This window comes from Streptomyces sp. NPDC058307 (assembly GCF_042880295.1).
Lineage (GTDB): Bacteria > Actinomycetota > Actinomycetes > Streptomycetales > Streptomycetaceae > Streptomyces.
On sequence record NZ_JBHVYZ010000038.1, the window covers coordinates 42,244 to 86,730 of the forward strand.

The window sequence follows — 44,487 nt, forward strand, 5'->3', positions numbered from 1 at the left end:
TCACCCCCCCCCGGCCCCCCCCCCCCCCCCCGGGGGGGCCCCACGGCGCTACTGAACTTGATTGAGTGATGTCGGGGCCCACCGCAGGGTGGCAGGGGCCAGCTCGCGCCTTCCCGGTGTGGTTGGAGCACGAGGATGATGCTCGCGTGATCCGAGACTTCCCGCCGTTGCCGTTGCCCCAGTACGCCGTGGTCCGTATCGGCTGCTCACCAGGGGTGCCTGCCGAGATCGTCGCCGATCTGCGGGAAGTCGGCGTCCCAGCAGGGCTGATCGGTTATGAGTACCAACCGCTGACTGAGGCGACGTTCCTGGACGGGATCGGTGAGAGCGGGTTGGTCGTCTTTGGGTCCAGCGGCCTGTTCGGTCGGCTCGGCGTCGATGTGGCTTCGTGTCGCGTCGTGCAGATCCCCAAGATCGGGTCCGCGACCGCCTGGCATGTGAACAGGGACCTCGAAGCCTTCCACCGGTGCGTCGCGGGCATCATCGCCCGCTTCCCGTTCTACGAGGAAGACGAGGAGGACAGGTTCCAGGAGGTGGCGGACGAGCTTCGTCGGCTCCTCGCTGCTCTCGATGCCACCGCACTCGCAGACAACGGGTTGTGGGAGACCTTGTGTGATGACGTGGCGATGGGCGACTACGCGAACTGGGAGGAGGAACGAGTCACGTCAGTCCTTCAGGGTCAGGCCGTGGTTGCGAGGCAGCCGTCGACGAGTTCTGGACGGTACTGGATCCTCTTGAGCCGACGTTTCACGGCTCGGGTGATCTGAGTGAGGTCCGCGGCGGCGAGGTTGCCGATCTCGCGTTTGACCAGTGACCAGATGCCCTCCTGTGGGTTGAGGTCCGGGGCGTAGGTGGGCAGGTGGAACACGGTGAGCCACTCGGCGTTCGTCTCGATGAACGCACGCATGCCGACGGTCAGGTGCAGGCGGAGGTTGTTGCCCCTATGTGCGGGGTCCTTGACGACCTGCCCGTCCACCAGCCGGGCATAGCCGATGGGCAGGGGGACGGCGAGCTCTCCGCGTCAGGCCTTGGTGATCCGCCCGTTCCACATCCGCTGCTTGATCAGAGGCAGTTCGGCCTCACTGATCGTGCCCTTTTCAGCCCCAGCAGCATGCGGTCGTTGTGCTCGGCCGGGTCGTAGATGCCGTCCGGGTCGGCCAGCAGGGCGCCGGCCAGCGCGCACAGTTCCAGCAGCTGATGCCACTCGCGTCCGCTGCGGGCCAGGCGGGACATCTCCACCCCGAGCGCCAGCCCCACATGATCGAGGCCGACCTCGGACAGAGGAATAGTCAAGACCTGTGGATCAAGTCAGTCGCGGTGGTGTCGCTGACGCAGTCGGCGACTGGCGTCAGCGCGGACACGTCGGGTTCTTCCGGCCTCGGCGAGCAGGGTGAGGACGGCGGGTGAGGGCAGGATCTCGACGGCCTTGCGCTGGAACCAGTCGGATCCGGTGGTGACTTCCTCCGAATCCTACGGCTCGCCCACGGTGATGGACCACGGCAGGGTCCATGCGCGCAGACGGCGGGCGAGGAACTCCCGCTCCGCGCTGATCTCGGCCATCGCGCGGGCCCAGGCGGTGAACCCGTCGTCGGTCAGCAGTAGGGCCGCGCGGCGGTCGAGGTGGCGGACGATGGCCGACTGCGCCATCGTCGTGTCCGGGTCGCGCAGGATTCTGGTCACCAGATCGGCTTCGTCTTCGTCACGGACGACGGCCAGCTCGTGCAGGTAGCGGGCGAATCGTTGGTGCTCGTCCTCGGTGAGACGGTCATCGGGGCCGTTGAGGCCATTCATGCGGCGGCCTCCTCGGGGCGCTCGACCAGGTGACCGCGTTCAAAACGGGCGCCCGCCCGCACGAGCGCCACAAGATGGGGTGCGTTGACCGCGCGCCAGCGGGCCTGCGCGGATTCGATCAGCTTGAAGACCATGGCGAGGGCAGCTCCCCGGCTGCCGGCGCCCTTGGTGACCTTCGTCCGCAACCGGACCGTGGCGAAGGCCGACTCGATCGGATTTGTGGTGCGCAGATGGACCCAGTGCTCGGCGGGGAAGTCGAAAAACGCCAGCAACTCGTCCTCGTCGTCCGTGATCCGCTTGACGACCTTGGGGTATTTCGCCTGGTAGGCGCGTTCGAAGGCGCGGACGGCCCTGGCCGCGTGCTCCTTGTGCTCGGCGTTGTAAATCTCCTGAACCGCGCGCTTGGCCGCGGGCGGGGCCGACTTGGGCAGCGCGTCCAAAACATTGGCCGTTTTGTGAACCCAGCACCTTTGATGGCGGGTTTCGGGGAACACCTCGTTCAGCGCGTTCCAGAAGCCGAGTGCGCCGTCGCCGACGGCCAGGACCGGGGCTCGCATGCCCCGGCGAGCGCAGTCCCGCAGCAGCCCGGCCCACGCCTCGGACGACTCGCGGTATCCGTCGGTCATCGCGATCAGTTCCTTCGTGCCGTCGGCCCGCACGCCCATGAGCACCAGGACCGCGGCCTTCGCCTCCTCCAGGCGGATGCGCAGGTGGACGTCGTCGGCCCAGACGTACACGTAGTCGGTGGTGGACAGGTCGCGGTCCATGAACGCCCTGTGGTCAGCCTGCCATTGAACGGTCAGCCGCGTCACGGTGGCGGGCGAGAGGCCGGCCGAGGAGGCGAGGAACTGCTCAAGCGCGGGTGCGAAGTCGCCGGAGGACAGGCCGTGCAGGTAGAGCAGTGGCAGCACCTCGCTGATCTTCGGGGACTTCCGTGCCCAGGGCGGCAGGATCGCCGAGGAGAACCGCTTGCGTTCGCCCGTGGCCTCGTCGATGCGCTTGTCGTTCACGCGCGGGGCCGTGACCTCGACGACTCCGGCGGAGGTGGTGACCTTCCGCGGCTGGTGATGGCCGTCGAACGCCGGCCTACTCGGTGACCTTCCAATCGATCACTCGGGAAGGTACGCCCCCTCGCGTGCCACCCAAGCCCCGATCCACAAGTCTTGAGCATTGCTCCGCGCGGATCCGACGGGCGGTCAAGGCCCGCGGGCACATCCCCAACGAGCAGGCCGCGTTGAAATGCGTCTACATGGCGATCATGTCCTTCGATCACACCGGCAAAGGCCAGGCCCGCTGGACCATGCGCTGGAAGACCGCGCTGAACGCCTTCGACATCACCTTCGACGGCCGCCCCTCCGCAGCCCGTCAGTAAGCCCAACTACCCAGTCACACCGCTCGTTTGATAGACCCTGTCTCAGGCAGCACCCGGTGGTGGCCACGTGAAGGTCGGCCGGGCGCCGGTCGTCCTGGGCAGGGACGCGGCTCGGCTCACCTCTGACGCGGCACCGCGCAAGGCCCATTGCCTGAAGTCGCCCGCCATACGCGCTGGCCCCGCGTCTGCCCTGGTTGGCAGGCGCGGGGCCGTTGGTGGGTGTCTCAGCGGGAGGTGAGTTTCCAGAGGTGGTCGGCGGTGCCGTTGTCGGTCCACTGGATGACCTGTGCGCCGGAGGTGGTGCTCATGTTGGTGACGCCGAGCAGACGGCCACTGTTGTAGTTGGCGATCTTGTAGTAGCCGCCCGGTGCCGGGATGACCTGCCAGAGATGGTCGGCGGTGCCGTTGTCACCCCAGATCAGGGCGGTGCCGCCGTCACTGGTGCCGGCGTTGGTGATACCGAGCAGCAGCCCGCTCTTCTGGTTGACAATCTTGTAGAGGCCGGAGCCGGCGGCCGTCAGGGTCCAGTTCTGGTCGGTGCCCGTGGTGGACGTGGACTGCACGACCGAGGTGCCCTGAGCGGTGCCCGCGTTCTGTGTGTCCAGGGCGAGTCCGCTGTTCTTGTTGGTGATCTGGTACCGCCCGGCCAGGGAGGTGTTGGTGCCGCTGGGGGTGATGACCAGGTGGTAGCCGTCGGAGGCGTTCATCGCCACCGGAACGGTGATCGAGCCGTTCGTGACCGTGTAGTCGGCGTCGGAGACGGTGATCGGGCCGGGGGAGGCGGTCGTACGGCCGGTGTCCGGGCTGTACTCCAGCTTGACGTGGACCGTGGAGCCGAAGGCCGACAGGGACGACAGGCCGTTGACGGTCACCGCGCAGGAGCCGCTGCAGCCGCCGGCGACGACACTGATCTGGTTGCCGGCGCCGTTGCGGGCGGCGATGCCGTCGATGCCGGTCTGGGCCGGAGGCGTCGTGACGAGCATGTTCCCGGACATGTCGCCGTACCACTTGTACGTCCAGTACGAGCCGTTGGGCGAGCCGCCGGTGTCGGTCAGGGTGTCGCCGAGGGTGCCGTAGTGGTTCCAGAAGGCGAGTTCGGCGTCACGTACGCCGGCCCGCTCGAACTTGGCGGCGTAGCCGACGAGCGCGCCGGAGTTGCCCATCTCGGACGGCGTGCCGTACTCCTCGATGTCGATCGGCCGCTGGCTGAGGCCGAGGCTGGACTCCAGGGCGCGGTAGTCGGCGATGTGGGCGGCTATGTTCGCGCTGCTCTGCAGCTCGTGCCAGGCGATGACGTCGGGCACGGCGTTGTTGGCGATGGCGTCCTGGAGGAACGTCTGCATCTTCGCGCGGGTGTACGTCGCGAAGCTGGGACCCTGGATCGGGGTGGTGGTGTCCTTGGAGCGGATCTCCTTGTACGTCGTGCTCCACGCGGCGTCGAACGGGCCGGCGTGGGTGGTGTCCCAGTTCGCGTCGGGCTCGTTCCAGATGGCCCAGGCCGAGATGTTGGTGACGTTGGAGGCCTTCACGGCGGCGATCTGCTTGTCCACGGCGGACAGCCAGTCGCTCATGCTGACCCACTTGTAGGGGAAGTCCGGGTACCAGTCCGGCATCCGCGCGACCACCTTGGCGCCGGCGCGGGCCGCCTTCGGCGCCACGACCAGGGCGTCACCGGCGGGCTTGGGCTCGCCGTTGGGCAGCTGGGAGCCGCCCGGTGCCATCTGCACGAAGGTGTTCGGCTTCAGCGCCTGGACCAGGGTGTCGGCGGGGGTGGTGTCGTCGGCGAGGCCGTAGAGGCTGCCCGTGCCGACGTGGGTGACCGGACGCAGGGTCTGGTCGGCGTTGACCACCAGAGTGGTGGAGGAGGTGGGGGTGGCCTGGGCGGAGGTGCCCGTCAGGACGACGGCCGTGGTGGCCAGGGCCGTGGCGAGGGTGGCGGCGGTGGCGCGGCCGAGGGTGGCTCTGCGGCGGCGCTGGGAGCTCAGGTATGACATCAGCGGCTCTCCTGAGTGCTGGACGGGACGTGCTGGTGGCGGGGTGCGCCGGGGTGGGGCGGCTCGGGGGACAGGCCGGACGGATCGCGGGGGACGTGAACCCTTGTGACGGGTGGCAGCCCCACGTGGTGTACGAGCGAACGTGGTGTACGAGCGAGGCGGCGGAGCACGGCCCCGCCTGGCCGGTGGGTCGGGGGCGGTGGGCACAGGTGCTCAGTCCTTGACCGCGCCCGCGGTCACGCCGGCGGCCACGTAGCGCTGGGCGAGGACGAGGAGCACCGCGGCCGGCAGGGACGCGACGACGGCGGTGGCCATGATCGCGTTCCACTCCTGGTTGTTGTTGCCGATGTAGTGGTAGATGCCGAGGGTGATCGGCCGCCAGTCGCCGCCGCCGTCGAGGGTGTTGGCGAAGACGAAGTCGGACCAGGCCCACAGGAAGCTGAAGAGGGAGACCGTGACGATCGCGTTGCGGCTCACCGGAAGCACGACGGACCGGAAGGTGCGCCAGGTGCCGGCGCCGTCGATGCGGGCCGCGGCGATCAGCTCGCCGGGGATGCCCGACATGAACGCCGTGAAGATCATGACGCCGAAGGGCACGGCGATGGTCGAGTCCGCGATGATCAGACCCCACCAGGAGTTCAGCAGCCCGAGGTCGAGGAAGATGCCGTAGAAGCCCATCGCCATGACGATGCCGGGGATCATCTGGGCGACCAGCAGGACGAGGCCGAGAACTCCGCCGCCGAAGGGCCGGAGCTTGGCCAGCGCGAAACCGGCCGGGGCCGCGAGGACGAGGGTGAGGACGACCGTGCCCAGACCGATGAGCAGGCTGGTGCCGAGGTAGGGCATCTGGTCGTTGAGCACGGCCCGGTAGCCCTCGAAGGTGGGGTGCAGCGGCAGCAGGTCGGGTGGGCTCTTGCGCATGTCCTGCTGCGGGGTGAGCGACACGTTGATCATCCAGTACACCGGGAACAGCATCACGGCGGTGAGCACGAGCCCGATGACGGTGTAACGGCGGGATCCGGTACGCGACTTCACGCTTCCTGCCTCCTCTGGACGCGGATGTACAGCAGCCCGAAGACGAGGGCGATGAGGATGAGGATGTTGCCGACGGCCGCGCCCGGGCCGAACTTCGGCAGCAGCGTGCCGAATCCGAGCTGGTAGGACCAGGTCGCCAGCGTGGACGAGGCGTCACTCGGGCCGCCCTTGGTCATGATCCAGATCAGGTCGAAGACCTTCAGGGTGTAGACGAGACCCAGCAGCAGCGTGATCGCCGACACCGGCCGCAGCAGCGGGAAGGTGATCCGGCGGAACTGCTGCCAGGCGCTCGCCCCGTCCAGGGACGCGGCCTCGTACAGCTCACCGGGGATGTTCTGCAGGCCGCTGTAGAGGATCACCAGGTTGAACGGGATGCCGATCCAGATGTTGGCGATGATGACCGAGGGCAGTGCCCAGTCCGGTGAGTTGAGCCAGTCGACCGGGGCCACGCCCACGAAGTGGAGGGCGTAGTTGAGGACCCCGGACTCGCTGTTGAACATCCACGACCAGGTCGACGCCGACACGATCAGCGGCAGCAGCCAGGGGATCAGGAACAGCGCCCTGAGGGTGCCGGCCAGCCGGAAGTGGCGGTTGAAGAAGACCGCGAGCGCGAGCCCGGCGGCGTACTGGAAGGCGATCGACACAAAGGTGAAGATCATGGTGTGGCGCATCGCCGGGCCGAACGTGGGATCGTCCAGGACGGTCCTGAAGTTGTCCAGCCCCGAGAAGGGCGCGTCGCCCGCCACGAACGAGCGAACGGTGTAGTTGCGCAGGCTCAGGTCGAGGTTGCGGTACAGGGGATAGGCGTAGAACGCGATGAGGTAGACGGCCAGCGGCGCGAGAAACGCCAGTGCGGTCAGCCGGCTCTTGCGGCGCTGGCGGCGCCGGAGCGCCGACACGTCCGTCGGGTCGGCGGTGCCGGTCGACCCGGACCTGACCGGGGACCGCTGTGCGCGGCGGTCGACGCGGGCGATGGTCATGCGAACTCCTGTGTGCGGGTGGCCTGCCCGGGGCGGTGGCGGTGTCCGGACGCTTCGGGGGTCGTGCGGTCCTGCCGGAGGATGCCCCGGGTGTGCCACGAGGACCTCGAGTGTCAGCTCTTGCCCTTGTCAGCGGCCTTCTGCGCGGTCTCGAGAGCGGCCTGCGGGCTCTGGCCGCCGGACAGGGCGCTCTGCACAGCGGTCCACATCGGCTGGGAGATGGTCGGGTACTTGGTGCCCAGACCACCACTGGTGCGCCCGCGCGCCGCGGCCACCGCGTCGACCCACGGCTTGAGCTTCGGGTTCGCCGTGACCTGCTTGGCCTGCACCGCCACGGTGGGGGCGACGTAGGCCAGCGTGGTGTCCGTGGACAGCAGGTTGGCGGAGTTGGTCAGGCAGGTGACGATCTTCTTGCTGACGTCGTAGCGTGCGCTGTCCTTCTGCACGGGCACGGTGACGAACTCGCCGCCGGTCGGTACCGGAGCCGCACCCCCGCTCTGCGCCGGGATGCTGATGACGCCGTAGCCGAAGCCTGCCTTCTCCGCGTTGCCGAGCTGCCAGGTGCCGTTCTCGCCGAACGCGTAGTCGCCGGTGGCGAACTCCTGCCAGCTGGTCGTCTGGGTGTTCTGCAGAACGTCCTTGGGCGCGTACCCGGCGTCGACCCACTGCTTCCACAGGGACAGCGCGGCCACGCCCTTCGACGAGTCGAGCTTGGTGAGGTCGCCGCCGGAGCCCCAGAACCACGGCAGGAACTGGAAGCTGCCCTCCTCGGTGTTGATCGCGGAGAAGGTGATGCCCTTCTTGCCGGCGTCCTTGACCTTCTTCAGGGCCGCCGTCAGCGAGGCCCAGTCCTTGATGGAGGCGGGGTCGACGTGGGCGGCGGAGAGCACCTTCTCGTTGTAGTAGAGCGCGAGGGTGTTGGCGCCGATCGGCACACCGTAGGAGGCTCCGTCGATCGTGCCCGCGCCGAGGATGTTCTTCTGGATCGGCTTCGTGTCCAGGCCGAGGTCGCTCGTCTTGTTGAGGATCCCCGCCTCCACCAGCGTGGAGACGACCGGGTTGTCGACGAGCATCACGTCGGGAGCGTTGCCCTGCTGGGCGGCGAGCAGCGCCTTGTTGCCCAGGTCCGTGGTGTCCATGCCGGTGCGCTTGATCTTGACCCCGGCGTCGGTGCCGCACTTGGTGACGAGCTTGCCCCAGGCGGAGGAGGCGTCGAACTGCGGGTACGGGTCCCAGAAGGTGTACGTTCCGCCGGCGTTGCCGGACCCGGAGGCGGAGGAGTCGGAACCACCGCCGCAGGCGGCGACGGAGGTGAGCGCGCCGACGGCGGCAATGGCGGCGATCAGGGTACGGCGGGAGTTTCTCACGGTGACCTCGTTGTCTTTGGGGCAGCTCGTAGGGAGCGGAGGAGGAAGAAGGAGGGAAAGCGGAAGAGGAGGGGGGAGGGGTCAGGAGGTCGGCAGCCAGATGCGCATGCTGCCGTCCTGGCGGTTGGCCCAGGCGTAGTAGGGGATGGCGGTGAGTTCGACCGGGTCCCCGTCCGTCTCGGGGGCTGCGCTGTCGGCGGAGGCGTACGGCCACCAGCCCGCGTCGGTGATGTGCCGCCGTCGGCCGGTCGCCACGACCGTGGTGACGCCGCCGAGCAGGTCCGGGCGGTGCTGCACCTGAAGGGGGCGGGTGGTGTCGAGGACGATGTCGTCCAGGCCGCCGCCGGGGTGGTCGACCCCTTCCAGGCAGTACACGAGCGGGCCACGCTCGATCGCCACGCAGCCGCGTACGGCGTCCACCCGGGGGTCCGCGACGGTGAGGCGGGGCTCCAGGGCGAGTTCGAGGACGACCTGGTCACCGGGCGCCCAGGTGCGCTCCAGTCGCAGCCAGCCGTCCCTGACCGGCGCGTCGCTCTGGTCGTACACCGTGTCCCCGCACCGGACCCGGAACTCTCGGCACCACTGGGGAATGCGCAACGAGAGGGTCCAGGGACGGTCGGCCGGGGTCTCCTCGACGGTCAGGCCGATCGTGCCCTGCCAGGGGTAGCCGGTCTCGACGCGCACCGCGACCGGGGTTCCGTCGAGGTCGCCGGTGCAGCGCCCGGTGGCGTACTGGTGGATCTGCAGGCCGCCTGCGTCACTGGAGGCGAGGTAGTGCTCCAGGGACGCCAGCAGCCGCATCACGTTGGGCGGGCAGCAGGCGCACCGGAACCAGCGGGTGCGGCGGGCCGACTGGTCGCCGCCGGGGTCGGTGTGCCCGTCGCGGACCTGGAGCGGGTTCACGTACAGCCAGCTCTCGCCGTCCAGGGAGACACCGGCCAGGAAGCCGTTGAACAGGGTGCGTTCGATCAGGTCGGAGTAGCGGGCCTCGCCGGTGAGCAGGGCCATGCGCCAGCTCCACTGGATGGAGGCGATGGCGGCGCAGGTCTCGCAGTAGGCGCGCTCGTTGGGGAGTTCGTACGGGTCGCCGAAGTCCTCCTCGTCGTGGTGTGCGCCCAGTCCGCCGGTCACATGCGTCTTGGTGGCGGTCATCGCCGACCACAGCCGTTCGGCGGCGGCGCGCAGTTCGGCGTCCTCCGTCTCGGTCGCCAGATCGGTGGCGGCGGCCAGCAGGTACAACTGGCGTACGGCGTGCCCCTCGACGTTGGCCGCCTCACGCAGGGGGACGCGGTCCTGGCAGTACGCCTCGCCGCCGAGCAGTCCGTGGCCGAAGCGGTCGACGAAGTAGCCGGCGAGGTCGAGGTAGCGCCGTTCGCCGGTCTCCCGGTACAGCTCCACCAGGGCGGTCTCGACCTCGGGGTGGCCGTCGATGCCGTCGATGGGCTTGCCGCTGCCGGGCAGGCCGAAGACCGAGTCGATGTGGTCGGCGAACTTCACGGCCACGTCGAGCAGTTCGGTACGGCCGGTGGACCGGTGATGGGCCACCGCGGCCTGGATGAGGTGCCCGGCGCAGTACAACTCGTGGCCCCAGCGCAGGTCCTGGTACCGCTCACCGCTCTTGAGCAGCTGGAACCACGTGTTCAGATAGCCGTCGGGCTGCTGCGCGTCGGCGACGAGAGCGACGATCCGCTCCACGTCCGCGGCGAGCGGGCCCCCGTCCTCGGGCGTTCGCCGGGCGAGCTGCCAGGACGCGGCCTCCAGCCACTTGTAGACATCCGAGTCCACGAACGGGTACCCGCCCCGGAACTCACCCTCGGCGATGCCCGCCACGATCCGCAGGTTGTTCAGGTTTCCCGCGGACTCCAACAGGTTTGGGCCCTGCGGGATGGAGGTGCGGGCGTTCACCGCACGCCGGGTGTCCCAGAAACCGGCGCGTATCTCGACGGTGGCGGGGACCAGCGCGGCCTTGGCGCCCGGACCGAGGCGGACCGGACCCGTGGGGCTGCCTCCCGCATCGGACGAGGCCGAGGACGGGGAGGAAGGCACGGCTGAACGTGGGCGGGGCATGGCTCTCCGAAGAGGTAGAGGGGGAAGCGGGTGGGGCCGGCGCACGGTGGGTGTCATGGCGTCCCGGGAAGACCGGGCAGGCGGTGCTCTGTCTCTCGGACCCGCTTGGGAAATCGTTTTTCTGTCGGAAACGTAGGTAGCTGGCGAGCGTGAGTCAAGGGGGGTACCAAACTATTTGCCGTTTCCTCGTCAAGGCTGGCCAGTGGCCGCGAACAGTGCCAATATGTGGACCGCCGACGTCATCTAGGAAAAGGATTGCGCGTGACCGTCGTTCCAGGGTCTCCTCCAGCCGGGCGGGCGAAGCTCGCTGACGTTGCCAAGCTGGCCGGCGTCAGCGTCGGCACGGCCTCGAAAGCGCTGAACGGCAACGGCAGGATGCGGCCCGAGACGCGGCAGCGCGTCCTGGCAGCAGTGGAGGAGCTCGACTTCCGCCCCAACCAGCATGCGCAGAGCCTCCACACCGGCCGCAGCTGGACCGTGGGGCTGATGACCACCGACGGCATCGGCCGCTTCAGCACTCCTGTCCTGCTCGGCGCCGAAGACGCGCTGGGGGCCGGGAAGATCTCGGTGCTGCTGTGCGACACCCGTGGCGACGCCATCCGCGAACAACACCACCTGCGCAACCTCACGGACCGCCGGGTGGACGGCATCATCGTGACCGGCCGCCGCACCGACCCGCGCCCTCCGCTCAAGGGCATCGATCCGATACCGACGGTCTACGCGCTCTCCCCGTCCACCGACCCGGACGACATTTCCGTCGTCTCCGACGACCGGAGCGGAGCGCAGCTCGCCGTCGATCATCTACTGGCGACCGGCCGCACCCGGATCGCGCACATCACCGGCCCCGCCCACCACGCGGCCGCCCGCGACCGCGCCCACCACACCGTCGAACTGCTGGAACGCGCCTCGCTCGAACTCTCCACCGGCCGTGTCCACTTCGGCGAGTGGAGCGAGGCATGGGGGCGCCGCGCCGCCGAGGCGGTCCTGCGCACCGCACCGGACACGGACGCCTTCTTCTGCGGCAACGACCAGATCGCCAGGGGCGTCGCCGACACCCTGCGCGAGAGCGGCCTGGACGTTCCCGGCCGGGTCGCCATCGTGGGCTACGACAACTGGGACGTCATGGCCCTGGCCTGCCGCCCGCCCCTCACCACGATCGACACGGACCTCGCCGAGATCGGTCGGCAGGCCGCCCTGCGGCTGCTTGACGCCATCGGCTCCGAGCCGGAACCGGGCCTGCACACCGTTCCCTGCCGACTCGTCGTCCGCGAGTCCAGCTGAACTCCGTCTCAGCGGCTCGTGCGGGGCGGGGCCGGGCGGGGCGGGTGCAGATCCGGGAGGGTTGCGGGGGCGGGCTGCCGGGGCTGCGGACCGGGCGGGGTTCCTGATGTGCCGCTGCCTCAGTGACACCGGCACCGACCGGTGACTGTTCGAGAGCCCGGCCGCGCATCCCGGCTGCCGTCCGAGTGCCTGATCGTCGGGCGGAGGCGACCTCCGCCGACCATGCTGGCCCCGCCCAGCGTGCGGCTGACACTCAAGGACGGCGCCCTCGAAGCGGATGTGGTCGTGGCCGCCGACGGAGTGGGCAGCCGCCTGCGTGCCCAGCTCTTCCCCCGGCATCCCGGCGCCGTCCACAGCGGGTCGACCGTCCGGCACGCCATCACCGAGCGCCCGTGACAAATCCGTTGATGATCACTAGAGGCGGTGACGTGTTGGTCTGGGTTCTAGTGATCGTTTCAGGATTTCTTTGCGTGGTGTGGTGTGCCTCTGAGCTGGGGCTTCCGTAGGGCTTTGAATGCTGCAGGGCTTCTGAGGTGCAAGTTCAGTGATCGTCTCGGGATGCAGTGATCGGCGTGGGACTTTCCTTGTAGTGCGTGGTTCGGGTGGACCGGTTTGGGCTGGTCACGGGGCTGGCAGGATCGTCCCTGAGCTGATCCGGCCGGCACGGGCCGGGGCCGGGCGGGGGGTGCCCCTATGTTCTTCCCGACTGGACACCAGCCCGCGCTTCCAGTCCTCCTCAAGGCTGCCCAGGAGGGTCATCAGCTCGCCCGTCATCCGCGCGAACCCAGAGTCCCGCTGCGCCAGCTCCTGGGCGGCGGGCTCGCGGGTCTGCTGTTCCACCGCCCGCGCGGACGACTCCATCGCCGTGAACAACGCCCTGCTGGTCGACACGAAGTCCTCTGGTTCGCCCATACCTTGCGCAACGAGGCGCGACCGCCATAGGCACCACCAGGGCTGGGGTGCCGGCCATCGTCCCCGGCCACTCATCTGTGGGTCGGCTTTCTATAACCACCGCGGTACAGCAGGTCAGTCCCAGGGCACAGACAACGCGCCCGCCCACCTGGTGACGCTGGTAGGCAGACGCGACACGCTCATCGCCCGTCCCTCTCACCCGTGTCGTGCAGCCAGCTGTCCTGAAGCCGTTCCAGTGCGGTTTCCTCTGGACAGCGCGAACGGTTCGACAACGACGGCGCCGACCCGGGCCGACAACCCAGCCGCCATCTTTGCCAGCCGTCTGTCCGCTCCATAGCCCAGTCTGCATATAGACAGGGCATCACGCTTCAGCGAGCGGGTGGATCAGCCAGCCGGGGGGATCTCAACTATCTTGTTGCAGGCCCACTTGGTGGCTGCGGCTCCCGTTGCGGCACCTGCGGCCGCCGCAGCGGCAGCTGTTGCAGGGTCCTTGGTTTTCGCAACGTCGGCGCCTCCGACCACCACCCAGCTGGCTGCCCCGGCGCCTGCCCCGACGATGCCGCAGACGCCGTCCGTGAATCGGTCGTACAGATTCTTCTTCGGGGCGGGCAGGGTTGGTGCCGGGGGCGCGGCAGGCGTAGTCAGGCGCGGGGTGGGCACGGAAGCGTTCAAGGTCAGCGCGGCCTTGGTCCGCGGACCCGCAATGCCGTCGACGACAAGGCCATGAGATGACTGGAAGTCCCGCGTGGCCTGTGCGGTGAGAGGCCCATCGATGCCGTCGACAACCAGGTTGGCGCCGTTGGCGTTCAGAGCCTGCTGCAACGAGGCAACGCAGGGTCCCGCCAGCCCTTCCGCCAAGTCCGGACACTCGTAACTCAGACTTGGCGAGGCGGACGCTGTGGCGGTGATCCCTCCGAAGGTCAGTCCGGCCCCCGCCGTGATGGCTACAAGCACACGCGCGATCTTCTTCATCCCGCTCCCCATCCCTTGACGTAATCCGGTTTCATCCTGGGCCAAGATCGAGAATTTTAGTACTGTTAATACGAGTTGCTATGGAGTGCGATGAATATTCCGAATGCTCCAATGCGCCGTAGAACTTGGGAACCAAAGAGGAAAACCTGCCCGCACCAGGCGATGGTGCTCACCAGCGAGACTTCGCGTCGTGCAGCGGGTCAACCGCGAAGCGCGCTGGACGCTACTCAACCGGTCGATCACGGCGGCCAGGGCCTGGTTCCAGGCCGCCCAGACGCCGCGCTCTTGGTCCCAAGGCTCGCTCGCGATGGAGGACCTACTCGGTCTCGAGTACAGGCGAACCACGACCAGGGCGCTGCGGGTGTAGATCGGCCCTGAAAGACCGCTCGCGTATGGAATACACCGAATCAGGCCGGTGGTTGGACGTCGAAGACATATGGAGGTGCACCGTGACGGAGTGGCTGGCGGAAGCCTACTATCAGAAGGGACACGCTGAAAATCTCCCACTCATTCATTCCGAAGGAGATGTAGATGCCTTGATCGATGCACTCCTGGAAGCCCCTCCCTTTCATAATGCGGCGGAACTGCATTCCTTGAACCGTCCGCTCCTGCCCTCCGGTTTCCCGGACCATGAGCTTCTGGTGGGGGTGGACGGAAAGCTGCAGGTCGGCGTCCTAGAGTTCATGGATCAAGACGGGAATGTGGTTACCCTCGGCGCGTCGGGAGGGCGTGGAAAAGTCTCCTACTTTATCGCCGGAAATATGACTGAGTTTCCTGACCGTTCAGAGATCCCAATCGAGCTCGTACGTCGTGCGGTAAAGGAGTTCTTGACGTCCGGCGGGCGGCGACCGACCTGCGTTCAATGGCAGGTCCCGGAGTCCTGGTGACTTGAACCCCTCATCCGTCACCCATCGTCAGCGGCATTGTGCCGGGCGGGAATCAATCCCGCCCGACACTTACGAGGACCTGACCGAACCACACGAGCGCCCGACGCGGGACGTGCGACCTGGTGGTGCGGCGTGAGCAGGACGCGAGTGTGAACGACGGCTCCTTTCGAGGCATCAAGTCGATTCCTTCTGCGATGAGCAACAGGAACGACGAATGACCCAGACCACCTCGACCCCGCGGCCAAACCCAGCTCAGCCAAGGGCGTCCCCCCGAGGCTGCCCCGTACGTGTCTACCGGGGGCGGCAGGGTCCGCACCGCTTCGCGGAAGTCGGCGACGTTGTCGGCAGGGCGGGCAGCGAGCAGTCCGTCCAGGCGCCCCAGCCGGGTGCGGGCGGTCGCGCGCAGCCGGCTCGGCGGAATCTGGTCAAGGACGTCCAGGGCCCGCTGCGCAGCATCGGATGGCTGGTCGGAGGCCTCGACTTGAGCCAGCACGAGAGTGGCGGCAGCCCACCCGGGGGTGCGTGCACGCGGCCGCCGAGACTTCGGCGCGCGCATGGGCCTGGTCGGTGCGTCCCAGCACGACATGCGCCTCGGCCTCATCGTCGGCTACATGTACACCAATCCCAGCTGGTTCGACCGCCGTTACGACGGAGGCCTGCCCGACGAGTACGTGGGTGGACCACATCCCTACCGCTGGGCGTGGACCGAGGCCGACAACGGCCAGTGGGGCTGGATGAAGGACACCGCCATCAGCGCTCAGCGACATACGGGGGAGAAAGCGGCGATCGCGGATAGACGGCACGGTTCGTGCCGCGGCTGGCCATTCGACAAGGTGCCAGGTCACGAACCGCACCCGCTCAATCCAGGGGCCTGTCAGGGATCTGCCGCAGTTTCCGAGGAGGCTGCTCGATTCCTGGAAGCCCCGGCGAGCCGTGAGGGCTCTCAGCCCGTGTAGTGGAAGCGGACCCGGCTGCCCAGCCAGACCGTTCGAGTTGTCTCCAGCAGACGGCCGTCCGCGAGGCGGGACACCGACCAGACCACGAACAGGGGAGCGTCCACGTCGAACTCCACGTCACTCGACGGTGTCTCCATGGACCCCCCGGTGCTTGCGGCGACCCGCAGTGGTCCGGGCGTGGTCCCGGGCCCGCGGATGTGGACCTGTGCCAGGCCACGACTCAGCACTCCGTATGCCGAGTTGGGGACGGAGTGGGGTTGTTCGGTTCTCGTCGGCCGGAGGCTCCAGATGTGCGGCTCGATCTGGTCAGCACAGTCCAAGGCCGCCTGCCGGACGTGGTGGCACCCAGTGCGACTCCAAGTCACCAAGACTCCTCCACTTCATGGCGAGGTGACCCATGGCGGCGACAACCACTCCTGAACAGAACGTTCCGGGGCCGGGCGGGCGGATGGGAGAGGACGATCTGGCACCGTTGTTCCACTCCAACGACGGGTGGGCGCTGAACCGTGCCCTCAAAGGCCCCGACCCCTCACCGGCCTGGTTCGGCTTCCACGAGATCTTCCCGCCCTGACCATCGCCACCTTCACCACGCATTACACCGCGGTCCTCCTGGCAGCCACCTGAGCTGGCAAGGAGACACGTCCGCTCGACAACGCCCGGCCCGTGAGCCCGACGGGCCCGGTGTCCGGCTGTGTCCGGGGCCCTCGCAGCGCGACCTCGTCGTGATAGTGACGCCGGTCTGAGCCTCACCTGGACACGGTTTGGGGGGTGGCCGGACCACCAGCATCAGGCGTATCTGGCTCCCTGTCCCCGGATTCCCGAGGCTGATGAGGCAAACACAACCCAGACCTCTGAATCGGAGACTCACGCGATGCGCGTTGTGATCATGGGCGGGACGTCCGGGATCGGCCTCGCGGCAGCTGAGAGACTGACGGCTGCCGGCGCCGAGGTGATCGTGACCGGACGGGACCCCGAGAAGCTGGTGGCGGCCAAGGACCGGGTGGCCGGTGCCGAACAGATCGACGGTGCCTCAGAAAGGGACGTGGCGGACTTCTTCCAGCGGATCGGCGTCATCGACCATCTCGTGCTGGCATTCAGTCCAGGTGCGCTCGGGTTCGGGCCGCTTGCGGAGGTGAGCCTGGCCAGCATCCGGGGTGCCTTCGACGGCAAGCTCTTCCCGTACCTGTACGCGATCCAGAAGGCCGACGTCACCGGCTCGGTCACGATGATCTCTGCAGCCACCGCGAGGGCCGCCCTGCCCGGCAGCGTGGCGCTCGCCGCGGTCAACGGTGCGATCGAGCGGATCGTGTCCCCGCTCGCCGCCGAACTGGCTCCGGTGCGGGTCAACGCGGTGGCCCCCGGGGCCGTCGACACTCCCTGGTGGTCGTTCCTGCCGGAGGAACAGCGTGCGGCCCAGTTCAGCGCCGTGGCGGCGGATCTTCCGGTCAAGCGGATCGGGCGGCCTGGTGATGTTGCGAACGCGATCGCTTACCTCATTGGCGCCGACTACGTGACTGGCGCGGTCCTCCCGGTCGACGGCGGGTTCACGGTCGCCTGACGTTCAGGCATCCGGATTCCCGGTGAGTTTCAGGAATTGGCTTTCCATTTCTGAGCCCGGTGGCAGCAGATACGACACCAGCGTCTTGTCGTCGTTCGCCACGTGTAGCTTCACGTAGTCGAGGGTGACCTCGCCGAGTACCGGATGGTCGATCGTACGGGCCTTGGGCACGAACGGCGCCAGGTCCTTGCGTCGCCACAAGCGGGCGAAGTCGGGGCTGGCGTCGGACAGTTCCGCGATGAGTCCAGTGATCTCGGGTGCCAGGATGCCTTCGTTCGCCTGCGTGCGGAACAGCGCGACAGTGAGCGCGGCCTCCGTCTCCCAGTCTCGGGTCATCTCCCGCACCTCGGGTACGGTGAACGTGAGCCACAGGACGTTGCGTCGCGATGCCGACAGGGCGCCCAGCTCGCCGTAGAGGAGTTCGCAGCCGCGGTTCCAGGCCAGAATGTCGAACCGCGGATTCACGATGAAGGCCGGGTTCGGGTCGAGGTGGGTGAGCAACAGCTCGTACTGGGGTGGCAGTTCGGTGCGTGAAGCCCGGTCCGGAGGCGGTTCATCGGCCAGCCGGAACAGATGGGCCCGCTCGACCGCATCAAGTCCGAGCGCTGTGGCCAGGCTTCCGAGAATCTGGCGCGAGACGCGGATATTGCGGGCCTGTTCCAACCACGTGTACCAGGTGATGCTCACCCCGGCCAGCGTCGCGACTTCCTCGCGCCGCAGGCCAGGAGTGCGCCGCCGCCCGACGGTTGGCAGCCCCGCCTCCGCAGGCGTGCGCCGCGCCCGCCGGCTGCGGAGGAACTCGGCAAGCTCACGCCGCTGGCCCTGTGCTGTCATCTGTCCACCACGGCTTCCCCTTCGGACATGGCACCTCCGGCCGTTCGGTCACGACAGACTCTAGGCCAACCGACCTTCCCAGTCCGGGCCCAGCCAGCTCACAGCTGTCTACACCCCCAAGACCGACGAGGCGGCCAACCGCAGCGCTCGTTGGTGGCCAACCATCGCACTCAGTGGCCAACCGAAGCACTGAGCTCGTTCAGCATTGCCACCCCTGGGTGGGGAAGGTCGCGGCGATTGACGATGTTGGGATTCGGGGGCTTGCCGAACTCGTCCCGAGGGGCTGCGGGGGCGAAAGCCCATGCCCATGGTCTGCACTTCTGACCAGTCGCCAGTCGCCAGTCGCCAGTCGCCAGTGGTCCGGTGGAGGTAATGCTGGACTGGTGCCGTGGCGGTCAGGAAGGTGTCCTCGACGTGGGCCCCAACGCCCGGATCGCGACATCGATCGCGGTGGCCAAACGTGCGGGGTCGTGGCCAGCGCGTTCCCGTACCCGCAGCCCGAGAACCGTGGTGAACAGCAGTTCCACGGCGGCGTCGACGTCGAGATCGGCGGGCAGTTCGCCCTTGCGCCGCCCCTGGAGCAGCAACGAGCGCAGCGCCTGCCGGGTGACCTCGAAGGCGGCCTCGGTCCGTCGGCGGACCTGGTCGTCGCTGGTGCCGAGTTCGGTGGCGGTGTTGACCACGAAGCAGCCTCTGCCGGGCTCGCCGTCGGGCGGGCAGGTGACCAGCCACAGCATCCAGTCCCGCAGCACTTGCCGGATCGGCCGGCCGTCGGCGCCGAGCAATCGCTCGGCCTGAGCGGACTCCGTGGCCCGGTAGTGGTCGAGCGCGCGCAGGAACAGGGTGTGCTTGTCGGTGAACGTCCGGTACAGGCTGCTGGGCGTGAGCTTGAGCTCGTCACCCAGATCACGCACCGAGGTGGAGTGGTAACCGCGTCGCCAGAACAGCTCGGTCGCTCTGACGACCGCGTCCTGCTCGTCGAACTGTCGGGGGCGTGCCATGCCCTGAGTCTACCGAACTTGTGGAGCGATCGCTCCCATACTATGGTCCCCACGTATGGGAGCGATCGCTCCCGAATGAGTGGAGGAGACACCGGTGACGACCGCAGAACAGCCCGCCGCCCTGGCCGGCGCCCCGCAGGCACCAAAGGAAGATCACTGGCTGGCGGTCAGCGCGGTGGCCTTGGGAACGTTCCTGCTGGTGACCGCCGAACAACTGCCGATCGGCCTGCTGACCTCCGTGGGGTCGGCACTGTCGGTCTCCGAAGGAACAGCTGGGCTCATGGTGACGGTGCCCAGCCTGGTCGCCGCGGTCGCGGCACCAGTGGTGCCGGTACTCGTCGGCGGACTGGACCGAAGGCTCCTGCTGCTCGGGTTGATGGCGTTGATGACCCTTTCCAACGTGGCATCGGCCGTGGCACCGAACTTCGCCGTCCTGGTGTCCTCCCGGGTGCTGGTCGGGGTGGCGATCGGTGGCTTCTGGGCCATCGCCAGCGGCCTGGCCGTCCGGCTTGTATCCACTGAGAACGTGCCACGCGCCACTGCGATCATCTTCGGCGGCGTCGGAGCAGCGAACGTGTTCGGCGTCCCGCTCGGCACTCTGATCGGTGAACTCGCCGGCTGGCGCATCGCCTTCGCCTCGATGAGCGCCTTGGCGCTCATCGTGCTGATCGCCCTGCTGGCCGCGCTGCCGCCGCTGGCCGCCTCGCAGGCTATTCGGCCGCGTCTCCTGGCTGAGCAGTTCCGCAACCCGGGTGTGCGCATCGGCGTCATCGCGACGGTCCTCATCGTGTTCGGTCACTTTTCGGCTTATACCTTCGTGAGTCCAGCACTTCAGAAGCTGTCGGGTATCGATGAACGATTCGTCGGCCCGCTGCTGTTCGGGTTCGGCATGGCAGGCATGATCGGCAACTTCGCCGCCGGCGCGGCACTGGCGCGCAGGGTGCACCGGAGCGTGTTGATCATCGCCGTGTCCCTCGCGGTTGCGATGCCGCTCTTCCTGCTGCTGGGCCAGACGACGGTCGGCGGCGCCATTTTGCTGATCGTCTGGGGTCTGGCCTACGGCGGCGTGTCGGTCGGCCTGCAGACCTGGATGATCAAGGCGGCCCCACAGGCGGTGGAAGCGGCCTCCTCCCTGTGGGTGGCGGTGTTCAACCTGTCGATTGGCCTCGGCGCACTGGCCGGCGGCGTCATCGTCGACACGCTCACCCTTCAGGGCGTTCTGTGGCTCGGCGGCGCCTGCGCCCTGGCAGCCGCACTGGCGGTCTGGAGCGCTCGTACCAACGAGAGCCTGCGATGACCTGGATCCGTGCCCACGCACCCGAGGCTCGACTGCTGCAGGACCCCATCACGGCGCTCTGTCAGCGTTGCCGCTCCAGGGTGAGGACGGCGTCGGCGATGGACGACATTCAATTCGGGTTGCACCGGGACCTGCGGAAGATCCGCCACGACTTCAGTCGTGGGACGCCGCGCTCGACCGGTGCCCGTGCCGTCGACAGCGCGTGGTTGAGGGCTTGTTGGGTTGGTGTGAGGTCGCGGCCTGGCGGGCGTCTGGCTCTGTCCACGAGAACGGGGTTCTGGCACAGATCTCGGGGAGCGGTCGCGGAGTGTGACGGGGTCGTTCGATTGCAGGAGAGGGTCACAACCCCGGGGGTCCGTCAGCGTTCACGCATTCTGGTCCACCACCAGCCGTCCATTGCCCACTCCATGTTGTTGGGCTCCGGCAAGGTACGGCGCTCGAATTCCTCATCAATGCGCGTGATCAGTCGGCCCAAGTCCCGTTTGGCCCCGGGAGGAAGGTGCTGCAGCGCCCACTCCAGGTCATCACGGGCATCTTCCACCTCTATCCCGGGCGAACAGGCCTCGGAGGCGTTCAGATACCGACCAGGCTGCTTAAAAGCCCACTCGAAACGAGAGAGCGCATTAGCGACCGCGTTGGGCCACATCTCCTGGTCTTCGACCCGGCGGATCGCTGCACGAGTCCGCGCGGAGACACCACGGACCCTCAGGACCGGATACTGCCATCGTGGCCGCCACCGCTCTGCACGGACGGCCTTGGGACGCCTACGCGGCATCGCCCTTTCGGATCAACATGAGGCCATCCTGACACGGCTGGGCACCTGCATGGACCCCTGTCCACACGCCCGCCGCAGCAAATATTCCTACTTCCCGGTTCTTGCACAGATCTTGGGGGCGTCTCGGAGTCTTACTGGAGCAGGATCATCTTGCGGAGTAGTTCGAATCCGGCTCGGCCGTAGAGCTGCCGCAGATGAAGCGCCGGACCGTCAGCTGGATCACGAAGCCCTGTTCAGCGAGCGGAAGATCCTTCAGCCTGCGCTGGTATCGGTTGTGGACTCTGTCCGAGAAGCGGCCGCAGTCCGGACATGCAGAGCTGGCCGCGCGGCCTCTCGCCACCACCTCGACAGTGCCGAACGCGGCCGTCGCCGCCTCGACATCCACTTCGTCGATCCCGGCGAACACTAGGGAGTCCCAGAACGGTGCATCGGTCTGCATGACCAGCACCATCACCGTGCACAACCGATCGCAGCAGCCGTCGGCAGACATCTGAGGGAGCGTCAATTCTGCTTCGGGGGACGACAAGGCGTACGCGGTCTCACACGAACCCGTCTCCTCGCAATCGAACATCGGGGTAACGCTCTGCGACGACTCCCCAAGATCTGTGCCAGAACCCGAAACTCGTGAACAAAGCCAGGCGTCTGAGAGATGTTGTCACCCATGGGCCGGCACCCATGTAGGCGCGGTCGGCGAGAACCGGAACGCCCTGGCGTTCGCAGATCCGGATGATCCGGATGATCCGGTGGAGATCCACAGCAACCGTCCGACTGGATCAGTCACCACCTGCACGTTCACGCCCGTGGCGTCGGTGTTTTTGGGAGAAGTCGGCCCGGCTGTCACCGACCCGGTCGCACTCCGCGAGGGTGCCGTCCAGCAGGACGTAGTCGGGGTCGGCTTCGCGCAGGCTCCGCAGGAGCCCGGGCGCGCGGTCGGCGAGCAGGGCGATGACCGCTGCCGTGTAGGCGTGGGCGGTGCCGACGGAGATGCCGAAACCGGCCGCGAGTTGGGCGAGGGTGTCGTGGCGGCGCAGGTACACCAGACCGACGAGGGCATCACCCTCGCGGGTGACGATGAGCATGGTGACCCACTCGACCAGGGCATGAGACAGGTTGAGTGCGCAGGGTAGGAAACCAACAAGGCTCCCGCGCCAATGAGTTGAGACGTCGAACACCTCCCTCAACGGCATAGGAGCCTTGTCCGTTGCGGAAGCCGACATCGTCACCCGATCAGTGGCCACATTGAAAGAGCTCACTCAGTCACACCACGGGGTCGGGCAGGGCGTGTCCGAAGTGACAAGGAATTCGAACAAGCGACAAGCGATCTAATGCCGGAATGGACCTGACCGAGTTCCCGACGACCTGGTGCAGACGCAAGCCACCTGGAACGCCACCTACGAAGCGCTCGCCGCGCGTTGCCCCCGCGACACCACCGCCCTGCGCCGCCGCCTGCTGCTCCTGTCCGTACGGCTGTGGTGGCATCCCTACTGGGAGACCGCACCCTCGGTGCCGGCGGCGCGTTCCGAGCTGCGGCAGCTGGCCCGCTTGCGCTGGATGTTGCGCCTGGTGTTGCGCGCCCCGTAGGAACGTCCCCGCACCCGAGCAGTCACCACACGGATCTGGCGTCGCCGCTGGCCGCTGGCCGCCGGGCTTGCTCGGCGGCCGACGGCGGGGTCAGCTCCAGCAACCTGCGGCGGCGGCCTCGGCGACGAAGTCCCTGAACGACGTGGGCGGTCGGCCGAGCGCGCGCTCCACGCCGTCGGAGACGCCCGCGCCCCGGCCGTCGCGGATGTCCACGAGCAGGCTGGTGAGCAGACGAGCGACGTCGGCGGGCACGCCTTGGGCGACCATGCGGTCCGCGAAGACGTCGGGGCCGACGTCGAGGTGACGAACCGTCCGGCCGGTGGCGGCGGCGATCAAGTCAGTCGCCTCGCCGAAGCCGATCGCCTGCGGGCCGGTGAGCTGGTAGGTCTGTCCGCTGTGGCGGTCCTCGGTCAGCGCCGCGGCGGCGACCTCGGCGATGTCCTCGGCGTCGACGAACGGCGTGCGCCCGTCACCGGTGGGTAGGGCGAGGGTTCCGGCCAGGACGCCCGGCAGCCAGAAGGTTTCGCTGAAGTTCTGCGCGAACCAGTCGGGTTGCAGGATGGTCCAGTGGACGCCGGAGTCGCGGACGGCCTGTTCTGCGGCCTTGAGCGGGTGGCTGTCGTCGGCTCTGCCGACGCCGTGGGCGGAGAGCAGCACCAGCCGCCGCACGCCCGCGGCGACCGCGTCGGCCACCAGGCGCGGGATGCGCGCCTGCCGGTCCATCCCGGGCTGCAGGTTGGGCTCCACAAGGTAGACAGCGGCGGCGCCATCCAGGGCGGGCGCCCAGGTCGCCGGGTTGTCCAGGTCGAAGTGGACGTCGCCGCCGGTGCGGGACGCCGTGCGGACCGGCTGGCCCATGGCCGTCAGGCGGCGGGCGATGCGGCGGCCGGTCGTGCCGGTGCCACCGAGAACGAGGATGCTCTTCATGCCCTCCAGACAACCCCCGTGTAGGCAGACGAACCATGGGAGAACGTCTCTGATCCCTTTCTGATCGTCTAGCGTGGCCGGCATGGACGTCCTGAGCGATCTGCTGCACCGGTCCCGCGCCAGGAACGCGCAGATCCGGCAACTGATCCAGCAGCCACCATGGTCGATGAGCTTCGCCGACGCGCCTTCGCTCACGGTCGTGGCCACCCTCGGCGGCCACGCGTCGGTCCGGCTCGACGACGACCCGCAGGCCGCGCCGGTGCGGTTGGCCGCTGGGGACATCGCCCTGATCAGCGGCACCAACCGGTACACGATCGCCGACGCCCCGGACACCCCGCCGCAGGTGGTGATCCGCGGCGGAAGCAAGCACGTCATCGACAGCGGGACGGCGGCCCAGCAGAACCTGGCGCCCCGCACGTACGGTGACGGGCTGCCCGGCGCCACCACCCTGCTCAGGGGTGCCTACGAACTCCGCGGCGACGTGGGCGAGCGCCTGCTGGTCATGCTCCCGCCGCTGGCCGTCGTGCTCGCCGGGCCACGCACCCGGGCGGCACTGGACCTGCTCGCCGCTGAGGTAGCCCACGAGGAGCCCGGCCAGGACGCAGTGCTGAACCGGCTGCTGGACCTCGTACTGGTCCTGGCGCTGCGCGCCTGGTGCGCCCGGCCGCAGGCCGAACCCCCCTCCTGGTACAGGGCGCTGCTGACCCCCGCCGTCGGCGACGCGCTGCGCCTGCTGCACGAGGACCCAGCGCGCCGGTGGACGGTCGCCGAGCTGGCCGCGCGGGTCGGCCAGTCCCGGGCCACCTTCGCCGCGCGCTTCACCGGCGCGGTCGGTGAACCGCCGCTCACATACCTCACCGGCTGGCGGATGGCCTTGGCGGCTGATCTGCTGCGCGACACGGAGGAGACCGTCGCCGCGGTGGCGCGCGAGGTGGGATACGAGGACGCGTTCGCATTCAGTGTGGCGTTCAAGCGGGCGCGCGGGGTCAGCCCATCGGACTGGCGGCGCCAGGTGCGGTCGGGACGGCGGGTCAGGTCATGAGGGATGACCCGGGCCGGCCGATCCACCGCCTGCTCAGTGCCTTGCCGACCCCGCCGACCACGTCTCCGCACAGGCCACAGCCTGCCGCAGCCACTGGATGCGACGGCTCGCCGATCCCTCAACCGGACAGCTCACAAAGTCACACTGGAGTACTAGGTGTTGCTGGCCATGACGTTGGTGACGCTCGCGTGGAGGCGTGAGGCTGGAGGACGGTTTCCGGCGGCGGTGTGAGGCCGGTGGTAGTTGTAGTGGACGTTCCAGACCGCGATCGCCCGAGCTCGTTCTGCTTCAGAAGTCCACTGCCTGGCGTAGAGGAGTTCTTCGGCGAGGATGCGCTGGTAGCGCTCGACCTTGCCGTTGTGCCGGGGCGTGTAGGGCTTGGTCCGCTGGTGGCGGGAGGCCCACGAGATCACGGAGCGTACGAAGACTGCGGCGCGGTAGTTGGCGCCGTTGTCGGTGACCACGCGCACGACCCGGTGGATACCGTGGGCGGCGAAGAACGCGCGGGCGCGGCTGAGGAACCCCACGGTGGTGGCGGCCTTCTCGTCGGGAAGGGGCTCGGTGTAGGCCAAGCGGGAGAATCCGTCGACGGCAGAGTGCAGGTAGACATACCCGCCCTTGGCGCCCCCGGTCTTCGCGCGCTGTGCGGCCCTGGCCTGCTCGGAGCCGCGTCCGTGGGCCCGCCACCCGCCGCCGTCGGGGATCCGTCCGACCTTCTTGACGTCCAGGTGGACCATGTGGCCCGGGTAGCGGGCCACGATCCGTTTCGTCGGGCGCCTGTTGGCCGAGCCGTCGGGGTCGAGGAACCGGCGGTGGTTGATGCCCAGGCGCGCCAGCCACCGGCCTACGGTGCGCTCGCTGATCCGCACGCCTTGGTTCGCGAGTTCGAGGGTGATCCGGCGGGCGGACCACTTGTTGTCCCGCCGCAACCGCTCGATCCGTTCGACGACATCGGGCGGGGTCTGGGTCGGTGAGGATCGCGGGACGCTTGGGCGGTCTTGCAGCCCGAGTTCGCCGTACTGGTCGTACCGGTTCTTCCACTTGGACAGGCAGGCGCGGGAGACACCCGCCTCGGCGGCGACGTGCGCGATCGGACGGGTGCGGCAGCGCTCCACGAGCCTTCGGCGTCCCTCGATGTTCAAGGGGGCGTTCGCATGTGTCACTGGAGCACCTCGGTGCTCCGGCCGGCCGTGATGGCGGTGAGGAGGGGGAACGCAATGAGCAGCGCGACCGCGACGAGGAGTCCACTCGCCCAGAGCGGACCGAGGTCCCCGGCTTCGGTGCTGAAGGTGGCCGCAGCGATGACGGGGCCGACGGCGGCGCCCACGTTGAGCGCCGCGGTCGCATACGAGCCGGCCATGGTGGGGGCTCCTGCGGCCTCGTAGAGGACTCGCGTAATCAGCGTGCTGCCCAGCGCGAACGACAGTGCGCCCTGCACGAAGACGAGGATGAACAGGGCGACCGGCTCGTTGGCCAGCATTGCCAGGGCCAGCCAGCCGATGAGCAGCAGTGGGCCGCCGACTGCGATGACTGGACCGGGACGCCGGTCGGACAGCCGGCCGGCGACGGTGACGCCCACGAAGGAACCGGCGCCGAAGAGCACCAGAGCGACAGAGATCCACAACTCGCCCAGCCCGGCGCTGCCGGTCACCACGGGGGCGAGGAAGGTGAGGCTTCCGAAGGTTGCCGAGTTCACCAGCGCACCGAGCAGCATCACCAGGATCAACCGCGGCCGTGTGAGCTGGGCGAGCTCCGCTCGCAACGCTGGCCTGCCAGTCGCCTCATCCTCATCACGTCCTGCTGGAATTCCCTTCAGGATGCCGAGAGCTGCAGGCAGGCAGAGAGCGGCGACAGCCCAGAACGTGGCCCGCCAGCCGAGCAACGCGCCGAGCACCGAACCACCAGGGACACCGGCGATCGTGGCCACCGTCGTGCCCGACAGCAGCACGGCCAGCGCACGTCCCTTCCTGTCGGAGGAGACCAGCGTGGCGGCAGCTGTCAGAGCGACGGCAAGGAACCCTGCGTTCGCGAGCGCGGCGACAACCCGGGTGGCGAACAGGACCGGAAAGCTGGGGGTGATGGCGCCTACGGCATGAGCTGCCGCGAAAGCGAGGATGAACCCGAGAAGGCTGGAGCGCCTGGGCCAGTTGCGGGCAAGCGCAGCCACGAAGGGGGCGCCGACGATCATGCCGACCGCGAAGGCCGAGGTGAGCGTTCCCGCTGTCCCGACCGTGACATCGAGGTCTGAGGCGATGTCAGGCAAGAGGCCGGCGAGCATGAATTCCGAGGTGCCCATGGCGAAGACCGCCACGGCAAGCAGGTACAGCGGGAGAGGCATCGAGTGGCTCCGAGGTGAGAAGAGGCACGAGAAGGTCATCTCGTCACCGCGGCCAGCCCCAAGGGCGCAGTCGCCCGGCCGCAGAATGCGGCGCGACGACGGGGCTACGAGCTCAGTGGTTCAGGGGGCTGACGGCGTGACCGAAAGCCCCCACCTTGTCTGACTCAGGACTCGACATGGTCGGCACGCTACCCGACCGATGCCCGTCGAAGCATCTTGGTTTCCTGACATCGGCCTGTGTCACCAACGTCATGTCCCGCAACACCTAGACCCTGCGGAACTGGGTCCGGGCAGCCGGCTCGCGCCGGCCGCGGGGACGCCGGGCGGCGGTGCCGGCGGAGCCGCCGATGCCGTTGGAGGCGGAGAACGCCGCTCTGCGCAAGAAGGTCCGCGCATTGGAGGAAGAACGCGAGATCCTGCGCAAGGCGGCCGAGTATTTCGCCGGGGAGACACGCTGGTGAACCGCTTCCAGTTCGTCTCCGACCACCAGCGCCGCTACGGTGTGAAGCGGCTGTGCACCATCCTGGGCGTCGCCCGCTCCAGCTTCTACTATTGGCGTGCGACGGCCGAGGACCGGGCTGCCCGCGAGGCTACCGACGGCCGCCTCGCCACTCGGATACGGGCCGTGCACCACGAATCGGGCGGCACCTACGGCGTCCCGAGGATCACCGCCGAACTCCGCGAGACGGGCGAGCGCATCAACCACAAGCGGATCGCCCGGGTGATGTGCAGCATCGGCCTGGCCGGAGTGCGGCTGCGGCGCCGGCACCGCACCGCACCACGACCGCGGACCCGGCCGCGGCGAAGGCCCCGGACCTGATCGGCCGCGACTTCACCGCGCGTGAGCCCAAAACGAAATACGTCGGTGACATCACCTATCTCCCGCTGGGCGGCGGGAAGTTCCTTTACCTGGCCACCGTCATCGACCTCGCTTCGCGCCGTCTGGCCGGCTGGGCGATCGCGGATCACATGCGCACCGAGCTCGTCACCGACGCCCTGGCCGCCGCCGAACGCACCCGCGGCAGTCTCACCGGAGCGGTCATGCACACCGACCACGGAGCCCAGTACACCAGCTGGGCCTTCGCCGAAGCCTGCCGTCAGGCTGGCGTCCGCCAGTCGATGAGCGCGATCGGCTCCAGCGCAGACAACGCACTCGCCGAGTCCTTCAACGCGACCTTCAAACGCGAGACGCTCCAGGGCCGCAAGTACTGGTCCCGCCAACACGAGGCCCACCTCGACGCGTTCGGCTGGCTGCACCGCTACAACACCCGACGTCGTCACTCCCGCCTGGGACACCGCAGCCCAATCGCCTACGAAACGGCGTCCTGAACAACACCAACTACGCTGACACCAGCCGCATAACCCGTGTCCAAGACCCGGGGTAAAGGCCCGGATGCTCGCGACTCCTGGACGGATGCCGTGGCATCGGCGAGCAGCGCTCCCGACTGGCCCGTCTGGCCGCGGCCGACGATCCGCTCGGGCTGGCCCGGACCTTCGCAGCTTGCCCAGCGCCGCCACCGGTCCGGCTAGGGCGCGTATCGGATTGTGATCAATGGCTGTTCCGGATGAGCTCTTGGATCCAGATCATCGAGGCCCGCGGCTGGTGCTGGGTTGAGGAAGACGAAATCCCCGGGATTCGGCCAGGGACATGGCGGCAACGCTGAAGAAGCTCAATGCAGGTACGTCACCCACCGCCTGGCAGACGTGTCGTACCACGCGAGTGTCCCGGCCAGTATCGCGCTGAACGGTATCCACTCATCGTCCGGATTCCACTTCTCGCCGCCCGTGGCTTGCATGAAGATCGGGCTGGGTGCCCAAGCGACCGATACCCGATCGTCCGCGACCTCAGCGATCCAGCCGAGAAACTCGCGACCGTCGACAAGGCTGAAGCCGACCTTCGCCGCGTTGTCCATGCAGCCGGCAAAAAGGGTCTTCATCCTCGAGACATCGGCCATCACCCGAGCATAAAGCAGAGTTCGTCAAGAGGATGCAGGCGAGGACCGCAGCCATCACCCGCCCCGTCGTGCCGACCGGCGACCGGCACGTCACCCGCGACCTGCGACCTGCGCCCGGACTTCGGCCGGGACGACACCCCTGCGGTCGCCGCCGAGATCACAGGAACGTCGGATCTCCACCGGCGGCGATGCCTACCCGCGCTGGCTGTAGGGTCAGGCTGAAAAGGCTGAGTGTGTGCTTCTGTAGCTGCAGTTCACCAGAGTGTCGCTGATCCGCTTCTCAGGGCCGGCCGTTCCAAGTCCAGCTGGACGACTGGGGGTAGGAGCAGTGGCCCTGGAAAGCCTCCCAGGGCTGCTTCAACGTGGGGGAGCCGACGTTGAACAGGAGGCTCCACCGCGCCGGCGTGAGCTTCACGAGCTCACCGGTCTGGACGTTGAGCCGCCAGTACGAGGTAGTTGTGCGGCCATTGCAGATCGACAACGTCAGCTTGTTGGCGTTGAACGGCTCGGCCTTCATGATGTCGGTTGCGGCGCTCGCGGGCGAGACGCACGTCAGCACCGAAGCCAGGACCAGCGCAGCGGCGATACCGACCTGCTTGATCGCACTACGGGATGTCATCTTGTTTTTTCCTGCCTCTGCAGGGAGGGCGGGCGTTCGAGCCGCGAACTACGGACACGAGCGCCACAGGGTGATCCTTTTTGCGCAGGAGGTCAGGCGTGTCTCCTGCGCCACGGCCCAAACTTCGGACCCAGGAGTTGTTGATCAACCCAGGTCAAGGGAGTAGACATTTCCTGGCGCCGTCGGCCAAGTTCCACTCGGCATGGTCGGGCAGACACTGACTGAGGTGACCGCAGAGGGCGCCGGAGGACAGGTCATGGACGCAGACCCGCGCCGTTTGTTCTGAGAGGAACGCTGGCGTTCACTCGACTGACGATGTCTAGGGCCACCGCAGTAGACGACGCGAGTTGCTCGGCCAGCACCCCCGCCCTGCTCCGCGGGAGGCACAGCAGCAACATGAAGAACCGCGTCGGGAATGCTCACGTCTCCGTTGGTGAATGTCATGTCCCAGCAGTCGATGGGGGCTCAGCGACCATGTGCGAAACGACGATGTGCTTTTTCGGGAACTGGGTGAGGCGCCGGTGACGACGAGCGGTGGGCTTCGACCGGGCCAGTCGATGATGTGGACGTTCAGTTCGTTCTTCCAACTGGACGGTGAACCCGTCGGAGCGTTCGCGGCGCAGGCCGGCCCTGGTCGTCAGCATGTGCTGGGCAGCACGGACCGAGTCGGCGACGACCCGCGTCTGCTCGTCGACTTCAATGAGGGGCAGCCTCTGCTGTCGGCACATGGACAGCCGGTGGGAGAGCGTCATGGGAACACCGTGCTGCTGTGGGAAGCGGAGTACCGCATCCGCCGTGCTCGATTCCGCAGAAAGCTGCACTTCTCCGTAACGTCCGAAGAACGAACCATCCTTGATGTCAGGGAGACGTCCCGGCCCGACCGCACTGTCCACACATACGTCACCCGCAGCGATCCCGCGCTCGACCCGGTTGCCGTGCTCGGCCTCATCCTGCTGGAGGCACGGCCCGACAAGATGTCGGTCCTCAACGAGCTGCTCGAGAGGCGACCGACGTAACGGCTTGTGCGGAGTCCTCGTGGTGCTCCTCAGGCGAACGCATCACGAGCCGATGGCAGACCCGGAATTGGCGTGGTGGCATCGCAGGTGCTGACCGTACCCATGCCGCCCACGGGAAGATCGGTGTGTGCGGCGTGGATGCCCTAGAGGTTGTCCCGTAACCGGTGTGGCGGTTGATGCGTTGGCTGGGCATGGGTGGGGTGATCTCAGCGGATGATCCGAAATGGATCGAGCCATTCTCCGGGCTGACCGAGGTGCAGTTCGCCAGGTTGGTGGCGTTGGTACGGCGTCGTGGCGGCGACGTTCAGCGGGGCCGGCCTTGGGGACTGCCGTTGGAGGACCGGGTGTTGCTGGTGGCGACGTACTGGCGAACCAATCTCACGTTGCGGCAGGTGGCACCGCTGTTCGGGGTCTCGAAGTCTGCGGCCGACCGCATCCTCGATCACCTCGCACCCCTGCTGGCCATCTCCCCGGCCCGCCGGCCGCGCAAGGACACCGTCTACATCGTCGACGGCACCCTGGTGCCCACCCGCGACCGGAGCATCGCCGCCTCCAGCAAGAACTACCGGTACTCGACCAACCTGCAGGTCGTCATCGACGCCAACAGCCGCATGGTCGTGGCGATCGGCCTCCCGCTGCCCGGCAGTCGCAACGACTGCCGGGCCTTCACCGAGTCCGGTGTCGACCGGGCCTGCCGCGGGGCCCCGGTCATCGCCGACGGCGGCTACCAGGGCACCGGCCTGCTCATCCCGCACCGCAGACGCCGTGGCCAGACGCACCTCAGCCCGCAGCAGGAGGCGGAGAACACCGTCCATCGCCGGGCCCGAGCCCGCGTGGAACACGCCCTGTCGCGGTTGAAGAACTGGAAGATCCTGCGCGACTGCCGCCTCAAGGGCAACGGCGTTCACCAGGCCATGCTCGGCATTGCCCGGCTACACAACATGGCCCTCACCCGATAACTCACACCCCATACGGGACAACCTCTAGGCGGGAGCCTCTGGACCGGTGCCAAGGTTGCAGCGGGCGGGCAGGTGATCACCGTACGGGCGGCTCTTGCAGAACTGAGGGTCGCTGAGGAAGAGGATGACCATCTTGCGGTCACGCTTGCGGACGCCGTCCTCCTTGACGTCGCAGACGGAGTCGATGAACTCCACGGCGACCGTCTGTACGCGGTCCAGCTACGGGAGGCCCGGCGACGCCAGGCGGAGCGCGAGGCGGCGGAGCGGGAGGCGAAGCGGCCGGTGTGCACGCGCTGCGGAGCGAAGTTCACCGACGAACGCTGGCAGCAGATCAGGCAGTACGCCTGGCACAGCGAGCGGGACGGCCTGTGCGGGCCGTGTGCGAAGGAGGCCGCCGACCGTGCCGAAGCCGAACGTGTCGCGCGCCGCCAGGCGGAGGACGACGCCGCGCGTGAGGCGGCCGAAGCGGAGACGAAGAAGAACCGCCGCCTGTTCGGACGCCGCCGGTAGAGGGCCCCGCTCCGCAGCGGTCGGAAGGGCACGACGTCATCCGGCCCGGCCGCGTAGGGCTGGCCGGAGGCCGCCTTGTCCGCTGTCACCGTCGGGCGGAAAGGTTCGGCGCGCGGCCCGCGCGGATGTGGGCCAGGTGCAGGTTGACGTGTTCGACCGCGGCCTTGCGTCCCGCGGCGGCGCCGCCGGGGAAGTGGGCGGGGCGGAATACGACCGCCTGGGCACGGACCCGCTGTACGAAGGCGTCTTGGTACAGCTCCTGCGCTTCGCCAAGTTCGATCCAAGACCTGATCTCGATGGTAGTCGAGGCACTTCCACAGTCGTCTCTGGGCTGCGGAAGCGCGGGATCGGCTTCCAGTCGCTGCACGAAGCTCTGGACGAGCGGCCCAACCGGTCAAGGGAGGGCACCACCTCCTGGACGCCTACTGTTGTTGAACACCCTTGTTGGACACGGGAAATCGATTGCGGCCCGGCGTGTCGACGTCCCGGCGTTGTTGTCGAACAACGGATCGGTTCTTGAACAGCTGTCCCGTCGCGATTGATCTGGTCCGGGGCCAGGGTCGTGACCTGCGACGACCAGATCATCTGAGACGAGCGGCGGCGGGAAAATCTCAGGTGATCTGCTCCCTGAGGCACGAATGGTGGCTGTTGTCTCAGACGATCTGGTCCAGCACCGCTGCCGCGACATTGGAAGTACCGGACTTGATCGCGCTCAACTACGCTCGCCCGTTATGGCAAGCACTGCCGCGCGGAAGTCGCGCTTTCTCGTCCTGCACGACTACGGCATGGGCGGTTCATGGTGGTGGGTCCACGCGCGATCGGCCCGAGAGGTCCTTGAGACCTTCGCGGAGGTCGAGGTGGTCAACAGTCCAGAAGTCATCGAGCGAGCTGACGGGGACCTCGACGAAGTCGACATCGACGCCCCGACCATGCCTCCGGGTCTGGACGGGCTGCGGGCCAAGCGCGACGCACAGCGCGGCCGCCCCGGTTTCGGCGCGCTTGTGGACCGGCGCATCGTGCACCTTCGGCGCCGCTGGGATGGCGACGGCGATGAACCCGCGACCTACTTCATGGAGGTCGGCTCCGACGGCCGCAGGTTGCGCCAGGTAGAGCTGGCCGACGACGGAACCGCGCTGAAGAGCGGTCCCAACGACTGGACGTTCAATCCGCCAGTTGTGGACCTCTTTGACCCTGAGTGGGCGGACAAGGAAATCCACCCGGCCGAGTTCGAGGCAGCATGGCTCCGAGCACGGCACGTCGACAGCGATTAAGTAGGGGGTCGACGCCACCGCGCAGCAGAGTCAGGACGGACCAGATCAACTGAGACGGCGAGTGAAACGGACGAGATCAATCGAGATCGGGACCAGATCACCAAAGACGGGACAACAGCTCCCTCAGCTAGCTCTCGATTTTCGGTGTCCTCTGACACTGAACCCTGACCGATTGCCACTGAAGGTTGACCTCTGCGTGGGCGACAGCCCTCGTCTGTTCCCCTTCAGGCCCGCGGATATGCTCGCGCCATGCGACGACAGGGACGAATGGTCAAGACGGCTCGCTGGCTGGTGGTTTGGGCCGTGTTCACCGTCGTCATGTGCTTTGTCACCGGCTTCGCGGGCATCTACAGGGGCTGGTTGTCCACTGCGGTGACGTCCGCGTTGGTGGTGGCCTCCTGGTACCTGGTCCCGTGGTTGCGGTCTCGCAGGGAGCGCAAAGCCACAGCGCAGTAGCCAGACGACGGGTCCGGAGCGTCGTACCCCCGGATGAAACTCGCCGGTCAAACTTCAGTGTCAGAGGACATTCGGTGCCTCGTCGCCAGGTTGCTCAAGCGGTTGAGGGTGCCCCTTGGTGCACCACGGATTGCTGTCGGTGATACGAGTGATCCCGCCATCAATGGTCTCGAAGTCGGTGTACTTCTGGATGAGCGGTGCTCCGCAGTCGGGGTAGGCACACGAGCCTTCAACCGCTTCTTGACCATGCCACTGTCTCCCAGCCATGTTCCTAGCCTCGATCTTTCGCGACGGTCCACCGACGGAGTCGGTGGACCGTCGCGCGTTCCGTGCCTGATGGTCGACAGGCCGAGGGCCCGGCTGTCGCGTCGGGTGGGCGCCGGGTTCCACAGCTCCGGTCGGGGTGGTGCTGCTCGCAGGGACGGGAAAGGGCTGGTCAGCCGGGGTTGGGGAGAGCTTCGAGCCGTGCCAGGGCGTTGGTGATCACGTCGGTCCAGGGCCAGTGGCGTGCGAATCTCAGGTGTCGGCGGCGGGCGGTCGTGACAATCCGGGCGGCGGCGGAGAAGAGGCGTAGCCGGAGGCGACGGGGCTCCCACCTGCGGGTTTCGTCGGTCAGAGCAAGCGTGGGCATCCAGGCCAGCAAGTCGAGGGCGATCTGGACGATCTCCAGCCAGATCTGGTTCTGCGCGGTGTCGTGCAGGGGGCAGGTTGCGCAGGCCGGTGGCGCGGGCGTTTCGGATGCGGTCCTCGGCGCGGGCTCGTTGGCGGTGCCGCAGCTCGAGTGCCGCGATCGGCATGTCGGTGGTGTTGGTGGCGAAGCAGGTCAGCCGCAGTCCGTCAGCGTCGGTTATGCGCAACTGGGCGCCGGGGTGCGGCCGTTCCTTGCGGACGATCAGTCGCATTCCCTTCGGCCAGCCCTTGAGACAGTCGCCGGTGATTTCGGCGACCCAGGCCCCATCCCGGATCTCGCCGCTGGGCTCGACCGCTGCCGTCCAGGCCGGGGCGGGGACTTTGAGTACGGCCTGGTGAATCTGCTCGGTGGTGGTCATGCCTACGGAGTACGACAGCCACCGACCCCGCTTCGCGAGCCAGGCGACGAACTCGTGCGTTCCGCCTCCGGAGTCGGTACGAATCAGCGTCTGGCGTCCGCGCCGGTACTTCTTCGGCAGTTGGGCCAGCGCGAGTTGAGTGGTGATGTGGTCGGCGGCGGTGTTGCTGCCCGCGTTGCCGGGCCTGAGCAGGCCGGCCACCGGCTCACCGCTCCCGCCGCTTCCGTGGTCGACGAAGGCCATCAGAGGATGGTGTCCGAAGGTCTTCTTCCAGGTCGCGGTGGCGCCCTGCTTCTCGGAGTGGGCCAGCACGAGCACCCCGTCCAGATCCACGGTCACCTGCCCTGCGACGTCCGGGGCCGCGTTCTTGGCCATGCTCCAGACACGCTCGCGGGCTTCGGCCCGCGTGGCCCGAATCGCGGACAGGGCCTTCTGTCGACGGTCACGCAATTCGGCTCTGGCGACGATCACGTGATGTTCTCTGGCCGACGCGTCGCGGCGCACTTGTGGCGGAGTACAGCTCACGCCAGGGTGACGCGCATGTCGCCCTCGGCCAGGACGTTGAGGACCTCGGCGAACAGGTCGTAGGGCTGGCCGTCCGGTGTCAAGGTCTTGGACAGGTGCTCGCGTGCGGTGACGGCGTCTCGCCAGAGCAGGGTTGCGGGTGCGGTGTAGCCGAAGGTGCCGCCCAGGCAGTCGTCGAGGGCGTCCAGGCAGCCGCCGAAGTAGCCGCCCGGTCCGTTCACCGCCTCACCGAGCGCCAAGTAGAGGCCAGGTTCGTCGGTGATGTGCCGACCGTCGAGTTCGTAGGCGTGACGAGCCGGCCGGTCACGGTGGGCGCGTCGGCAGGCCCGCTCCCGGACGAGATCGAGCCAGGCCCCGCGGCGCCGGGTGTCGAGGCAGGCCCAGGCGCCCAGGGTTTTCGGTGGCCCGGCGAGCCACCGTTCCCAGATGGGCCGGGCGTATTCGGGGACGGGCGTGAAGAGCTTCCCTTCGAGCTCCAGGTCGATCAGGTCCGTCCCGTTGGAGGACGGTTGCCAGGCGGTGACTCTGGTCAACAGCAGTCGTTCCGTGAGGGCTTCGCCCTGGTCGTCCCGTATCTCGAGGGCGGCCTCCTCCAGATCCAGCGCCCGCCGGGTGCCCTTCAGCAGTGCCGCCCTGAGCTGATCACTCGGGGCGAGTCCCCTCAGGACGAGCGGGGGTGCCACCTGCTCGGGTGGCAGGACGCGGGCGAATTCCCGGCACGAGCCCAGCCAGCGATGGCCGTCGTGCACTCGGACGGAGCCCCTGTGGCCCTCGGGTGGGCCTTCGTAGTCGTCCAGACCGGTGAGCAGCAGACTGTCTGTTCCGGGGAACTGACCTGAGCTCTCCGCGTCCTCCAGCAGCCAAGGTTCGAGTCCCTCGTCGTCCGGCACCAGCCACACCCGGCTGCCTACCCAGTCCCGCACCTCGCCGTCTACCGGGACCCAGTCGAGCAGTTCGTACGTCCCACGCCGGGGTTCCCCGAACAGCCCCTCCGCCTCGACGCAGACTCCCCAGGCATGGCCATGCTCGGTCTCCGTCAGCGTGTACCGCGTGGGCCCGCGAAGGTTCTCGTCCTCCTGCACGGAGAGAATCATGCCCGGACCAGGCTTTCGCGGCGAACCCCTTTCCCTGTGGCGGGTCACGATCTCTCAAGACTGAACACCCGAGTTGGCCACAAGCGATCAAGTTCCCTCGGTTCTTGCGGGTCACGTGACGTTCCCTGCCCTTGCACGCGTCGCGACCCACAGGACTATGTGTGATCGGGGAGCATGACCGACGTGCTTATCGCAGAGTGTTGAGGACCTGTTTCCGCACCTGAGCGCAGTGGCCGTCGATCGGGTGGAGTCCGATGGTGTGTCCGCGACGTTGTCCGTACGGGCTTCCGCGCCGGCCGCAGCGTGCTCCGGCTGCGGCGCCCGGTCCGCGCGGGTTCACGGCCGCTACCGCCGATCGTTGGCGGACTCGCCGGTCGCCGGGCGCGGGGTGAAGGTTGTGGTGACGGTGCGCCGTTTCAAATGCGTCAACGACGCGTGCTGCCAGACGACGTTCAGCGAACAGGTCCCGGGCCTCACCTCGCCGTTCGCCAGGCGGACGCCGACGCTGACCAAGGCGCTGGTGTCGATCGCGCTGGCGCTGGCTGGCCGGGCCGGATCCCGGCTCGCCACCCGGTTGGGTATGCCGTGCGGCCGTGACCTGCTCATCAAGCTGATCCGCGCGCAGCCCGCGCCCGAGGTCCCGAAGGTGACCGTGCTCGGCGTCGACGACTTCGCGATCCGGCGCCGTCACTCCTACAACACCATCCTGATCGACATGGAAACGCACCGGCCAATCGACGTGCTGCCGGACCGCGAGGCCCAGACGCTGGCCGATTGGCTGGCCGCGCATCCGGGCGTCGAGATCGTGTGCCGGGACCGGGGCGGCACCTACGCTGAGGGTGTCCGGGCCGGCGCACCGGACGCTACGCAAGTCGCAGATCGCTTCCATTTATGGAAGAACCTGTGTGAGGCGGCGCAGAAGACGGTCGTGGCACACCACGGTTGCCTGCGTCAGGCAGCTCGCGCCGAGGCCGAAGTCCAGCCCGAGGCCGAACCCGGCGAGCACACGCCCCCGCCGGAGATCCCCGGCCCGCCGAGCCGGGACTACCCGCTAGCCGCCCGGACCCGACAACGCCACGCCGACGTGCGGGAATGCCTGGCCCGCGGCTTGTCCAGGGCGGCGGTCGGCCGCGAGTTGAACCTCGACATCCAGACCGTGCGCCGCTTCGCCAACGCCGCCACCGTCGAGGAGCTTTTGGCCAAGGCCGAGCACCGGTCCAGTCGACTGGACCCTTGGCGCGATGTCGTCAACCAGCGCTGGAACGCCGGAGTCACCAACGCCCAGGAGATCACCGCCGAACTGCGCGCCCTGGGCTTCACCGGCAGCGTCCAGATCGTCCGCCGCTACCTGCGGCCACTGCGTCCCCACGGCGACGGACGCAAGCACGGCCCCGCAAAATCCGCTCCGACCACCCCGGCGATCCCCAAACCACGCCAGGTCAGCCGCTGGATGCTCACCCACCCAGACCACCTCGACGAGGACGAAGCACTCGGGCTGAAAGCCGCAGTGTCCAGCTGCGAGCATCTGGAACGCCTGCACAGCCACATTCGCGAGTTCGCCGCCATCATGCAGCAGCGACGTGGCACCGATCTTCCGGCCTGGCTGGACACCGTGGATGCCGACGACCTCCCGGCACTGCACACGCTCGCCACCGGCTTGCGCCGCGACCTGGACGCCGTCATCAACGGGCTGACCCTGGAACGCAACTCAGGCGCTGTCGAGGGTGCTGTGACGCGCATCAAAGCCCTCAAACGCCAGTGCTACGGGCGAGCCAACTTCGGCCTTCTCCGACTCCGGATACTGCTGACTCCTTGACCAACGTCACGTGATCGTCGCCAGAGCCGAATTACTTGACGGTCGACACCTTCGGTCCAGCCGTGGCGAGGGTGTCGATGAGGCGGGAGACCGTCGGGTCGGAGGCCACCGGCCCGAACACGGTCGGCTCGGCCCGCAGCATCCCGACGTCGGCCAAACAGTCCCCGCCCAGCGCGACCGCCAGGGCCACATCCAGCAGGATCTTGCCCGGATCGTGTACCGTCCGCGGTCGTCGCCATGGCATCAGCCCCGTCGATATCGCCCGATCCAGCCCGGCCTTGCGGATCGTCTCGACCAGCAGCACAGCCCCGGCCTGGGACACTACCTCCTGGCCCCCGCCCTCGACGCGGACGCGTGGATAGGACTCGATACGCTTCTTCACCTGGGAAGTGCCTCCGACGGTGGCAGGAAAAAGGACCTCGACAATCCTCATTCTTGCTGGTCAGAGGTACTTTTCGCTTACCTGACCACCCGTCGGACAGCACGTTTCACGAGCGTGCGCGGTTAGGAGTTCCGAGGCTGCAGGGGCTCTAATCGCAGCCGTCGGGTCGGCCAGGGTGCAGGCTCAGCCTGGCCGAACCAGATCCGGACGTCTTCCCCGGTCCGGACGGGCAAGCGGGGAAAGTCGTTCTCGGCGTGCTCGGTACGGTGCAGCGCGTGGCCCGGGCACAGGTGCCGGGCGGCGTACGCGTCGAAGTCGGCCGCGTCGGTCGGATGGCAGATGGTCGCGAGCACCTCGCTCGCGCCCGGCTCCGGCGTGAAGCCCGGGCCGCGCAGCAGCAGGACGTCGTCGCTGTCGATCATGGTGGCGTTGGCGGTGTCGCAGTGCTCCCGCCAGACCGGGCCCGTGTAGAACGCCTCCAGTGCGCGCCGGCGGTGCGCCATGTCGGGGAACGCGCGCAGCCAGACGAAGCGGTCCGGGGCGTCCAGGTCGCGGAACCGGCCGCCGACGGTGATGCCGACCGCCTGCTGACCGGTCACGAACTCGCGCTCGAACAGCTCGATCAGCGTCTCTCGGGCGCCGGGATGCAGGGTGTACTGCCGGAGTTCGACGATGCTCATGCGGTGGCCCGCCCGGTGTGTGAGGTCCCTGGTCCAGTTGTCGTCCATGTGCCGCAGGTTAGGGCCGGTCTGCTGACATCAACTGTCAGTGGATACTAGGCGGCATGCGTGCGAGCCGGCTCGTCACCCTGCTTCTGCTGCTCCAGAACCGGGGCCGGATGACGGCCCGGCAGTTGGCCGAGGAACTGGAGGTCTCCGTCCGGACGGTCTACCGGGACGTCGAGGCGCTCGGTGCTGCCGGCGTCCCGCTGTACGGCGCCGCCGGGCACGCGGGCGGCTACCGGCTGGTCGACGGTTACCGGACCCGGCTCACCGGACTGACCGTGGACGAGGCGCGGGCCGCCTTCCTCGTCGCACTCCCCGATGCCGCTGCCGAACTCGGCCTCGGCGAGGCGCTCGCCACCGCCCGGCTCAAGCTGCGGGCCGCCCTTCCGGCGGAGCTGCGCGAGCACGCCGAGCGGATCCAGGAACGCTTCCTGCTCGACGCCCCCGGCTGGTACGGCGACGTCGACCGGGTGCCTCACCTGGCCGCGGTCGCCGCCGCGATGTGGACGCGGCGGGCGGTGGTGCTGCGGTACCGGCGCTGGCGGGCGCCGGAGGAGATCGAGCGAGGGGTGGAGCCGTACGGGCTCGTCCTCAAGGCCGGCCGCTGGTATCTGGTCGCCGGTGGGCCGTCCGGGATCCGCACCTACCGAGTCGACCAGATCCTCGGAATCCGGCCGCTGGAAGAAGAGTTCGTCATTCCGGACGGGTTCGACCTGGCCAGATACTGGAACGTCTATCTGGCCGACTTCCGAGCGCGACTGCACACTGCGGACGCCCTGGTGCGGCTGACTCCGGAGGGCGCCCGCCTCCTCGGCGTGACACCCACGGGTGACGGATGGACAGAGGTCCGCGTGCCCATCGAGTCGATCGACCACGCCCACCGAGACTTCCTGCGGCTGGGCGCCGATGTCGAGATCCTGGCACCGGCCGAACTACGCAACCGCATCGCCCAGACGGCACGAACCCTAGCCACCCGCTACGAAGGATGACCCCTGGGCAGAAGGTTCTCCCGGCCTGGGCACCGGCCGCCCGCACACGCGTGTAGGACCCGATATGCCTCTTCACCATCCCGATGTTGTGGAGGCGCTTGCCGATCTGGCTGTCCGTGAGAGGGCGCCCTGGATGGCCGCCCGGGAACAGCCAGGGGGCATCGTCCGGAGTGTCGATCTTGGCCTTGCCGCGGCGGGTCGCCACGAGCTCGCGGACCAGGCTGGCCAGCGGCGCGGGGAGGACGACCGGCGAGCTGCCGAAGGTGATCGAGACGGTGTCGCCGTCGATGTGGACGTCGGCAACGGTGAGTTGTCTGATGGTGGCGATCTTCTGTGCGTAGAGGATCAGCACCAGTCCGGCGACGCGATCCGGAGTCGGCAGTGAGTCGTCGTTGAGGAGGCGGCCGTGCATCGTCCCAGCGTTTCTCACTGTCGATGGTGCTGAGCGGGCCGGTCCAGCGGACGGTGCCGTAGGTTAGGTCGCGGGCATGCCGGTGCTGTACCGACCAGCGGACGAAGTGGCCTGTCTCGGCGCTGCGCCCGGGATGACACCGGCATTCGCGGAGGAATTCAGTTCCAGCTCCGACCGCGGTGGCCGGCACAGCGACAGGCCACTCTCTTCGAATTCGAAGCAGTAGACTGCGGTCATGCCTGATTCACCGCCGTCGCTCGACCCCGTACAGCTCGGCGCTTACTTCGACCTCATCGAGGTGACCAGCCTGCTCCGGCATGCGGTCGAGCAGCAGCTGCGCGAGGCCGGCGATCTCAGCTATGTGCAGTTCCAGCTGCTGGCCCGCCTCGGGGACTCGCCGACGGGCAGCCACCGCATGACCGACCTGGCCGACGGCGTCGTCTACAGCCGCAGCGGCCTGACCTACCAGGTGGATCTGCTCGAAAAGGAAGTCGTCCGAGCTCCCTCGCCTGGTTTTGTAAGCGGGACTGGGCAACGTTTATCGCTAGTGCCGTGACCACGAACCTTCAGGGTGTCGGCGGACCTGCCGTCGACGTGCCGGTGTGGCGGTGTGAGTTCAGCTGACCTCGTTGCGGACGGCGGTGTCGAGGTCGGTGGCGGTCAAGCCGAAGGTCTCGGCGGTCTCCGTCGCGTCCATGTGGAACGGCGCGTACCACTGGTAGTCCATCTCGGCCATCTCGCGGGCGATCGGCACGATCAGCCCGGCCGTACGCGTCACGGAGCGCGGTATCTGGATGAGTTTGACCGGTGGCCGGCCTGCCGCGATGGCGTAGCGCCGCGCCAGTTCGCGAATGGTGACGGCCGGCGCGGACGGCACGTGCCAGGGTCGGCCCCACGCGCGTTCTTGCGAGGCCAGCGTGATGAGGGCCTGTGCCATGTCGCCGTTGAAGGTGAAGGTGTGCGGCATGTCCAGGTGGCCGGTGATCCAGGCCGCTTTTCCTTTCTGCAGGGCCGACTTGATGAGCAGGGAGTAGATGCCGTTGGCGTCCTTGCCGATGTAGTCGGAGCCTCGGACCTCGACGGTGCGGATTCCTCCGGCGAGGGCCTGTTCCCACATGCGTCTGCGCAGGCGGCCCTTGTGTCCGGTGGCGGCCATGGGGGTGTGTTCGTTCATCCGGCCACCGGGTTGCGGGCCGTAGGCGTAAAGGCTGCCGGTCAGTGCGAGGACGGCGTCGTTCGCCTTGGCGGCGGTGATGGCCGCCGTCTGCAGGGGCGGCAGCAGGCGCTGCCACGCCGTGTATGAGGGTGGATTGGCGCAGTGGTAGATCACTTCCGCGCTGCGGGACAGCTCGGTCAGGCGGGACGGGTCGGACGCGTCCGCGGCGACCCGGTCGATCAGCGGGTGCTCGGGGCCGGAGCCGCTGCGGGTGACGATCCGGACGCTCTCGCCGCGCTCGGCGAGCAGACGAGCGACGTTGGTGCCGATGGAACCGGCACCGATGATGACGTGCTTGGCCATGACGGTTTCTCCTTCTCCGGGGTATCGGTCAGTCGTCCACGCCGGAGCCGGTATAGGTGGGCACGTCTGCGAGCATGCCGGCGATCTGTGGGTTGAGCTCGTTGCGGCGCCGGTGCAGTTCCTGGATCTTGGCGTTCAGGTCGGGGTCGTCGTCGTCGCTGACGTCGAAGATCTCCAGCCGTTCGACCAGGTGCAGTCCGAGGTGGTCGGTCTGGTAGGTGGTCGGGTGGGTCAGGTAGGCGAAGAGCCCGTCAAGATCCTCGACGACGAACACCGCGCTGTACGTGTAGTCGCCGCCGTGGTCGCGGCCGACGACGAAGGACTTGATGGCGGGGTTCGACCGGCCCTGATTGCGCCAGCTCTCCAGCACTCCCTCGATCTGCTCAGGCGTCGCAGTGGCCTTCATCGTGACTCTGTTGATGTGGTAAATCATGACTTACTGCCCATTCGTAACGGCGTTAGTTTTTCTAACGTCGTTAACTATGGCGCGCGTCGGCGGCGCGGTCAAGGCGGTGACTAGTGTTCGAGGACACCATCGAAGCGAAATGACGGACCATGTCGACCAGCACGAGACGGGCCCGCGAACGGGCAAACACCCGGGAGTGGATCATCGAGGCCGCGCTGCACGTTCTCGAGACCGAGGGCATCGCGGCCCTGACGATCCGGCGCATCGCCACCGACGTCCAATATTCCGCGCCCGTCGTCTACCAGCACTTCGCCAACAAGGACGCGCTCGTACTGGAGCTGGTCGCGCACGGTCACCGCCTGATGCTGAACGAGTTCCGCCGAGCCGCGCAGGAGCCCGACACAAACCGGCGCATGACGCGCATTGCGTCGCAGTACGTCCGGTTCGCCGGCGAGCACCCCCACCTCTTCCAGGTCATGAACGACCCGATGGTCGACGCGGACGAACGCCGACGCGTCGCGGAACCGGCCATCGACGCCCTCAAGGAGCTGCTCACCACCTGGTCGACTGCCCACGACGTGGTCCTGGCCGATTTCGACCAGGCTTGCGAGATCCTCTGGGGCACCCTGTACGGCATCGCGTCGCTCAGTTACCTCGGCAACGTAGGCAACGACCGCGCCCGCCACCTCGCCGAACAGGCGCTTCGCACGATCCTCCTCGGCTGGCAAACCGAGACACCGGCCAACGGTCGACCGGCGAGCAGCTAGTTGTATTGATCACGAGCGTTGTTAACGCGGGTCGGACTTGATCGTGGCGAAGGCCCCTGTGTGTGGTGGAGGTATCGAATCTTCACCACACGGAGGCCTTCGTGTCCCACCGTAATGCCCGGCTGACCGTTCACGGCAGGCGGCTGCTCATCGAGCGTGTCCGCTCCGGCCGTCCCGTTGCCCATGTCGCCGCCGAGATGGGTATCTCCCGTCCCACAGCCCACAAATGGATCCGGCGCTGGCGGTTTGAGGGCGAGAGCGGACTCGTCGACCGTTCCAGCCGCCCCCGCAGGACACCACGCCGCACCGCAGCCGCCATCGAGGCGCACGTGTGCAGGCTGCGGCAGGACCGCAAACTCGGCCCGGCACGGCCTCAACCGCCTGGCCTTCCTGGACCGGCCCACCGGCCAGATCATCCGCCGCTACGAACGCGACCGGCCCGGCGAGATGGTCCACGTCGACGTCAAGAAGCTCGGCCGGATCCCCGACGGAGGCGGCCACAAGGTCCTGGGCCGCCAGGCCGGCCGCGCCACACGCAGCAACATGGGCTTCGACTACATCCACTCCGCCGTCGACGACCACAGCCGCCTGGCCTACAGCGAGATCCACGGCGACGAGAAGGCCGACACCTGCGCCGGCTTCCTGCGGCGGGCAGCAGCCTTCTTCGCCACCTGCGGCATCGACCGCATCGAGCGGGTCCTGACCGACAACGCCTGGCCCTACCGCAAGAGCTTCGCCTGGCGCCAGGCCCTGGCCGACCTCGGCGCGACCGGCAAGCTCACCCGCGCCTACCGGCCCCAGACCAACGGCAAGGTCGAACGCTTCAACCGCACCCTGCTCGACGAATGGGCCTACGTGCGGCCCTACACCTCGAACGACGAACGGACAGCGGCCCTGGCAGAATTCCTGCACACCTACAACCACCACCGCTGCCACACCGCACTCGACGGCAAGCCACCCATCACCCGCGTTAACAACGCTGCGGGTCAATACAGCTAGTGTCCTGAGTCGCTAATTCATGGGCGGTTGTAGGGTGGGGTGATGCCTGGT

General features: G+C 67.9%; 44 protein-coding genes and 9 pseudogenes. 22 read left to right on the forward strand and 31 right to left on the reverse strand.

What is annotated here, in order from left to right; translation table 11 throughout:
* Positions 1–68: 68 nt before the first annotated feature.
* A complete protein-coding gene (locus tag ACFVYN_RS25500) occupies positions 69–767 on the forward strand; it encodes an SUKH-4 family immunity protein (protein ID WP_390002163.1) in 699 nt (232 codons plus the stop codon).
* On the opposite strand, the gene ACFVYN_RS25505 is transcribed toward ACFVYN_RS25500, so the two are convergent.
* From ACFVYN_RS25505 to ACFVYN_RS25520, 4 genes and pseudogenes are all read right to left on the reverse strand, one after another.
* On the reverse strand, positions 680–976 hold the full coding sequence (locus ACFVYN_RS25505) for a transposase (RefSeq protein ID WP_390002164.1): 297 nt from the start codon (positions 974–976) through the stop codon (positions 680–682). The genes ACFVYN_RS25500 and ACFVYN_RS25505 overlap by 88 nt on opposite strands.
* Before the next feature lie 86 nt (positions 977–1,062).
* The gene (locus ACFVYN_RS25510) at positions 1,063–1,293 is read right to left on the reverse strand and encodes a hypothetical protein (RefSeq protein WP_390002166.1); all 231 of its coding nucleotides are present in this window, start codon (positions 1,291–1,293) and stop codon (positions 1,063–1,065) included.
* 177 nt (positions 1,294–1,470) lie between these two features.
* Positions 1,471–1,791 carry a hypothetical protein gene (locus ACFVYN_RS25515; RefSeq protein WP_390002168.1) on the reverse strand — a complete coding sequence of 107 codons (321 nt, stop codon included), beginning with the start codon at positions 1,789–1,791 and terminating at the stop codon, positions 1,471–1,473.
* Positions 1,788–2,867, reverse strand: a pseudogene (locus ACFVYN_RS25520) (IS256 family transposase); the annotation flags it as partial. The gene ACFVYN_RS25515 and the pseudogene ACFVYN_RS25520, both read right to left, overlap by 4 nt.
* Before the next feature lie 95 nt (positions 2,868–2,962).
* Here ACFVYN_RS25520 and ACFVYN_RS25525 point away from each other — a divergent pair.
* Positions 2,963–3,163, forward strand: a pseudogene (locus ACFVYN_RS25525) (IS256 family transposase); the annotation flags it as partial.
* 224 nt (positions 3,164–3,387) lie between these two features.
* Here the strand turns inward: ACFVYN_RS25525 and ACFVYN_RS25530 are convergent.
* From ACFVYN_RS25530 to ACFVYN_RS25550, 5 genes are all read right to left on the reverse strand, one after another.
* Positions 3,388–5,157 carry an RICIN domain-containing protein gene (locus tag ACFVYN_RS25530; RefSeq protein ID WP_390002170.1) on the reverse strand — a complete coding sequence of 590 codons (1,770 nt, stop codon included), beginning with the start codon at positions 5,155–5,157 and terminating at the stop codon, positions 3,388–3,390.
* Positions 5,158–5,370: 213 nt separating this feature from the next.
* A complete protein-coding gene (locus ACFVYN_RS25535) occupies positions 5,371–6,192 on the reverse strand; it encodes a carbohydrate ABC transporter permease (protein WP_390002172.1) in 822 nt (273 codons plus the stop codon).
* Positions 6,189–7,172: a carbohydrate ABC transporter permease gene (locus tag ACFVYN_RS25540; RefSeq protein WP_390002173.1), complete on the reverse strand. Its 984-nt coding sequence runs from the start codon at positions 7,170–7,172 to the stop codon at positions 6,189–6,191. The genes ACFVYN_RS25535 and ACFVYN_RS25540 overlap by 4 nt, the downstream gene beginning before the upstream one ends.
* Before the next feature lie 113 nt (positions 7,173–7,285).
* Positions 7,286–8,539: an extracellular solute-binding protein gene (locus ACFVYN_RS25545; protein WP_390002174.1), complete on the reverse strand. Its 1,254-nt coding sequence runs from the start codon at positions 8,537–8,539 to the stop codon at positions 7,286–7,288.
* An 81-nt stretch (positions 8,540–8,620) separates the two neighbouring features.
* The gene (locus tag ACFVYN_RS25550; protein ID WP_390002175.1) at positions 8,621–10,606 is read right to left on the reverse strand and encodes a glycoside hydrolase family 127 protein; all 1,986 of its coding nucleotides are present in this window, start codon (positions 10,604–10,606) and stop codon (positions 8,621–8,623) included.
* 261 nt (positions 10,607–10,867) lie between these two features.
* On the opposite strand from ACFVYN_RS25550, the gene ACFVYN_RS25555 reads away from it, so the two are divergent.
* A complete protein-coding gene (locus tag ACFVYN_RS25555; protein WP_390002177.1) occupies positions 10,868–11,887 on the forward strand; it encodes a LacI family DNA-binding transcriptional regulator in 1,020 nt (339 codons plus the stop codon).
* Between the two features lie 222 nt (positions 11,888–12,109).
* Positions 12,110–12,283 (forward strand): hypothetical protein, encoded by a 174-nt coding sequence (locus ACFVYN_RS25560; protein WP_390002179.1) that lies wholly within the window; start codon positions 12,110–12,112, stop codon positions 12,281–12,283.
* A 225-nt stretch (positions 12,284–12,508) separates the two neighbouring features.
* On the opposite strand, the gene ACFVYN_RS25565 is transcribed toward ACFVYN_RS25560, so the two are convergent.
* Positions 12,509–12,778: a hypothetical protein gene (locus ACFVYN_RS25565; protein WP_390002180.1), complete on the reverse strand. Its 270-nt coding sequence runs from the start codon at positions 12,776–12,778 to the stop codon at positions 12,509–12,511.
* 405 nt (positions 12,779–13,183) lie between these two features.
* Entirely contained in the window at positions 13,184–13,771 is a 588-nt protein-coding gene (locus ACFVYN_RS25570; protein WP_390002182.1) for a peptidoglycan-binding protein, read from the reverse strand.
* A 449-nt stretch (positions 13,772–14,220) separates the two neighbouring features.
* Between ACFVYN_RS25570 and ACFVYN_RS25575 the strand changes: the two genes are divergently transcribed.
* Both ACFVYN_RS25575 and ACFVYN_RS25580 read left to right on the forward strand, forming a co-directional pair.
* On the forward strand, positions 14,221–14,658 hold the full coding sequence (locus tag ACFVYN_RS25575) for an Imm1 family immunity protein (protein WP_390002184.1): 438 nt from the start codon (positions 14,221–14,223) through the stop codon (positions 14,656–14,658).
* 554 nt (positions 14,659–15,212) lie between these two features.
* On the forward strand, positions 15,213–15,614 hold the full coding sequence (locus ACFVYN_RS25580; protein ID WP_390002185.1) for a hypothetical protein: 402 nt from the start codon (positions 15,213–15,215) through the stop codon (positions 15,612–15,614).
* Here ACFVYN_RS25580 and ACFVYN_RS25585 read toward each other — a convergent pair.
* On the reverse strand, positions 15,602–15,751 hold the full coding sequence (locus tag ACFVYN_RS25585; RefSeq protein WP_390002186.1) for a hypothetical protein: 150 nt from the start codon (positions 15,749–15,751) through the stop codon (positions 15,602–15,604). The two genes, ACFVYN_RS25580 and ACFVYN_RS25585, sit on opposite strands and share 13 nt — an antisense overlap.
* Positions 15,752–16,125: 374 nt before the next feature.
* Between ACFVYN_RS25585 and ACFVYN_RS25590 the strand changes: the two are divergent.
* Both ACFVYN_RS25590 and ACFVYN_RS25595 read left to right on the forward strand, forming a co-directional pair.
* Positions 16,126–16,238 (forward strand): annotated as a pseudogene (locus tag ACFVYN_RS25590) (hemolysin III family protein); the annotation flags it as partial.
* A 247-nt stretch (positions 16,239–16,485) separates the two neighbouring features.
* Positions 16,486–17,172, forward strand: a complete 687-nt coding sequence (locus ACFVYN_RS25595) for an SDR family oxidoreductase (protein ID WP_390002188.1) — start codon at positions 16,486–16,488, stop codon at positions 17,170–17,172.
* A gap of 3 nt (positions 17,173–17,175) precedes the next feature.
* On the opposite strand, the gene ACFVYN_RS25600 is transcribed toward ACFVYN_RS25595, so the two are convergent.
* The gene (locus tag ACFVYN_RS25600; protein WP_390002190.1) at positions 17,176–18,006 is read right to left on the reverse strand and encodes a helix-turn-helix transcriptional regulator; all 831 of its coding nucleotides are present in this window, start codon (positions 18,004–18,006) and stop codon (positions 17,176–17,178) included.
* Positions 18,007–18,401: 395 nt separating this feature from the next.
* Complete coding sequence (locus ACFVYN_RS25605; RefSeq protein ID WP_390002192.1) at positions 18,402–19,007, reverse strand: TetR/AcrR family transcriptional regulator; 606 nt, start codon at positions 19,005–19,007, stop codon at positions 18,402–18,404.
* A gap of 94 nt (positions 19,008–19,101) precedes the next feature.
* Between ACFVYN_RS25605 and ACFVYN_RS25610 the strand changes: the two genes are divergently transcribed.
* Positions 19,102–20,304 carry an MFS transporter gene (locus tag ACFVYN_RS25610; protein WP_390002194.1) on the forward strand — a complete coding sequence of 401 codons (1,203 nt, stop codon included), beginning with the start codon at positions 19,102–19,104 and terminating at the stop codon, positions 20,302–20,304.
* Positions 20,305–20,413: 109 nt separating this feature from the next.
* Here the strand turns inward: ACFVYN_RS25610 and ACFVYN_RS25615 are convergent.
* The 4 genes and pseudogenes from ACFVYN_RS25615 to ACFVYN_RS25630 form a co-directional block, all read right to left on the reverse strand.
* Positions 20,414–20,557 (reverse strand): annotated as a pseudogene (locus tag ACFVYN_RS25615) (transposase family protein); the annotation flags it as partial.
* Between the two features lie 105 nt (positions 20,558–20,662).
* Positions 20,663–20,950 (reverse strand): hypothetical protein, encoded by a 288-nt coding sequence (locus ACFVYN_RS25620; protein ID WP_390002196.1) that lies wholly within the window; start codon positions 20,948–20,950, stop codon positions 20,663–20,665.
* 274 nt (positions 20,951–21,224) lie between these two features.
* A complete protein-coding gene (locus tag ACFVYN_RS25625; RefSeq protein WP_390002198.1) occupies positions 21,225–21,569 on the reverse strand; it encodes a transposase family protein in 345 nt (114 codons plus the stop codon).
* A 148-nt stretch (positions 21,570–21,717) separates the two neighbouring features.
* Positions 21,718–22,158: pseudogene (locus ACFVYN_RS25630) on the reverse strand (transposase family protein); the annotation flags it as partial.
* A gap of 283 nt (positions 22,159–22,441) precedes the next feature.
* Between ACFVYN_RS25630 and ACFVYN_RS25635 the strand changes: the two are divergent.
* Entirely contained in the window at positions 22,442–22,660 is a 219-nt protein-coding gene (locus ACFVYN_RS25635) for a hypothetical protein (RefSeq protein ID WP_390002200.1), read from the forward strand.
* Between the two features lie 90 nt (positions 22,661–22,750).
* Here ACFVYN_RS25635 and ACFVYN_RS25640 read toward each other — a convergent pair whose 3' ends face one another.
* Complete coding sequence (locus tag ACFVYN_RS25640; protein WP_390002202.1) at positions 22,751–23,587, reverse strand: SDR family oxidoreductase; 837 nt, start codon at positions 23,585–23,587, stop codon at positions 22,751–22,753.
* Positions 23,588–23,669: 82 nt separating this feature from the next.
* Between ACFVYN_RS25640 and ACFVYN_RS25645 the strand changes: the two genes are divergently transcribed.
* Complete coding sequence (locus tag ACFVYN_RS25645) at positions 23,670–24,629, forward strand: cupin domain-containing protein (protein ID WP_390002204.1); 960 nt, start codon at positions 23,670–23,672, stop codon at positions 24,627–24,629.
* Between the two features lie 152 nt (positions 24,630–24,781).
* Here ACFVYN_RS25645 and ACFVYN_RS25650 read toward each other — a convergent pair whose 3' ends face one another.
* Positions 24,782–25,792: an IS481 family transposase gene (locus ACFVYN_RS25650; RefSeq protein ID WP_390002206.1), complete on the reverse strand. Its 1,011-nt coding sequence runs from the start codon at positions 25,790–25,792 to the stop codon at positions 24,782–24,784.
* Positions 25,789–26,967, reverse strand: coding sequence for a Cmx/CmrA family chloramphenicol efflux MFS transporter (locus ACFVYN_RS25655; protein ID WP_390002208.1), 1,179 nt, complete (start codon positions 26,965–26,967; stop codon positions 25,789–25,791). The genes ACFVYN_RS25650 and ACFVYN_RS25655 overlap by 4 nt, the downstream gene beginning before the upstream one ends.
* Positions 26,968–27,236: 269 nt before the next feature.
* Here ACFVYN_RS25655 and ACFVYN_RS25660 point away from each other — a divergent pair.
* Positions 27,237–28,296 (forward strand): annotated as a pseudogene (locus ACFVYN_RS25660) (IS3 family transposase); the annotation flags it as partial.
* A gap of 341 nt (positions 28,297–28,637) precedes the next feature.
* Here the strand turns inward: ACFVYN_RS25660 and ACFVYN_RS25665 are convergent.
* Positions 28,638–28,922, reverse strand: coding sequence for a hypothetical protein (locus tag ACFVYN_RS25665; protein ID WP_390002210.1), 285 nt, complete (start codon positions 28,920–28,922; stop codon positions 28,638–28,640).
* A 280-nt stretch (positions 28,923–29,202) separates the two neighbouring features.
* On the reverse strand, positions 29,203–29,541 hold the full coding sequence (locus ACFVYN_RS25670; RefSeq protein ID WP_390002211.1) for a hypothetical protein: 339 nt from the start codon (positions 29,539–29,541) through the stop codon (positions 29,203–29,205).
* 476 nt (positions 29,542–30,017) lie between these two features.
* Here ACFVYN_RS25670 and ACFVYN_RS25675 point away from each other — a divergent pair, with 476 nt between their 5' ends.
* Both ACFVYN_RS25675 and ACFVYN_RS25680 read left to right on the forward strand, forming a co-directional pair.
* On the forward strand, positions 30,018–30,557 hold the full coding sequence (locus ACFVYN_RS25675; protein WP_123980044.1) for a hypothetical protein: 540 nt from the start codon (positions 30,018–30,020) through the stop codon (positions 30,555–30,557).
* Positions 30,558–30,748: 191 nt separating this feature from the next.
* Complete coding sequence (locus ACFVYN_RS25680; protein WP_390002212.1) at positions 30,749–31,516, forward strand: transposase; 768 nt, start codon at positions 30,749–30,751, stop codon at positions 31,514–31,516.
* Between the two features lie 24 nt (positions 31,517–31,540).
* Here ACFVYN_RS25680 and ACFVYN_RS25685 read toward each other — a convergent pair whose 3' ends face one another.
* Positions 31,541–31,711, reverse strand: a complete 171-nt coding sequence (locus ACFVYN_RS25685; protein ID WP_390002214.1) for a hypothetical protein — start codon at positions 31,709–31,711, stop codon at positions 31,541–31,543.
* 87 nt (positions 31,712–31,798) lie between these two features.
* On the opposite strand from ACFVYN_RS25685, the gene ACFVYN_RS25690 reads away from it, so the two are divergent.
* Entirely contained in the window at positions 31,799–32,026 is a 228-nt protein-coding gene (locus tag ACFVYN_RS25690) for a hypothetical protein (RefSeq protein WP_390002215.1), read from the forward strand.
* Positions 32,027–32,111: 85 nt separating this feature from the next.
* On the opposite strand, the gene ACFVYN_RS25695 is transcribed toward ACFVYN_RS25690, so the two are convergent.
* Positions 32,112–32,393 carry a hypothetical protein gene (locus ACFVYN_RS25695; RefSeq protein WP_390002217.1) on the reverse strand — a complete coding sequence of 94 codons (282 nt, stop codon included), beginning with the start codon at positions 32,391–32,393 and terminating at the stop codon, positions 32,112–32,114.
* 364 nt (positions 32,394–32,757) lie between these two features.
* On the opposite strand from ACFVYN_RS25695, the gene ACFVYN_RS25700 reads away from it, so the two are divergent.
* Complete coding sequence (locus ACFVYN_RS25700; protein WP_390002219.1) at positions 32,758–33,297, forward strand: hypothetical protein; 540 nt, start codon at positions 32,758–32,760, stop codon at positions 33,295–33,297.
* A gap of 892 nt (positions 33,298–34,189) precedes the next feature.
* On the opposite strand, the pseudogene ACFVYN_RS25705 reads toward ACFVYN_RS25700, so the two are convergent.
* Positions 34,190–35,237 (reverse strand): annotated as a pseudogene (locus tag ACFVYN_RS25705) (IS1380 family transposase); the annotation flags it as partial.
* A gap of 86 nt (positions 35,238–35,323) precedes the next feature.
* Entirely contained in the window at positions 35,324–36,421 is a 1,098-nt protein-coding gene (locus ACFVYN_RS25710) for a barstar family protein (protein WP_390002220.1), read from the reverse strand.
* A 259-nt stretch (positions 36,422–36,680) separates the two neighbouring features.
* Between ACFVYN_RS25710 and ACFVYN_RS25715 the strand changes: the two genes are divergently transcribed.
* The gene (locus tag ACFVYN_RS25715; protein WP_390002222.1) at positions 36,681–38,237 is read left to right on the forward strand and encodes an ISL3 family transposase; all 1,557 of its coding nucleotides are present in this window, start codon (positions 36,681–36,683) and stop codon (positions 38,235–38,237) included.
* A gap of 49 nt (positions 38,238–38,286) precedes the next feature.
* Here ACFVYN_RS25715 and ACFVYN_RS25720 read toward each other — a convergent pair.
* Together ACFVYN_RS25720 and ACFVYN_RS25725 are read right to left on the reverse strand one after the other, a co-directional pair.
* Positions 38,287–38,619, reverse strand: a pseudogene (locus tag ACFVYN_RS25720) (transposase); the annotation flags it as partial.
* Positions 38,620–38,741: 122 nt separating this feature from the next.
* Positions 38,742–39,347 carry an NIPSNAP family protein gene (locus ACFVYN_RS25725; protein ID WP_390002224.1) on the reverse strand — a complete coding sequence of 202 codons (606 nt, stop codon included), beginning with the start codon at positions 39,345–39,347 and terminating at the stop codon, positions 38,742–38,744.
* Between the two features lie 56 nt (positions 39,348–39,403).
* Here ACFVYN_RS25725 and ACFVYN_RS25730 point away from each other — a divergent pair, with 56 nt between their 5' ends.
* The 3 genes from ACFVYN_RS25730 (at position 39,404) to ACFVYN_RS25740 (ending at position 41,301) form a co-directional block, all read left to right on the forward strand.
* On the forward strand, positions 39,404–40,333 hold the full coding sequence (locus tag ACFVYN_RS25730) for a helix-turn-helix transcriptional regulator (RefSeq protein WP_390002226.1): 930 nt from the start codon (positions 39,404–39,406) through the stop codon (positions 40,331–40,333).
* Between the two features lie 64 nt (positions 40,334–40,397).
* Positions 40,398–40,718 carry a hypothetical protein gene (locus ACFVYN_RS25735; protein ID WP_390002227.1) on the forward strand — a complete coding sequence of 107 codons (321 nt, stop codon included), beginning with the start codon at positions 40,398–40,400 and terminating at the stop codon, positions 40,716–40,718.
* A 262-nt stretch (positions 40,719–40,980) separates the two neighbouring features.
* Positions 40,981–41,301 (forward strand): MarR family winged helix-turn-helix transcriptional regulator, encoded by a 321-nt coding sequence (locus ACFVYN_RS25740; RefSeq protein WP_390002229.1) that lies wholly within the window; start codon positions 40,981–40,983, stop codon positions 41,299–41,301.
* Positions 41,302–41,361: 60 nt separating this feature from the next.
* Here the strand turns inward: ACFVYN_RS25740 and ACFVYN_RS25745 are convergent, their stop codons facing one another.
* Together ACFVYN_RS25745 and ACFVYN_RS25750 are read right to left on the reverse strand one after the other, a co-directional pair.
* The gene (locus tag ACFVYN_RS25745) at positions 41,362–42,264 is read right to left on the reverse strand and encodes an SDR family oxidoreductase (RefSeq protein ID WP_390002231.1); all 903 of its coding nucleotides are present in this window, start codon (positions 42,262–42,264) and stop codon (positions 41,362–41,364) included.
* Positions 42,265–42,292: 28 nt separating this feature from the next.
* Entirely contained in the window at positions 42,293–42,697 is a 405-nt protein-coding gene (locus ACFVYN_RS25750; protein WP_390002232.1) for a Dabb family protein, read from the reverse strand.
* 122 nt (positions 42,698–42,819) lie between these two features.
* On the opposite strand from ACFVYN_RS25750, the gene ACFVYN_RS25755 reads away from it, so the two are divergent.
* Positions 42,820–43,437, forward strand: coding sequence for a TetR/AcrR family transcriptional regulator (locus tag ACFVYN_RS25755; protein ID WP_390002234.1), 618 nt, complete (start codon positions 42,820–42,822; stop codon positions 43,435–43,437).
* Between the two features lie 101 nt (positions 43,438–43,538).
* Positions 43,539–44,436, forward strand: a pseudogene (locus ACFVYN_RS25760) (IS481 family transposase).
* Positions 44,437–44,487 lie beyond the last annotated feature (51 nt).

Bases quoted from the DNA above. Each gene is read 5' to 3' on its own strand.
- ACFVYN_RS25655 (WP_390002208.1), bottom strand. From the start codon at position 26,967: ATGCCTCTCCCGCTGTACCTGCTTGCCGTGGCGGTCTTCGCCATGGGC.
- ACFVYN_RS25530 (WP_390002170.1), bottom strand. From the start codon at position 5,157: ATGTCATACCTGAGCTCCCAGCGCCGCCGCAGAGCCACCCTCGGCCGC.
- ACFVYN_RS25680 (WP_390002212.1), top strand. From the start codon at position 30,749: ATGGGTGGGGTGATCTCAGCGGATGATCCGAAATGGATCGAGCCATTC.
- ACFVYN_RS25595 (WP_390002188.1), top strand. From the start codon at position 16,486: ATGCGCGTTGTGATCATGGGCGGGACGTCCGGGATCGGCCTCGCGGCA.
- ACFVYN_RS25585 (WP_390002186.1), bottom strand. From the start codon at position 15,751: ATGGAGACACCGTCGAGTGACGTGGAGTTCGACGTGGACGCTCCCCTG.
- ACFVYN_RS25710 (WP_390002220.1), bottom strand. From the start codon at position 36,421: ATGATTCTCTCCGTGCAGGAGGACGAGAACCTTCGCGGGCCCACGCGG.
- ACFVYN_RS25620 (WP_390002196.1), bottom strand. From the start codon at position 20,950: ATGTGGCCCAACGCGGTCGCTAATGCGCTCTCTCGTTTCGAGTGGGCT.
- ACFVYN_RS25580 (WP_390002185.1), top strand. From the start codon at position 15,213: ATGGGCCTGGTCGGTGCGTCCCAGCACGACATGCGCCTCGGCCTCATC.
- ACFVYN_RS25570 (WP_390002182.1), bottom strand. From the start codon at position 13,771: ATGAAGAAGATCGCGCGTGTGCTTGTAGCCATCACGGCGGGGGCCGGA.
- ACFVYN_RS25735 (WP_390002227.1), top strand. From the start codon at position 40,398: ATGCCTCTTCACCATCCCGATGTTGTGGAGGCGCTTGCCGATCTGGCT.
- ACFVYN_RS25640 (WP_390002202.1), bottom strand. From the start codon at position 23,587: ATGAAGAGCATCCTCGTTCTCGGTGGCACCGGCACGACCGGCCGCCGC.
- ACFVYN_RS25515 (WP_390002168.1), bottom strand. From the start codon at position 1,791: ATGAATGGCCTCAACGGCCCCGATGACCGTCTCACCGAGGACGAGCAC.
- ACFVYN_RS25750 (WP_390002232.1), bottom strand. From the start codon at position 42,697: ATGATTTACCACATCAACAGAGTCACGATGAAGGCCACTGCGACGCCT.
- ACFVYN_RS25500 (WP_390002163.1), top strand. From the start codon at position 69: ATGTCGGGGCCCACCGCAGGGTGGCAGGGGCCAGCTCGCGCCTTCCCG.
- ACFVYN_RS25560 (WP_390002179.1), top strand. From the start codon at position 12,110: ATGCTGGCCCCGCCCAGCGTGCGGCTGACACTCAAGGACGGCGCCCTC.
- ACFVYN_RS25725 (WP_390002224.1), bottom strand. From the start codon at position 39,347: ATGGACGACAACTGGACCAGGGACCTCACACACCGGGCGGGCCACCGC.
- ACFVYN_RS25755 (WP_390002234.1), top strand. From the start codon at position 42,820: ATGTCGACCAGCACGAGACGGGCCCGCGAACGGGCAAACACCCGGGAG.
- ACFVYN_RS25745 (WP_390002231.1), bottom strand. From the start codon at position 42,264: ATGGCCAAGCACGTCATCATCGGTGCCGGTTCCATCGGCACCAACGTC.
- ACFVYN_RS25645 (WP_390002204.1), top strand. From the start codon at position 23,670: ATGGACGTCCTGAGCGATCTGCTGCACCGGTCCCGCGCCAGGAACGCG.
- ACFVYN_RS25740 (WP_390002229.1), top strand. From the start codon at position 40,981: ATGCCTGATTCACCGCCGTCGCTCGACCCCGTACAGCTCGGCGCTTAC.
- ACFVYN_RS25625 (WP_390002198.1), bottom strand. From the start codon at position 21,569: ATGTCTGCCGACGGCTGCTGCGATCGGTTGTGCACGGTGATGGTGCTG.
- ACFVYN_RS25540 (WP_390002173.1), bottom strand. From the start codon at position 7,172: ATGACCATCGCCCGCGTCGACCGCCGCGCACAGCGGTCCCCGGTCAGG.
- ACFVYN_RS25600 (WP_390002190.1), bottom strand. From the start codon at position 18,006: ATGACAGCACAGGGCCAGCGGCGTGAGCTTGCCGAGTTCCTCCGCAGC.
- ACFVYN_RS25700 (WP_390002219.1), top strand. From the start codon at position 32,758: ATGGCAAGCACTGCCGCGCGGAAGTCGCGCTTTCTCGTCCTGCACGAC.
- ACFVYN_RS25605 (WP_390002192.1), bottom strand. From the start codon at position 19,007: ATGGCACGCCCCCGACAGTTCGACGAGCAGGACGCGGTCGTCAGAGCG.
- ACFVYN_RS25670 (WP_390002211.1), bottom strand. From the start codon at position 29,541: ATGACATCCCGTAGTGCGATCAAGCAGGTCGGTATCGCCGCTGCGCTG.
- ACFVYN_RS25730 (WP_390002226.1), top strand. From the start codon at position 39,404: ATGCGTGCGAGCCGGCTCGTCACCCTGCTTCTGCTGCTCCAGAACCGG.
- ACFVYN_RS25550 (WP_390002175.1), bottom strand. From the start codon at position 10,606: ATGCCCCGCCCACGTTCAGCCGTGCCTTCCTCCCCGTCCTCGGCCTCG.
- ACFVYN_RS25665 (WP_390002210.1), bottom strand. From the start codon at position 28,922: ATGGCCGATGTCTCGAGGATGAAGACCCTTTTTGCCGGCTGCATGGAC.